This is a genomic window from Bordetella genomosp. 4, assembly GCF_002261185.1.
Classification (GTDB): Bacteria; Pseudomonadota; Gammaproteobacteria; order Burkholderiales; family Burkholderiaceae_B; genus Bordetella_A.
Genome location: NZ_NEVQ01000007.1, coordinates 1 through 57,671, shown reverse-complemented (window position 1 = coordinate 57,671; position 57,671 = coordinate 1). Strand labels below are relative to the sequence as shown.

At 61.0% G+C, this 57,671-nt stretch carries 51 protein-coding genes (1 of these 51 running past the window's edge); 21 read left to right on the top strand and 30 right to left on the bottom strand.

Annotated elements, in window-relative coordinates:
- From CAL20_RS05020 to minE, 4 genes are all read left to right on the top strand, one after another.
- Positions 1-733, top strand: the 3' portion of a protein-coding gene (locus CAL20_RS05020) for a glutamine--tRNA ligase/YqeY domain fusion protein (RefSeq protein ID WP_094837347.1). It extends 1,031 nt beyond the left edge of the window; only the last 733 of its 1,764 coding nucleotides appear in the window; its start codon lies beyond the left edge, outside the window; the stop codon is at positions 731-733.
- 8 nt (positions 734-741) lie between these two features.
- On the top strand, positions 742-1,707 hold the full coding sequence (gene minC / locus CAL20_RS05015) for a septum site-determining protein MinC (RefSeq protein ID WP_094819983.1): 966 nt from the start codon (positions 742-744) through the stop codon (positions 1,705-1,707).
- Positions 1,708-1,832: 125 nt separating this feature from the next.
- Positions 1,833-2,651, top strand: coding sequence for a septum site-determining protein MinD (gene minD / locus CAL20_RS05010; RefSeq protein ID WP_094819982.1), 819 nt, complete (start codon positions 1,833-1,835; stop codon positions 2,649-2,651).
- Between the two features lie 3 nt (positions 2,652-2,654).
- Entirely contained in the window at positions 2,655-2,915 is a 261-nt protein-coding gene (minE, locus tag CAL20_RS05005) for a cell division topological specificity factor MinE (RefSeq protein ID WP_094819981.1), read from the top strand.
- A 170-nt stretch (positions 2,916-3,085) separates the two neighbouring features.
- Here minE and CAL20_RS05000 read toward each other — a convergent pair whose 3' ends face one another.
- The 4 genes from CAL20_RS05000 to CAL20_RS04985 form a co-directional block, all read right to left on the bottom strand.
- The gene (locus tag CAL20_RS05000; RefSeq protein WP_094820162.1) at positions 3,086-3,307 is read right to left on the bottom strand and encodes a glycine zipper 2TM domain-containing protein; all 222 of its coding nucleotides are present in this window, start codon (positions 3,305-3,307) and stop codon (positions 3,086-3,088) included.
- Between the two features lie 179 nt (positions 3,308-3,486).
- Complete coding sequence (locus CAL20_RS04995; protein ID WP_094837346.1) at positions 3,487-4,020, bottom strand: isochorismatase family protein; 534 nt, start codon at positions 4,018-4,020, stop codon at positions 3,487-3,489.
- A 25-nt stretch (positions 4,021-4,045) separates the two neighbouring features.
- Positions 4,046-5,719 (bottom strand): energy-dependent translational throttle protein EttA, encoded by a 1,674-nt coding sequence (gene ettA, locus CAL20_RS04990; protein ID WP_094819979.1) that lies wholly within the window; start codon positions 5,717-5,719, stop codon positions 4,046-4,048.
- 57 nt (positions 5,720-5,776) lie between these two features.
- The gene (locus CAL20_RS04985) at positions 5,777-6,676 is read right to left on the bottom strand and encodes a DMT family transporter (protein ID WP_179266619.1); all 900 of its coding nucleotides are present in this window, start codon (positions 6,674-6,676) and stop codon (positions 5,777-5,779) included.
- A 157-nt stretch (positions 6,677-6,833) separates the two neighbouring features.
- On the opposite strand from CAL20_RS04985, the gene CAL20_RS04980 reads away from it, so the two are divergent.
- Positions 6,834-7,346, top strand: a complete 513-nt coding sequence (locus CAL20_RS04980) for a hypothetical protein (RefSeq protein WP_094837344.1) — start codon at positions 6,834-6,836, stop codon at positions 7,344-7,346.
- A gap of 43 nt (positions 7,347-7,389) precedes the next feature.
- Here the strand turns inward: CAL20_RS04980 and CAL20_RS04975 are convergent, their stop codons facing one another.
- On the bottom strand, positions 7,390-8,325 hold the full coding sequence (locus CAL20_RS04975; protein ID WP_094819976.1) for a glycosyltransferase family 2 protein: 936 nt from the start codon (positions 8,323-8,325) through the stop codon (positions 7,390-7,392).
- 233 nt (positions 8,326-8,558) lie between these two features.
- Between CAL20_RS04975 and CAL20_RS04970 the strand changes: the two genes are divergently transcribed.
- Positions 8,559-9,485 (top strand): LysR family transcriptional regulator, encoded by a 927-nt coding sequence (locus tag CAL20_RS04970; protein ID WP_094819975.1) that lies wholly within the window; start codon positions 8,559-8,561, stop codon positions 9,483-9,485.
- A 228-nt stretch (positions 9,486-9,713) separates the two neighbouring features.
- On the opposite strand, the gene CAL20_RS25750 is transcribed toward CAL20_RS04970, so the two are convergent.
- A complete protein-coding gene (locus tag CAL20_RS25750) occupies positions 9,714-9,842 on the bottom strand; it encodes a hypothetical protein (RefSeq protein WP_005016451.1) in 129 nt (42 codons plus the stop codon).
- A gap of 312 nt (positions 9,843-10,154) precedes the next feature.
- Here CAL20_RS25750 and uvrA point away from each other — a divergent pair, with 312 nt between their 5' ends.
- The 3 genes from uvrA (at position 10,155) to CAL20_RS04955 (ending at position 17,997) form a co-directional block, all read left to right on the top strand.
- Entirely contained in the window at positions 10,155-15,965 is a 5,811-nt protein-coding gene (gene uvrA, locus CAL20_RS04965; RefSeq protein WP_094837343.1) for an excinuclease ABC subunit UvrA, read from the top strand.
- Positions 15,966-15,970: 5 nt separating this feature from the next.
- Positions 15,971-17,236: an aminodeoxychorismate synthase component I gene (gene pabB, locus CAL20_RS04960; protein ID WP_094837342.1), complete on the top strand. Its 1,266-nt coding sequence runs from the start codon at positions 15,971-15,973 to the stop codon at positions 17,234-17,236.
- Between the two features lie 125 nt (positions 17,237-17,361).
- Positions 17,362-17,997: an aminotransferase class IV family protein gene (locus CAL20_RS04955; RefSeq protein WP_094819972.1), complete on the top strand. Its 636-nt coding sequence runs from the start codon at positions 17,362-17,364 to the stop codon at positions 17,995-17,997.
- Between the two features lie 69 nt (positions 17,998-18,066).
- Here the strand turns inward: CAL20_RS04955 and CAL20_RS04950 are convergent, their stop codons facing one another.
- A complete protein-coding gene (locus CAL20_RS04950; RefSeq protein ID WP_094837341.1) occupies positions 18,067-18,915 on the bottom strand; it encodes a tRNA threonylcarbamoyladenosine dehydratase in 849 nt (282 codons plus the stop codon).
- Positions 18,916-19,214: 299 nt separating this feature from the next.
- Here CAL20_RS04950 and CAL20_RS04945 point away from each other — a divergent pair, with 299 nt between their 5' ends.
- The 6 genes from CAL20_RS04945 to purU all read left to right on the top strand — a co-directional run bounded on the left by CAL20_RS04945 (position 19,215) and on the right by purU (position 24,368).
- Positions 19,215-20,429, top strand: a complete 1,215-nt coding sequence (locus CAL20_RS04945; protein ID WP_176456444.1) for an MFS transporter — start codon at positions 19,215-19,217, stop codon at positions 20,427-20,429.
- Positions 20,426-21,079, top strand: a complete 654-nt coding sequence (locus CAL20_RS04940) for a gamma-glutamylcyclotransferase (RefSeq protein ID WP_094837339.1) — start codon at positions 20,426-20,428, stop codon at positions 21,077-21,079. The genes CAL20_RS04945 and CAL20_RS04940 overlap by 4 nt, the downstream gene beginning before the upstream one ends.
- Positions 21,080-21,145: 66 nt before the next feature.
- Positions 21,146-21,778, top strand: a complete 633-nt coding sequence (gene pdxH, locus CAL20_RS04935; RefSeq protein WP_094837361.1) for a pyridoxamine 5'-phosphate oxidase — start codon at positions 21,146-21,148, stop codon at positions 21,776-21,778.
- 48 nt (positions 21,779-21,826) lie between these two features.
- Positions 21,827-22,339, top strand: a complete 513-nt coding sequence (locus CAL20_RS04930) for a flavin reductase family protein (RefSeq protein ID WP_094837338.1) — start codon at positions 21,827-21,829, stop codon at positions 22,337-22,339.
- 13 nt (positions 22,340-22,352) lie between these two features.
- Positions 22,353-23,462 carry an NAD(P)/FAD-dependent oxidoreductase gene (locus tag CAL20_RS04925; protein WP_094837337.1) on the top strand — a complete coding sequence of 370 codons (1,110 nt, stop codon included), beginning with the start codon at positions 22,353-22,355 and terminating at the stop codon, positions 23,460-23,462.
- Between the two features lie 51 nt (positions 23,463-23,513).
- A complete protein-coding gene (gene purU / locus CAL20_RS04920; RefSeq protein ID WP_094837336.1) occupies positions 23,514-24,368 on the top strand; it encodes a formyltetrahydrofolate deformylase in 855 nt (284 codons plus the stop codon).
- Here purU and CAL20_RS04915 read toward each other — a convergent pair.
- Positions 24,365-25,267 (bottom strand): LysR family transcriptional regulator, encoded by a 903-nt coding sequence (locus CAL20_RS04915; protein WP_094837335.1) that lies wholly within the window; start codon positions 25,265-25,267, stop codon positions 24,365-24,367. The genes purU and CAL20_RS04915 overlap by 4 nt on opposite strands.
- 130 nt (positions 25,268-25,397) lie before the next feature.
- Between CAL20_RS04915 and CAL20_RS04910 the strand changes: the two genes are divergently transcribed.
- The 3 genes from CAL20_RS04910 to CAL20_RS04900 are packed head-to-tail and all read left to right on the top strand — an operon-like array spanning position 25,398 to position 29,286.
- Positions 25,398-27,092, top strand: coding sequence for an acyl-CoA dehydrogenase family protein (locus tag CAL20_RS04910; protein WP_373558275.1), 1,695 nt, complete (start codon positions 25,398-25,400; stop codon positions 27,090-27,092).
- Positions 27,093-27,139: 47 nt separating this feature from the next.
- Positions 27,140-28,117, top strand: a complete 978-nt coding sequence (locus tag CAL20_RS04905; RefSeq protein ID WP_094819963.1) for a Bug family tripartite tricarboxylate transporter substrate binding protein — start codon at positions 27,140-27,142, stop codon at positions 28,115-28,117.
- Between the two features lie 11 nt (positions 28,118-28,128).
- A complete protein-coding gene (locus CAL20_RS04900) occupies positions 28,129-29,286 on the top strand; it encodes a CaiB/BaiF CoA transferase family protein (protein ID WP_094819962.1) in 1,158 nt (385 codons plus the stop codon).
- Positions 29,287-29,312: 26 nt separating this feature from the next.
- Here the strand turns inward: CAL20_RS04900 and CAL20_RS04895 are convergent, their stop codons facing one another.
- The 21 genes from CAL20_RS04895 to CAL20_RS04795 all read right to left on the bottom strand — a co-directional run bounded on the left by CAL20_RS04895 (position 29,313) and on the right by CAL20_RS04795 (position 51,610).
- Positions 29,313-30,137, bottom strand: coding sequence for an HpcH/HpaI aldolase/citrate lyase family protein (locus CAL20_RS04895; RefSeq protein ID WP_094819961.1), 825 nt, complete (start codon positions 30,135-30,137; stop codon positions 29,313-29,315).
- A 3-nt stretch (positions 30,138-30,140) separates the two neighbouring features.
- Positions 30,141-31,343, bottom strand: a complete 1,203-nt coding sequence (locus CAL20_RS04890) for an MFS transporter (RefSeq protein WP_176456443.1) — start codon at positions 31,341-31,343, stop codon at positions 30,141-30,143.
- Positions 31,340-32,098 (bottom strand): GntR family transcriptional regulator, encoded by a 759-nt coding sequence (locus tag CAL20_RS04885; RefSeq protein WP_094819959.1) that lies wholly within the window; start codon positions 32,096-32,098, stop codon positions 31,340-31,342. The genes CAL20_RS04890 and CAL20_RS04885 overlap by 4 nt, the downstream gene beginning before the upstream one ends.
- A complete protein-coding gene (locus CAL20_RS04880) occupies positions 32,095-33,285 on the bottom strand; it encodes a CaiB/BaiF CoA transferase family protein (RefSeq protein WP_094819958.1) in 1,191 nt (396 codons plus the stop codon). The genes CAL20_RS04885 and CAL20_RS04880 overlap by 4 nt, the downstream gene beginning before the upstream one ends.
- Positions 33,282-34,436: an acyl-CoA dehydrogenase family protein gene (locus tag CAL20_RS04875; RefSeq protein WP_094819957.1), complete on the bottom strand. Its 1,155-nt coding sequence runs from the start codon at positions 34,434-34,436 to the stop codon at positions 33,282-33,284. The genes CAL20_RS04880 and CAL20_RS04875 overlap by 4 nt, the downstream gene beginning before the upstream one ends.
- Before the next feature lie 38 nt (positions 34,437-34,474).
- Positions 34,475-35,875: an MmgE/PrpD family protein gene (locus tag CAL20_RS04870; RefSeq protein WP_094837334.1), complete on the bottom strand. Its 1,401-nt coding sequence runs from the start codon at positions 35,873-35,875 to the stop codon at positions 34,475-34,477.
- 30 nt (positions 35,876-35,905) lie between these two features.
- Positions 35,906-37,177: a TRAP transporter large permease gene (locus tag CAL20_RS04865; RefSeq protein ID WP_094819955.1), complete on the bottom strand. Its 1,272-nt coding sequence runs from the start codon at positions 37,175-37,177 to the stop codon at positions 35,906-35,908.
- Positions 37,174-37,818: a TRAP transporter small permease gene (locus CAL20_RS04860; protein WP_176456442.1), complete on the bottom strand. Its 645-nt coding sequence runs from the start codon at positions 37,816-37,818 to the stop codon at positions 37,174-37,176. Before CAL20_RS04860 ends, CAL20_RS04865 begins: the two co-directional genes overlap by 4 nt.
- Positions 37,805-38,809, bottom strand: a complete 1,005-nt coding sequence (dctP, locus tag CAL20_RS04855) for a TRAP transporter substrate-binding protein DctP (RefSeq protein ID WP_094837333.1) — start codon at positions 38,807-38,809, stop codon at positions 37,805-37,807. Before dctP (CAL20_RS04855) ends, CAL20_RS04860 begins: the two co-directional genes overlap by 14 nt.
- Positions 38,806-40,434 carry an amidase gene (locus CAL20_RS04850; protein ID WP_094819952.1) on the bottom strand — a complete coding sequence of 543 codons (1,629 nt, stop codon included), beginning with the start codon at positions 40,432-40,434 and terminating at the stop codon, positions 38,806-38,808. The genes dctP (CAL20_RS04855) and CAL20_RS04850 overlap by 4 nt, the downstream gene beginning before the upstream one ends.
- Before the next feature lies 1 nt (position 40,435).
- The gene (dctP, locus tag CAL20_RS04845) at positions 40,436-41,425 is read right to left on the bottom strand and encodes a TRAP transporter substrate-binding protein DctP (RefSeq protein ID WP_094819951.1); all 990 of its coding nucleotides are present in this window, start codon (positions 41,423-41,425) and stop codon (positions 40,436-40,438) included.
- Positions 41,426-41,531: 106 nt separating this feature from the next.
- A complete protein-coding gene (locus CAL20_RS04840; protein WP_094837332.1) occupies positions 41,532-42,035 on the bottom strand; it encodes a MaoC family dehydratase in 504 nt (167 codons plus the stop codon).
- 170 nt (positions 42,036-42,205) lie between these two features.
- Positions 42,206-43,138: a sugar kinase gene (locus CAL20_RS04835; protein WP_094820160.1), complete on the bottom strand. Its 933-nt coding sequence runs from the start codon at positions 43,136-43,138 to the stop codon at positions 42,206-42,208.
- On the bottom strand, positions 43,131-43,769 hold the full coding sequence (locus CAL20_RS04830) for a bifunctional 4-hydroxy-2-oxoglutarate aldolase/2-dehydro-3-deoxy-phosphogluconate aldolase (protein WP_094819949.1): 639 nt from the start codon (positions 43,767-43,769) through the stop codon (positions 43,131-43,133). The genes CAL20_RS04835 and CAL20_RS04830 overlap by 8 nt, the downstream gene beginning before the upstream one ends.
- A gap of 374 nt (positions 43,770-44,143) precedes the next feature.
- Entirely contained in the window at positions 44,144-44,953 is an 810-nt protein-coding gene (locus CAL20_RS04825; protein ID WP_094819948.1) for an SDR family oxidoreductase, read from the bottom strand.
- 56 nt (positions 44,954-45,009) lie between these two features.
- The gene (locus tag CAL20_RS04820; protein WP_094819947.1) at positions 45,010-46,032 is read right to left on the bottom strand and encodes a TRAP transporter substrate-binding protein; all 1,023 of its coding nucleotides are present in this window, start codon (positions 46,030-46,032) and stop codon (positions 45,010-45,012) included.
- A gap of 142 nt (positions 46,033-46,174) precedes the next feature.
- On the bottom strand, positions 46,175-47,452 hold the full coding sequence (locus CAL20_RS04815; RefSeq protein WP_094819946.1) for a TRAP transporter large permease subunit: 1,278 nt from the start codon (positions 47,450-47,452) through the stop codon (positions 46,175-46,177).
- The gene (locus CAL20_RS04810; protein WP_094819945.1) at positions 47,452-47,976 is read right to left on the bottom strand and encodes a TRAP transporter small permease; all 525 of its coding nucleotides are present in this window, start codon (positions 47,974-47,976) and stop codon (positions 47,452-47,454) included. The genes CAL20_RS04815 and CAL20_RS04810 overlap by 1 nt, the downstream gene beginning before the upstream one ends.
- A 103-nt stretch (positions 47,977-48,079) precedes the next feature.
- The gene (locus CAL20_RS04805; RefSeq protein WP_094837360.1) at positions 48,080-49,234 is read right to left on the bottom strand and encodes a fumarylacetoacetate hydrolase family protein; all 1,155 of its coding nucleotides are present in this window, start codon (positions 49,232-49,234) and stop codon (positions 48,080-48,082) included.
- Positions 49,235-49,387: 153 nt separating this feature from the next.
- The gene (locus CAL20_RS04800) at positions 49,388-50,140 is read right to left on the bottom strand and encodes a FadR/GntR family transcriptional regulator (RefSeq protein WP_094837331.1); all 753 of its coding nucleotides are present in this window, start codon (positions 50,138-50,140) and stop codon (positions 49,388-49,390) included.
- Positions 50,141-50,170: 30 nt separating this feature from the next.
- Positions 50,171-51,610, bottom strand: a complete 1,440-nt coding sequence (locus CAL20_RS04795) for an FAD-binding oxidoreductase (RefSeq protein ID WP_094819943.1) — start codon at positions 51,608-51,610, stop codon at positions 50,171-50,173.
- 170 nt (positions 51,611-51,780) lie between these two features.
- Here CAL20_RS04795 and denD point away from each other — a divergent pair, with 170 nt between their 5' ends.
- Positions 51,781-52,767, top strand: coding sequence for a D-erythronate dehydrogenase (gene denD / locus CAL20_RS04790; RefSeq protein ID WP_094819942.1), 987 nt, complete (start codon positions 51,781-51,783; stop codon positions 52,765-52,767).
- 12 nt (positions 52,768-52,779) lie between these two features.
- Entirely contained in the window at positions 52,780-54,567 is a 1,788-nt protein-coding gene (locus CAL20_RS04785) for an IlvD/Edd family dehydratase (protein WP_094819941.1), read from the top strand.
- 70 nt (positions 54,568-54,637) lie between these two features.
- Here CAL20_RS04785 and ggt read toward each other — a convergent pair whose 3' ends face one another.
- Complete coding sequence (gene ggt, locus CAL20_RS04780) at positions 54,638-56,395, bottom strand: gamma-glutamyltransferase (RefSeq protein WP_094819940.1); 1,758 nt, start codon at positions 56,393-56,395, stop codon at positions 54,638-54,640.
- Positions 56,396-56,573: 178 nt separating this feature from the next.
- Between ggt and CAL20_RS04775 the strand changes: the two genes are divergently transcribed.
- On the top strand, positions 56,574-57,473 hold the full coding sequence (locus CAL20_RS04775) for a LysR family transcriptional regulator (RefSeq protein ID WP_094819939.1): 900 nt from the start codon (positions 56,574-56,576) through the stop codon (positions 57,471-57,473).
- The last annotated feature ends 198 nt before the right edge of the window (positions 57,474-57,671 follow it).

The following is a 57,671-nucleotide window of genomic DNA, read 5'->3' as shown; positions in this document are numbered from 1 at the left end:
CGATCGCACCGCCGTGACCAAGTCGGACTCGCGCATCGACTACAGCCTGCTGGAGCAGGCCGTGCGCGACGACCTGGATCCCATTGCGCCGCGCACCGTGGCCGTGCTGGACCCGATCAAGCTGGTGATCACCAACTACCCGGCGGGCCAGGAAGAGCTCTGCTCGGCGCCTCGCAATCCCCATGATCCCGATGCCGGCAAACGCGAGTTTCCGTTCTCGCGCGAACTCTGGATCGAACGGGACGACTTCCGCGAGGAGGCCCCCAAAAAATACTTCCGCCTGTATCCCGGCAACACCGTCCGCCTGAAATACGGCTATGTCGTGCGCTGCACCGGTTTCACCAAAGACGAATCCGGCCAGATCACCGAGGTTCAGGCCGAATACCTGCCTGACACCAAGAGCGGCACGCCTGGCGCCGACAGCGTCAAAGTCAAAGGCAACATCACCTGGGTCAGTGCGGCGCATGCCGTCCCGGCACAAGTGCATTTGTATGACCGTTTGTTTGCCGATCCGCATCCCGATGGCGGCGACAAAGACTTCCTGGCCTGCCTGAATCCCAAATCACGCGAGACCGTGACCGCCTGGCTTGAACCCGGCACCGTCGCCACGCCGGGCGCCACCTGGCAATTCGAACGGCTGGGCTATTTCACCGCGGACATCAAGGACTCCACCCCCGAGGCCCCCGTACTCAATCGCATCGTGACGTTGCGCGACTCCTGGGCCACGGCCTGATTTTGACCATGACGACAGACTCCCTCGCCCTAGACTTCAAAAGCGCCACGCTGTATGCCATCCGCGTGGTGCTGCACAGCGCGGATCTGACGCGCTTGTCCGCCGCGCTGGATCAGCGCATGGCTGACGCCGGCAGTTTTTTTGAGAACGAACCGGTGGTCATCGACGCCAGCCGCGTGACCGATCCTATCGATTGGGCGGCCCTGCTCACCGCGCTGCGCGGCCACAATCTGCCCCCTATCGGCGTGGTTGCCGAAGGCGATAATCTCAAGACAGCCCAAGCCGCAGGCCTGGCGCCCGTCGAACTGTCCACGCCCGTAGCGCGCCCGGCGGCCACCGTGGAAATGGCGCCACCGAACCATGTTTCGACGCCGGTTCCTGGCGTGCCCGCAGCCGCGTTAGCGACGGGATCTGCCGCAACCAACGATGCCGTTGACGACGCCACCGACAACGCGGCCACGTCCACGGCTTCCGCTCAAAACGCCTCGGCAAACAAAGCCGCTGCGCCAGCCAAAACCGATAAGGCCTCGGCCAAAAATGGCAAGGCAGCTGCCTCCACGGGCAAGGACACATCGGGCAAGGCAGCAGCCCCAGCTAACACCGAGACAGCACCAGCCGAGCCAGCCCCGGCCGTTCCCACCACCGCACTGGTCATCACCAAACCGCTGCGCTCAGGTCAGCGCGTGTACGCACGGCATACCGACCTGGTCGTCATCGGCATGGTCAGCCAGGGCGCCGAAGTCATTGCAGATGGCAATGTGCATGTGTACGGTCCTTTGCGCGGCAAAGCGATGGCGGGCGCACGCGGCGATACCTCGGCGCGTATTTTCACCACGCAGCTCGATGCAGAGTTACTGGCAATCGCAGGCGTGTATCGTGTGGTCGAGGCCAAACTCGACAACGCTTTGCACAACCAACCTGCACTCGTGCATCTCGACGGCGAAACACTGCGCGTCGACGCGCTGAAGAAATGAACCAAACATGGATCTCGTTATCGGATACACCATCCGATAACGAGGTCTACATCTTGTAAGAAGCCTTACATCGGCTTTTTGCTTTACGATAACGCGATTTATTCGAACATAAGGGTTAAACAGTCATGACACGAATTGTTGTGGTGACTTCCGGAAAGGGTGGAGTCGGCAAGACCACCACGAGCGCCAGCTTTTCCTCCGGTCTGGCCATGCGCGGCCATAAAACCGCCGTGATCGACTTTGACGTCGGCCTGCGCAACCTGGATCTCATCATGGGCTGCGAACGCCGCGTCGTGTATGACTTCGTCAACGTCATCCAGGGCGAGGCCACGCTCAAGCAGGCCTTGATCAAAGACAAGCAGCTGGAAAACCTGTTCGTCCTGCCTGCCTCGCAAACACGCGACAAAGACGCGCTGACCCAGGAAGGCGTCGGCAAAGTCATCGAAGAACTCAAGGAAATGGGCTTCGACTACATCGTGTGCGACTCGCCGGCCGGGATCGAAGCCGGCGCGTTGATGGCAGCCTATTTCGCCGATGATGCGTTGGTCGTGACCAACCCCGAAGTCTCCTCGGTGCGCGATTCCGATCGTATTCTGGGTATTTTGGCCTCCAAGTCACGCCGCGCCATCGAGGCCGATGAAGAGCCCGTCAAGGAATACCTCCTGTTGACACGCTACAACCCCAAGCGGGTCAACGATGGCGAAATGCTGTCCTTGAGCGACATCGAGGACATCCTGCGCATCAAGCTCATCGGCGTCATTCCCGAGTCCGAAGCCGTACTGCAGGCCTCCAACCAGGGCCTGCCCGCCATCCACTTGCGCGACAGCGACGTGTCCGAGGCCTACAAGGACGTCGTCGCGCGCTATCTGGGCGAAGAAAAACCGCTGCGCTTCACGGACTACAACAAACCCAGCTTGCTCAAGCGCCTATTCGGAGGGAAGTAAGCAATGTCTTTCCTGTCGTTTCTGCTTGGGCAGAAAAAAACTTCGGCGGTCGTCGCCAAGGAACGCCTGCAGATCATCCTGGCACACGAACGCACGGGCCGCGGCGCATCGCCCGACTACTTGCCGCAATTGCAGCAAGAGCTGGTCGCCGTCATCTCCAAATACGTGAACATCAACCCCGATGACATCCGGGTGCACCTGGAACGCCAGGACACCCTGGAAGTGCTGGAAGTCAAAATCGAAATGCCGCAAAAAGAAGCCTGATTGCGGCGTATCGGCTGTCACATGACAAAGGGCCTCGACGAATAGTCGAAGCCCTTTGTCATATTCAACGCTGTGATGTGATACCAGTGCAGCGCTAATCAGTCGCTGGCCCTGGCATCATTCGCGTGTGTAGCGCGAAGCCACGCATGCGGCTTCGCTGCGGTCAGGCTTTATTTACCGACTTGGTCACCGATGATACCGCCCAGCGCAGCGCCACCGATGGTGCCGAGGATACCGCCGTTAGTGATTACGGCACCGGCCACGCCGCCCACGGCTGCACCGCCCACCGTGCTCTTTTGACGACGGCTCATGCTGTCCCACGACGAACAGCCCGCCACAGAAACCGCCAGCAAAATAGCCATACCCACTTTTGAGATAGTTCCGATTTTCATCATGATTTGAGACTCCTGTTCTTGCTGGCGAGCCGCCCCACGGCGAAAACACCCCGCACTTTTATGAACTGTCAGGATCTCAAAAAGTGCCTCGCTTGGCTGTGAGGGATACCCATAAATTGTATCCATGGGTAGGTAATAACCCTTGTTCCCCTATGCACCGTAGCCAGTTGTCGGGATTATTTCACGAGCTGTAACACGTCGCGAAAGCGGGGATGGTCGCAGGTTTCCATCCATTCGAATAAAGCCATCTCGGCGGTAATGACCGTGGCGCCCGCTGCCCGGATGCGCCGCAGACCAGCATAGTGATCTGCGGGACGGCGAGAGCCCGCCGCATCTGTGACAAAAACTGCGTGATAGTTGAGCTCCAGCAGGCCCACAATCGTTTGCAGCACGCAGACGTGGGCTTCCCAGCCAGCCACCAGAATCGTGCGCCGGGCCGGAGGCAGCCAAGCCTCGAAACCAGGTTCGCGCACAGCCGAAAAATGCCGTTTTTGAAACACCGACTGCACCGACTCGCATAGCGGCGCGATAGTCCTGCCCAGTGCCGCGCTGCTGTGCTCGGTAGCAACCACAGGCACGTCCAGCAAGCGAGCCCCCTGGGCCAGCTTGCGAGCCACCGCTGCCGACTCCATCCCTTGGGAAATCGCGGGCTGCAGGCGTTCCTGCATGTCCACGATCAACAATGTCGAATCGGCGGCGTTGAGCAACATGGCAGGCAGGACCTATGTCGAAGGTTTACTTCAAAGCCTTGTAGCGCAGACGACGCGGCTTGGCGCCCTCTTCGCCCAGGCGGCGTTTTTTGTCAGCCTCGTATTCCTGGTAGTTGCCATCGAAGAACACCACCTGCGAATCGCCCTCGAACGCCAGGATATGCGTGGCAATACGATCCAGGAACCAGCGATCGTGGCTGATGACCATCACGCTGCCCGGGAATTCGAGCAAGGCGTCTTCGAGCGCACGCAAGGTTTCGACGTCCAGATCGTTCGACGGTTCGTCCAGCAGCAACACGTTGCCACCCGCGACCAGCGTCTTGGCCAAGTGCAAACGGCCGCGTTCACCGCCCGACAACTGCCCGACCACCTTGTTTTGATCGGCGCCTTTGAAGTTAAAGCGGCCCAGGTAGGCCCGCGAGGACATTTCAAATTTGCCCACGGTCAACAGATCTGCGCCGTCCGCCACCGCATCGAAGACGGACTTGTTGTCTTGCAACGAGTCGCGCGACTGATCGACAAAGGCCAATTGCACCGTCTTACCCAGCACCACGCTGCCCGAGTCCGGCTGCTCGCGGCCCGCGATCATGCGGAACAAGGTCGATTTACCTGCGCCGTTGGCGCCGATGATGCCCACAATCGCGCCGGGAGGCACCTTGAAGCTGAGGTTGTCGATCAGCAGCCGGTCGCCATAGGCTTTGCTGACGTTATTGAATTCGATGACTTCGTTGCCCAACCGCTCGCCCACAGGAATGAAGATTTCCTGGGTTTCATTGCGTTTTTGGTATTCGTACGAAGACAGTTCCTCGAATCGCGCCAGACGGGCTTTGGCCTTGGCCTGACGGCCCTTAGGATTCTGACGTACCCATTCGAGTTCTTTCTTGATGGTCTTTTGGCGAGCCGATTCCGAGGCTTCTTCTTGTTTCAGGCGAGCGTCTTTTTGCTCGAGCCAGGAACTGTAGTTGCCTTTCCAGGGGATACCATGACCCCGGTCGAGTTCCAGAATCCACTCGGCCGCGTTATCCAGGAAGTAGCGATCGTGGGTCACACCCACCACCGTGCCCGGGAATTTGTGCAGGAACTGCTCCAGCCATTCCACGCTTTCTGCATCCAGGTGGTTGGTCGGCTCGTCCAGCAGCAACATGTCGGGCTTGGACAGCAGCAGGCGGCACAGAGCCACGCGGCGCTTTTCACCACCCGACAAATTACCCACCGTGGCATCCCACGGCGGCAAACGCAACGCATCGGCCGCGATCTCCATTTGATGCTCGATATCGTCCGCACCACTGGATGCTGCGGCGGCGATCACCGCCTCGAGCTCGGCCTGCTCGGCCGCCAAGGCGTCAAAATCCGCATCGGGTTCGGCATAGGCTGCATAGACCTCGTCCAGGCGTTTCTTGGCGTGCACCACGGCTCCCAGGCCTTCTTCGACGGCCTGGCGCACCGTGTGCTCGGGATTCAACTGCGGTTCCTGGGGAAGGTAGCCGATATTCAAGCCCGGCATGGGGACGGCTTCGCCTTCGATTTCCTTGTCCACGCCGGCCATGATCTTGAGCAAAGTGGATTTGCCCGAACCGTTCAGGCCCAGCACGCCGATTTTGGCGCCGGGGAAAAACGAAAGAGAAATGTCACGCAAAATCTGCCGCTTTGGCGGCACGATCTTGCCAACGCGATTCATGGTGTAGACGTATTGGGCCATGGACTCTTATGCAAAAGACGAATCAGAGGGAAGCCATGATTGTAGGCCGGAATAGCCTCAGCCAGCCGCCCGCGGCCGCCACTGCGCCAGACTCACTCCCGCCAACGCCATCGCACCGCCCAGGATGTGATAGCTATGCGGCACCTCATTCAACATGACGGCGGCAATCGCTACGGTGCCGACCGGCATCAGGTTCAAAAAAATGCTGGCCCGATTCGGTCCTAAATAACGCACGCCCTGCATCCACAGATAGGGCGCAAACAGCGACGGAAAAATCCCGGCATAGAGGACCAAGGGAATATTGCTGGCATTCAACGGCGATGCTGGCGCCAACAAGAACGAAGGCACCTGAAACAGAATCCCGAACAACACCTGCACATAAAGTGACTGCCACACGCCGATCGGCAACGGCCAGCGGCGCAGCAACACTCCATACATCGCATAAGCCAGCGCCGCCACGCCCATCAATGCGTCGCCCGTACTGCCGCCGACCTCAAGCAAACGCAGCGGATTCCCCTCGCCGAGCAACACGCCCAGTCCGAGCAGGGACAACGCTCCGCCCGCGACGGCGGTCCAGGCCGGCAGCTCGCGCAACACGATGCACACCAGCACAATCGTCAGCAACGGCACCATAGCCGTAATGATGCCCATATTGGTCGCCGTGGTCGTCGCCGCCGCCACATAAATCAGCCCTTGATACACCGCCATACCCAGCGCGCCCAGCACAGCCAGTTTGCCCAGATGCGGCACGATCGCGCGCCAGCCGCGCAATACCCCCGGCAGCACAAAAGGCGTCAGGATCACGCCTGCCAGCACCCAGCGATAAAATCCAATCACGGCTGGCGCGATGACATCAGCTGCCATCTTGGTCACCACCATATTCAGTGACCAGATCAACGCGGCTAGCAGCGGAAACAACATATGGCGCGCCGACGGCGCCGTTACAGCATTCGACATGACAACACAGATTTTGCGTAAGCAAAGCCGCGATATTAGCGCTGTATCGTGAACATCGCCGCCGCGCTTGCGAAACGAGCGACAATATCGGTTTCGTAAAGACGGCTGCACAGCACGTATCGTCTCGATCACTCGCAGTGCCCTATCAGGACCCATCATGACCGCCTCCACCACGCCCCCGGCCCCGTTGACGCATTTCAGCTCCCAAGAGCTGGACATGCTCTCCAAAACCGCTGACGCCCTCAGCGCCTATCTGGGCAAACCCGTCTTGGCCGAAGTCGTCCTGGGTGACGAAGGCACCGAATGGGTCAGCTTCGGCATTCCCGTCGAGCAAAGCGCCAAAGACGACGACCAGCCTCACGTCCAATTGGGCGGCCCCCAGGCCAGGCTCCTGGGCAACCGCGGCGGCCTCAGTCCTACCGACAACGACACCTACGATTGCCTCTATCTCTGGGCCATCCAGATCACCCTGGCCGAAGGCGAACGCTTCGTCAAACTAGACCAATCCGGCGAAGAAACCGCCTGGTCCGACGACCTGCTGGACGTCCTGCCCTTTGCATTATCCGATGAGCCCTTGCCCGACGTAGACGAGGAGGAGGATGAAGATGAAAACGATGACGAAGACGACGACTACGACGCCGCTATTCCTCCCGGGCATAGCATTCACTGAAACCACTCGAGAGCGGGCTCAGCGAAATCGCCCTGGCGCAGCGCTAAGCGACGCCGCGCCGCTGATCCCGCCGGTACAACATATATCCCAACGGCCACATCAACGCCACCAGCACCTTGGCGCTCGGCCGAGTCAGCGGATACGCCTGCACCGCCGTGGGCACGCCTGAATGCTCCAGATCCAAGCGGAACCGCGTAAACCGCGCCGCAGCCATCAGGAAATCCTTGGGCCGAAACCGGAACCACTCCATGTGGTGCTCGAGCACATCCCAAGCCAGCAGATACAGCCCCTGCGCGTTATTGCGTATCGATACCGCCCCCCGGCTCAATCCATCCGGACTCGGGTGATAAACACGGACCACGCGGTTAATACAATGATTCAAGTATCCCGCCCGCGCCATCGCCCACCAGATCAGGCTCTCCGGCACGAAGCCCGCCACATCCTCGGGAAAAGGAAAACGGCGCAGCACGGCCGTACGCAGGCTGCCGAATTTTTCGCCCTTGATCCGGTAGCGGAAATACAGATCAACGGCCGACACATCGAAAACATCCTGGGGGAAACGATCCCCCACAATCTCGCCATCGGGCCGGGCGCACAGGCCAGTCACCCCCACATATCGCTCGCGTTGATCCGGCGCGATACTTTCCCAGGCGTCCTTCAATATCTGCAGAGCATCAGGCGTCACTTCATCATCGCTGTCCAACGTGATGATGAACTCGCCATGCGCCTCACGCACACCGCGATTGAAAGCCGTTTTTTTATGCTGGTTTTTCTGCCAGATATATCGAATCGGAAACTCAGCCTCGGCTTGCCATGCCCGGACGGCTTCGTGCGTGCGGTCCGTCGAACCGTCATCTACGATCAGCCATTCGAAATCACGACACACCTGTCGTTTCAGGGATTCATGCACACGATGCAAAGTGCCGGCCCGGTTATAAGTGGGCGTCAGTATCGTGAACGTGTATTGAGGCTCACTCATGCAATCAAACAGGTCCGCGGGAGCGCGACCACGGCAGCCGCACTGCTCACAAGTAAAAACTGGGGTAAGTGTAGGAGGATATGCAGACGGCAGAGGTGTTCCGCAACAGCCATTTTGAAAACAAATTTTGCAAATTCTGCCGTAGTGAAACAGGTATATCGTCGTTGTCTGGCGCCAGCCGCTAACAAAACGCCATCCAGCGAGTAAACTCTGGCGGCTGCCACGGACGACCTATGGACTCTCATCCTATCCAGTTAAACGATATCGCGCTGTTCGTCGAAGTTGCTCGCCGCAAGAGCTTCAGTCTGGCCGCACGAGCGCTCGCCATGCCGACCTCGACCCTATCGCGCCGCATCGGCCAACTGGAACAGGCGATCGGATTACGGCTGATCAACCGCAATACCCGGCGCCTGGAGCTCACCAACGCTGGCGCCGCCTATTTGCGACGATGCCAAGGGCTTGTTGACGAAGCCCGCTTGGCACACGAACAACTGCAGACTTTGTCTGCCAGCCCACAGGGACGGCTCACCATCGCCATTCCGTACAGCATCGCCATCTGGCTACTGCCGGATGCATTGAAGGCGTTTACCGAACGCTACCCGGACTTGGAATGCGAGTTCGACACCAGCATGAAGGCCGCCGAGAACTCGCAAGGCGGCCCCTTTGATCTGGTATTGCGTTTCGGCCGCAGCGCCCCCGTGTCCGAACCGGGCGCCGTCGAAGAATCGATCTCCAGGGAAATCGCCTCACTGGATACGCATCTGTACGCGTCGGCCGACTATTTGCGCGAACATGGCGAACCCCAACAGCCTTCCGACCTGTCAAACCACGAATGCTTTCGTACCACGATCGATCCGGAACATTCCTTCTGGGTCCTGTATAACGGCCAACGCAGTGAACGCGTAGCCGTCAAAGGCGCTATCGCAGGCAACAGTATCAGCGTGATCGGCTCATTGGCCGGACTGGGAATGGGTATTACCCGATTGCCCGACTGCCGGGCCCTGGCCCCCATCATCGACAGCAATGGCCTGCGGCGCATCCTGCCGGAATGGCGCCTGGAGCCCCTCGCGGTCTATGCCGAATTGCCGACCGCCGTCATGCCGGCTAAAACGCGGGTATTCATGGAGTTTCTGCGTCCCTGGCTGGAGCCTGTCGTTTAAACGGACAGCGCTGTGGCGGGAGAAAAAAAGCTCCCATGCCGTGCCTTCGGCTTGCTGCCCCCCGAGGGGGCGTTTTTTGCCTTGGGGCGGCCCGGCGGCGAAAAAAACCCCCACGCCGCGCCTTCGGCTTGCTGCCCCCCGAGGGGGCGTTTTTTGCCTTGGGGCGGCCCGGCGGCAAAAAAAAACCACCGACATGATCGGTGGCTTTTTTACATCAAGGCGCAAGAATTACACGCGCTTGATTTTTTCCAGCATCTTGAAAACACCCTTGGGGGCGTTGACGAACAAGCGCTTGAAAGACTTGCCCAGGCAACGGCGTTCCAGGGTGTTACGACGCACACGTTTGCGCTCAGCCATGATGATCTCCGGTAAGGTTCGATAGTGCCCAAACCCGCCCGACGTTCCCAGCATCAAAGCGTAGACAGCTACGCCGCAATACTGACGGGCCACAGGCTGGCGGCAGAAATTGGATAACTCGGCATTGTAGCCTCAAACGCCGTCACCAGCCAAATCGGGCGATCAGCAGCCAGAGCGAAGCATATTCACGCGACAATTACGCAGATTAGCGGTAATCTAAGATACTGTTTAAATATACAGATATTTCAGCGATATCCTATCGCCCGCGGATTCTGGTCTGATTCCGCGTCGTTCACGCATCGTTCACTCGTCATGAGCTCTCAAATTCGCATCGTCGGCGCCCGCCAAAACAACCTGAAAAACCTGGATCTGACGCTCGCCACCGGCGAGCTCGTCGTCATTACCGGCGTGTCGGGCTCGGGCAAGAGCTCGCTGGCGTTCGATACGCTTTATGCCGAGGGCCAGCGCCGCTACGTCGAAACTTTTTCGCCCTATGCGCGCCAGTTCCTGGACCGAATGGACAAGCCCCAGGTCGATCGCATCGAGGGCATTTTGCCCGCCATCGCCATTGACCAGACCAACCCGGTGCGCAGCTCGCGCAGCACCGTGGGCACGATGACCGAGCTGAACGATCACCTCAAGCTCCTGTTCGCGCGCGGCGCCAAGCTCTACTGCCGCGGCTGCGGCAAACTCGTGCGGCGCGATACGCCCGACTCGATTGCCGCCTCGCTGGCGCAACGCGCGCCGGCGGCGGGCGATCCACGCCTGGTCATTACGTTCCCGATTGCCGTGCCCGCCAACTTCACAGAAGACGAGGTGCGCGGTTTTCTCGAACAGCAGGGCTACACCCGCGTGCACCACGAAGAAACCCGCGCGCCGTCGGCGACCAAGGCAGCCGGCAAACGCGCAAAAGCCGCCAGCAAAGGCAAAGCCGCAACGCCCAACGACGAACGCCGCATTCTGCACGTGGTGCAAGACCGATTCCGCCACTCCAGCGCAGAACGCGAACGCCTGATGGAGGCCCTGGACACGGCGCTGCGCATGGGCGCGGGACACATGGCCGTTCACGTGCTCGATGACGAAGGCGTCGATGCACAGGTCTGGAATTACAGCGATCGCCTGCATTGTGCTGACTGCGATATCGAATATACCGATCCGCTGCCCAGCAGTTTTTCGTTTAATTCACCGCTCGGCGCTTGCGAAAGCTGCCGCGGTTTCGGGCGGGTCATCGGCATCGATTACGGCCTGGTCATCCCCGACGAAAACAAAACCTTGAACGAAGGCGCGATCAAACCCTGGCAAACGCCCTCGTACAAGGAATGCCAGGACGATCTGGCCAAATACGCGCCGCGCGCGGGCATCCCTCTCTCTGTCCCGTGGAAGTCCATGACCGACGCGCAGCGCCACTGGGTGCTGCACGGCGATCCCGACTGGAAAGGCGGCAACAACGCCTGGAAAACCCAGTGGTACGGTGTACATCGATTCTTTGCCTGGCTGGAAAGCCGCGCCTACAAGATGCATGTGCGCGTGCTGCTTTCCAAATATCGCAGCTATACCCCCTGCCCGACGTGTCGTGGCGCACGTCTGAAGCCCGATGCCTTGCTGTGGCGCTTGGGGACCAAGTCCGAGGCCGACGCGGTGCTGCCGCCGGGCGACGAACGCTATACGCGTTTCATGCCCGTAGGGGCCGCATGGAGCCATGAACAACTCGAGGCCCTGGACGGTCTGTCGATTCACGACGTCATGCTGCTGCCTATCGAACGCGTGCGCAGCTTCTTTGACACGCTTTCGTTCACCGGCGTGCTAGATGCCGCCGCCGATCTGTTGCTGACCGAGGTCCGCGCGCGATTGAAATTTCTCTGCGACGTGGGCTTGGGCTATCTGACGCTGGACCGCCAAAGCCGCACTTTGTCCGGAGGCGAAGTACAACGCATCAACCTGACCACGGCGTTAGGCACCTCGCTGGTCAACACGCTGTTCGTTCTGGACGAGCCGTCTATCGGGCTGCACCCGCGCGACATGCACCGCGTCGTCGAAGTCATGCATCGATTGCGCCAGGCCGGCAATACTCTGGTCGTCGTCGAACATGACCCTCAGGTCATGGTGGCTGCGGACCGGATCATCGACATCGGGCCAGGCCCTGGCGAACGCGGTGGACGCATTGTGTTCGACGGCACGCCCGCACAGTTGCGCAGTTCTCACACGCTCACCGGCGACTACCTGGGAGGACGCCAACGTGTCGAAGCGCCGCGCCCCATGCCCGTCGCCGCCAATACGCCGCGCCTGCTACTAGAAGGCGCTACCGCGCACAATCTGCGCAACGTCTCTATCGAACTACCGCTCGGCCGGCTCGTGTGTGTCACCGGCGTATCGGGCTCGGGCAAATCGACCTTGGTCCAGGACGTGCTGTATCCGGCCCTGCTGAAATACCAAGGCAAACCCTCCGAAGCCCCAGGTTCGTTCGAGCGCTTGCTGGGCGCCGAGCAGATTGCCGACGTGGTGATGGTCGATCAAACCCCCATCGGCAAGACCGCACGCTCCAACCCGGCGAGCTATGTCGGGGCCTTCGATGCGATCCGCAAGCTCTTTGCCCAGGCGCCACTCGCCAAAGAACGCGCCTACACCGCGGGCACGTTCAGTTTCAATAGCGGCGATGGACGTTGCCCCACCTGCGGCGGCACGGGTTTCGAACATGTGGAGATGCAGTTCCTCTCCGACGTCTATCTGCGTTGCCCCGATTGCGACGGACGGCGATTCCGTCCCGAGGTGCTCGAGGTGCGCATCGAACACCTCGGCAAGAACGCCTCGATAGACGAGGTCCTGGAGATGACCGTCAGCGAGGCCTTGGAATTTTTCAAAGGCTTGCGTGATGTGCAGACCGGATTGGCACCATTGGCCGATGTGGGTCTCGAATACGTGCGATTAGGACAACCCGTCCCCACGCTATCCGGCGGCGAGGCTCAGCGCTTGAAGCTCGCCGGCCATTTGGCCGAAGCCGCGCGCAGCGGCATCTCGACCGCCAAGGTCGCCAAAAAAGGCAGCCTGTTCCTGTTCGACGAGCCGACGACCGGCCTGCACTTTGACGACGTTTCGCGCTTGATGCGTGCATTCCGCAAACTGCTTGCAGCCGGGCATACCCTGCTGGTGATCGAACACAATCTCGACGTCATCCGTGCTGCAGATTGGCTGATCGATCTAGGCCCCGAAGGCGGCGACGCCGGCGGTCTCGTCGTCGGTGTCGGCACTCCTCAAGACTTGATGGACAACCCGCGCTCGCATACCGGTGCGGCGTTACGCGACTATGAAGTCAGTGTGCTGCCGAGCCAGATCGTCAATGCAGCCAAAACTGACGCGGCACGCGTCGCAGACCGAGCGGCTGGCGATGCCGATATTGATGCCGCGTCAGCCACACAGGATTCATCCGCGCTCACCTTGGCCGAACCCGTCGCCGCGTATGCGGAAAGCGCTGGTACGCCGCTGCAATCTCTCATGCGCCGCCGGCGCCAGGCGCAAGCCATCGAGATACGTAATGCACGCGAACACAATCTGAAAAACGTCAACGTCGAGATCCCGCACGACAAGTTCACCGTCATCACCGGCGTCTCGGGCTCGGGCAAATCCACGCTGGCCTTTGACATTCTGTTCAACGAGGGCCAACGCCGTTATCTGGAATCGCTGAACGCGTACGCACGCGCCATCGTGCAACCTGCCGGCAAACCGGACGTCGACGCGATTTTCGGTATTCCGCCCACGGTCGCGATCGAACAGCGCACCAGCCGCGGCGGGCGTAAATCCACCGTCGCCACGATGACGGAGATTCACCATTTTCTGCGCCTGCTGTACGTCAAGCTGGGCACGCAATATTGCCCCGACTGCCAGGTCGCGGTCGAACCGCAAAACACGGACCAGATCGTGGCGCGCCTGTTGCGCGAGCACAAGGGCCAGCACATCGGCCTGCTCGCGCCGCTGGTTACTGCACGCAAGGGCTACTACACAGATTTGGCCAAGTGGGCGGGCTCCAAGGGCTACACGCACTTGCGTGTCGACGGCACATTTATCCCCGTCAGTCCCTGGCCGCGCCTGGATCGCTACAAGGAACACACCATCGAGTTGCCGATTGCCGATCTGATCGTCGATCCCGACAACGAGGCTGCGCTGCGCGATGCTGTCAAACAGGCCCTGGAACACGGCCAAGGCGTCCTCAGTATGGTCTGGCCGGTCAACAAACTGCACGAAGCGCTCGACAGCGAGCTGCAGCAGCAGCATTTCTCGGTCAAGCGCGCCTGCCCCTCGTGCGGCACCAGTTTCCCCGAACCGGACCCGCGCCTGTTTTCGTACAACTCCAAACATGGCTGGTGCACGGGATGCTTTGGCACGGGCGTACAACTGCAGGATTTCGACGCCGAGCAAACCGGCGAGGAATCCGCCTGGAATGCTGGCTACGATGGCGAGGCTCATACTTGCACGGTCTGCGATGGCCAGCGCCTGAATCGCGTAGCACGCGCCGTGCGCTGGCGTGACCGATCCATCGCCGAGCTCGCCGCCATGCCGGTTTCGGAGGCGCACACCTTTTTCACCGGCCTGGTCGCGCGCGGCCGCGAGGGCGAAATTGCGCGCGATATCCTGACGGAGATTCGCGGCCGCCTGAATTTCATGAAAGAAGTCGGCCTGGATTATCTGGCGCTGGACCGCGCCGCGCCCACCTTGTCCGGCGGCGAAGCCCAACGCATCCGGCTCGCGGCACAACTGGGTTCGAACCTGCAAGGCGTGTGCTACGTGCTGGACGAGCCTACCATCGGCCTGCATCCTCGCGATAACCGCATCCTGCTGGACGCCCTCGCCCGCCTCGAAGGCAACGGCAATACGCTGGTCGTGGTGGAGCACGATGACGACACCATTCGCCGTGCCTCGCACATCATCGACATTGGCCCCGGCGCAGGCGTGCGCGGCGGCCGCGTCGTGGCGCAAGGCAGCGCGCAGGCCCTGATCGACGCCCCCGAGTCGGTCACCGGCCGTTATCTGGCCAAGCCCTTGAAGCATCCGCTCAACGGCCGCCGCGCGATAGACAATGACACGCCCATGATTCAGATCCATGGCGCACATCTGCACAATCTACGCCATGTCGATGCCCGCATTCCCATTGGCCGCCTGAGCGTCGTCACAGGGGTGTCAGGGTCCGGCAAATCCACGCTCGCACGCGAAGTGCTGCTGGACAATCTGCTGCAAGCCGTCTCGCAATCCAAAGCCCCGCGCTGGAACGGCTGCGAACGCATCAGCGGCTGGGAGGCAATCGACCGCGTTCTGGAAGTCGACCAGACTCCCATCGGCAAAACCCCGCGTTCCTGCCCGGCCACCTATATCGGGTTCTGGGATGACGTGCGCCGCCAATTCGCCGATACGCGCGAGGCCCGCATGCGCGGATGGAGCGCAGCGCGGTTCTCGTTCAACACCGGCGATGGCCGCTGCCCCATTTGCGAAGGCCAGGGCATGCGCACCATCGAAATGAACTTCCTGCCCGACGTCAAAGTGCCCTGCGATGCCTGCAACGGCGCGCGCTTCAATAGCGACACGCTGTCAGTTCAAATGCGCGGCAAAAACGCGGGCGAACTGCTCAACATGGAGGTCGACGATGCGCTGGGCTACTTCACCGCGCATCCCAAGATTCATCGCCCTCTGCAACTGATGCAGGACGTGGGTCTCGGATACCTGACACTGGGCCAGCCTTCGCCCACCCTATCGGGAGGCGAAGCGCAGCGCATCAAGCTGGTCACCGAGCTGTCGAAAGCCCGTTTGACCGAAGGAGTCATCACGACTGGCCGCGCATCGCGCATTCCGCACACGCTGTATGTGCTGGACGAGCCGACGGTCGGCCTGTCGATGGCCGATGTGGAAAAATTGATCCATGTGCTGCATCGCCTGGTCGAGGCCGGCAACACTGTTGTCGTGATCGAGCACAATCTCGACGTGATCGCCGAAGCCGATTGGCTGCTCGACCTCGGCCCCGAAGGCGGCACCGGCGGCGGCCAACTGGTCGCCGAGGGTTCGCCCGAACATGTGATGACCTTGCGCGAACGCTCGCATACCGGCCGCGTCTTGACGGAATTTCTCGCACAACAGCAGTAAGCATCATGCAATGTCGTTTTGAAGATCGTCTGGCCGGGCGTGCATTGAATCTGCAGCGCCTGCGCCAGCGCATCGAAGCCCGTCGCCCGGAGGAGCTTTCTTCTGCCCTGGACGCCATCGAGGCCGCGCGCCGCGCGGGGCATTGGGTCGCGCTGCTACTCGATTACGAACTGGGGGAATGGCTGGCCCCCGAAACCGTCTTACCGCCGCCCACAGGCGGCGCGGCGGCCAGGCAGGTCGCCGATGGCACGCCTCGCCTGACGGGATTGGTGTTCGAGCGCATGACCGTTGAAACGCCGTGGCCGGCGGAGAAAACCGTACTGACACCGCCCTCGGAAAACACATCCCACGCACGCGAAGTCACTGCCTCGGCTTCCCTGGATTCCACCCACACCGTAGATATCCCTAGCCGGCATGCACTAGCCGCGCATATCACTTCCATCCGGCCTCGCATGGCACGGGCCGACTATCTGCGCCAGATCGCGGCCATCCGCCAGTTGATCGCCGCGGGCGAACTCTACCAGGTGAACTACACCCAGCCGCTGGACGTACAGGTACAAGGCGACCCGCGTGCGCTTTACCGGCACCTCGCAGCGCTCCATCCGGTGGCCCACGGAGCCTATATCGAAGACGGCCAACGCACCGTGCTGTCGTTTTCCCCCGAGCTGTTCGTGCGGCGAGAAGGCACCCGCCTGACGGTGCGCCCGATGAAAGGCACCTCGCCACGCCACCCCGACCCCGCCGAGGACAAACGGCTGGGCCGCGAACTGCACGCCAGCGTCAAGAACCGCGCGGAAAACCTGATGATCGTGGACCTGCTGCGCAATGATCTCGGCCGCCTGGCCCGCCCCGGCTCGGTCCAGGTGCCAGCCCTCTTCACCCTGGAACGCTACCCTACCGTATGGACGATGACCTCCACGGTGACCGCCGAGGTTCTGGACGCGACCTTCAGCCAGATCCTGCACGCCCTGTTTCCTTGCGGCTCGATTACCGGCGCGCCCAAGGTCGCCGCCATGCGGCGCATCCGCCAAATGGAAATCGCACCGCGCGGCCTGTACTGCGGGGCTATTGGCTGGCTCGCGCCCGATGGAGATTTTTCACTGAACGTCGCGATTCGAACGCTGGTGCTGGATCAAACCGGCCACGGCGTGTATAGCGTCGGCGGCGGCATCGTGCACGACTCGGATCCGGAACTGGAATGGCAGGAATGCCAGTGGAAGGCCAGACTTTTGCAGGATGCCATGGTGACATCTGCATCGGTATCGGCGTAGACATCTCCCTCGACGGCGGCATCCGTACCGATATCGATGCCGGCCTCATCGCCCATCATCGGATAACATTCCAACTTGCCCCTGATTCCATCGCCGGGCCGTTTTCCGCACTCGAGATTCAGATCATGTCTGCTGAGTTGATCGAAACCATGCTAGTCGACGCAGAGGGCAACATTCCTCTGCTGCCGCGCCACCTGGCCCGTCTGGAGGCCAGTTGCGCCGCGCTGGACTATCCGTGGGCAGGCGAGCTGGAAATCGAACGAGCGCTTTATTCCGCGCTATCGATGGTGACCACACCCGGCGCACACCGGCTGCGATTACTGGTCAGTCGCACGGGACACCGCACCGTTCAAACCGCACTATTGCCCGCGTTGTCCGGCGTTCAGCACATTATGCTGTCCGATGAGGTGCTCGACGCCGACGAGCCCCTGCTGCGCTACAAAACCACCTATCGGCCCTGGTACACCGAGGCCACAAGCTGGCTGGCCGCGCATCCCGATGTATTTGATCTGCTGTACCTGAATCAACACGGAGAACTCTGCGAAGGCAGCCGCAGTAATGTTTATCTGTTGATTCGGGGCGTTTGGTACACCCCCCCGACCAGCAGCGGCTGCCTGCCAGGCGTGCAACGCGCCGAGTTGCTCGACCGAGAGTCGGTGCACGAACGCACCCTGACCGCGCAGGATCTGCATGAGGCCGAAGGCATACGCCTGTCCAATGCGCTACGCGGCTGGTTCGACGTCACCCTGAGATCAGCCTGATCCGTGCGCAGCAGGCTGCCGGCCTAGAGCGGCCGGCGTCCGTGTTGAACCGGGATAGTCAGGCGCTGGCTACGCCTTTGCTTTCAACGCCAGTTGCAGCGCCTCATTAGCGACTGCCATACCCATCGCCGCCGTCACGGTCACGACAGAGCCATATCCCGCGCACGACAACCCTTGCGGCGCCACCGTCTGCCCGGCCGCCCCCATATCGTCAGTCACCTCGGCAGCGCGTGCCCAGGCGGCGGGCATGATCGCCGGCTGATCAAACCAGAGCGCCCTCACGCCCATGCGCGGAACCCGTTTGAGCGCCTTGCCCCGCGCATCGCTGGCCTTGGGAAATCCGTGCTGGCGGCGCAATTGATTACGCAGCTTCGCCAAGAGCGCGTCGTTCACGGCTTGCGACAGATCCCCTGCTCGCAGGGCCAGCGGGTCCGTCTTGCCCCCCGCGCCGCCGCACAATAGCAGCGGCACACGACGCTCGCGGGCGTACAACACCATCGCGATTTTGGCCGCCGCCTGATCCGTGCAATCGGCCAGCACGGTATAGGGGCCGGGCAGCACCTGCCCGATATTGCCGGGCTCGACAAAATCCTCGACACGCGTCAACACGCACGCCGGGTTGATCGCCTGAATCCGATCCGCCATGGCGTCGACCTTGGACTGCCCGATGGTAGAGGTCAGGGCATGAATCTGCCGATTGACATTGGATTCCGCGATGTTGTCCAGATCGATCAGGGTCAACGCCCCCACACCACAACGGGCCAGGGCTTCTGCCACCCAGGACCCGACGCCGCCCAAGCCCGCCACCGCAATGTGAGCCTGACGCAAAAGGGCCGGCGCATTCGGGCCATACAAGCGCGCCAATCCGCCGAAACGGCGTTCGGCATCGACGTCATCCAAGGTAGCTGAAATATCCATGGACGCTATTTTCCCACGACGGCGTCACGCGGGGCGCGAAGCCGAGAAACAAACCTGCTGCGGCCAAGCGTTGCAATAAGGACACACCCTGACGATCTTCGGCTTGCGGCGCCCAGCAGGCAGGGGAAAGCACAACTTCTGTGATCTATCAATTAATTAGCATCAGTTCATCCCAACCGGGCTGCTACATGCCGGCAACTGTCAGGTTCGGTTTTCTGATCCGCCTCGGATTGCTGTCTCCCTGTGTATCGACACCCCAGCGACTTAAGATCAAAATCGCAGAAGTTAATGCCGCATCAGTGTCAACTTCAGCCCATTCCCCCTCGTCTTCCTCTCACGCGACGGAGTTTTCCGGAGCGGGTCTGCTGTGCGTGGTTGCCATGCTCAACCACATCGCTCTCACGGGCGGACGCATCACCGTATCGCTAACCGCCCTGCAATTGGGGCTATCTACGTTTATCGTAGGCAGTCTGGTCGCCGTATTCGCGGTGATTCCCATGTTGATGTCCGTGCGGGCTGGCCAGTGGATCGACCGTGTCGGGATACGGCGTCCGATCACCTTGGGCAACGCGTTGGTAGTCGTTGGCACGGTATTGCCCTTTATCCACCAACACCAGATCACGCTGCTAATTGCGGCCTGTAGCATCGGTATTGGCTTTATGTTGCACCAAGTCGCGACGCAGGACGTGCTGGGGCATGCAGAGCCTGCCCGCCGCCTGCGCAATTTTTCCTGGCTGTCGCTCTCCATGGCGGGATCCGGCTTTAGCGGTCCGCTCATCGCCGGGCTGGCCATCGACCATCTGGGCTCGCGGTTGGCATTCGGCATTCTGACCCTGGGACCGCTGTTGGCGCTGGCTGGGCTGCGCCGACTACAGCCGGCCCTGCGGGCAGTAGACGACAGCATGGAGCCCGCTTCGCGGCAGCTCGCACGGCGGCGCGCCACCGAATTGCTGCATCTCCCACCCTTGCGGCGCATCCTGATGGTTAACACCATTTTGTCGGGCGCCTGGGATACGCACCTATTTGTCGTACCGCTGTTCGGCGTCGCCATCGGGCTATCCGCCACCACGATCGGCACCATACTGGCGTCCTTCGCGCTGGGAACTTTCCTCATCCGGCTGGCATTACCATTTATCCAGACGCGCGTACGTTCCTGGACGCTGGTGCGCACCGCCATGGTCATCACAGCGGTAGATTTTCTCATTTACCCGCTTTTCGCCGACGTTGCGGTCCTGATCGGGCTCTCTTTTGTGCTGGGATTGGCCCTGGGATGCTGCCAACCGAGTATGCTGTCGCTACTGCACCAACATACGCCGCATGGTCGGGCCGCAGAGGCCGTGGGCTTGCGGATGGCATTCATCAATGCCTCGCAAGTCTCTCTGCCATTGACCTTTGGCGCATTGGGTGCGGTAATTGGCATCGCTCCCTTGTTTTGGGCCTACGCTGCCGCGCTGAGCGCAGGCGGCTGGGCCAATCGTCACCCCCCGCAAGACGCAGAAAATCCCGCGCCGTGAATTCGCCGACTCCCCCCTCCGCCCTCACCGCCCCCGTTCCCCCTTTTCGTCTCTGGACGCCCGAAGAACGACAAGCCTCACTCGACGAAGCTCTTAAACATTGGCGTGAAGGCGAAGACGTCTGGGTCTATGCCTATGGCTCGCTGATCTGGCGGCCTGACTTCGATTTCCAGGAACGGCGGCTGGCGACGTTGCGCGGACACCATCGCGCGCTGTGCTTGTGGTCACGCGTCAATCGCGGTACGCCGGAATGTCCCGGCCTGGTATTCGGCCTGGACCGCGGCGGTTCCTGCCGGGGTGTGGTCTATCGCTTGGCGGGCAAATCCGTCCCTGAATTTTTCCCCGCACTGTGGAATCGCGAAATGTCCACCGGCGCCTATCTGCCCCGGTGGATCAACTGCACCACGGACCAAGGCTCGGTACGCGCGCTGGTATTCATCATGAACCGCGACAACCCGGCGTACATCCGGACGCTGCCCGAGCCCGAATTGCTGGCCATCGTGCGGCGCGCATCCGGCAGCTGCGGCCCCTGCACGGAATATGTGGTCCAGACCGCCTCGGCTCTGCGCGAGGCTGGTATACATGACGCGCGCCTGGACCGGATAGCCCGGCAACTCGAAGAACAGACCGACCCGCTGCCAGATAACTGAACCTATTCCACGAAGGCGGTAAACTGGGGGATACCCGATTTCTGATGCGCCTGGATGTCCCGCCTCATGTCTGTATCTGATTTGCGCCAAAGCTACGAGAAAAGTGTCCTGCTCGAGGAGACCGCCGCCGCGTCGCCGCTCGACCAATTCACTCAGTGGTTTGACGAGGCCCTGCAGGCCAAGGTCCCCGAACCCAACGCCATGACGCTGGCCACCGTCGACAGCACAGGCCAGCCATCGGCCCGGACCGTGCTGATCAAAGGCTTTGATGCGCGGGGTTTTGTGTTCTTTACCAATTACGAGTCTCGTAAAGGACGCGACCTGCTGGCCAATCCGCGCGCCGCGTTGCTGTTTTTCTGGCAACCGCTGGAACGCCAGGTACGCATCGAGGGCGTCATCGAAAAGGTCTCGGCCGAGGAGTCCGACGCGTATTTCCATAGCCGCCCGCTGGGCTCTCGCCTGGGCGCCTGGGCCTCAGAGCAAAGCCAGCCCATTACGCGCGCCGAACTCGAAGCCCGCGAGCGGACATTCCGCGAGCGTTATGGCGATCAGCCGCCCAGGCCGCCCCACTGGGGCGGTTACCGCCTCGTGCCGACCTTGTTCGAATTTTGGCAGGGCCGCGCATCGCGGCTGCATGACCGCCTGCGTTATTTACCCGACGGCCAGGGTGGCTGGGTCATCGACCGCTTGTCGCCTTGAAACCCGAGTCCTCTTGAGCGACTCCCGCCCCCGCCGACCTCAGCCTGCATGTCCCATACAGCCCCTTCCTTCGATGCGAGCTTTTTTCGTACCGCGCTAGGCCGTTTTGCCACCGGCGTCACGGTCGTCACGACCGCCGCTCCCGATGGCGCACCAATCGGTTTGACGGTCAGCTCGTTCAACTCGGTTTCGCTGGACCCGCCCCTGATACTCTGGAGCCTGTCCCGGCGGTCGAGTTCGCTCGAGGTGTTCGAACAATGCGAGCGCTATGTGGTCAACGTGCTGTCTGCCGGACAGATCGCGCTGGCCCGGCGCTTTGCCACGGGCAACACCCGCGAACGCTTCGACGGACTGCCTCGGGGCCAAGCTCCTGGCGGCACGCCTATGCTCGACGAATACTGCGCAGCCTGGTTCGAATGCCGCAACCGCAGCCGCTACGTCGAGGGCGATCACATCATCATGGTTGGCGAAGTCGAACGCTGCGGCCACACGGCCGAAGCGCCCCTCGTTTTTCATGCCGGCGGGTTCGAGCTGACGCCGGCCCATACTGAGTCCAAATAACTCCGGTTCCATTATGAGTACTGACATCGATTGCATCGTCGTCGGCGCTGGCGTCGTAGGCCTGGCAGTAGCGCGCGCGCTCGCGCTGCAAGGCCGCGAGGTCCTCGTAGCCGAGGCCACCGAAGCGATAGGCACTGGCACCAGTTCCCGCAATTCCGAGGTCATCCATGCCGGGATCTACTATCCCGCCGGCAGCCTCAAAGCGCAATTGTGCGTGCGTGGCAAGCACCTGCTGTACGACTACTGCGCCGCACGCGGGGTGCCGCATCGGCGTCTGGGCAAATTGATCGTCGCGACAACCGACGATGAAGCGCTCTTGCTGGACGGAATCGCGCAGCGTGCCCACGCCAACGGCGTCGACGATATGCGCAAACTCACTGCCGCCGAGGCAATGGCGCTGGAGCCGGCCCTGCACTGCACAGCGGCCTTGCTGTCGCCCTCTACCGGCATCGTCGACAGCCACGCGCTGATGCTGGCCTACCAGGGCGACGCGGAAAACGCTGGCGCACAATGTGTCTTTTACACGCCGATGCAGTCGGCCCGCGTCCGGCCCGAAGGCGGATTCGAGGTGCAATTCGGCGGAGAAGAGGCGATGAGCCTATCGTGCAACGTATTGATCAACGCCTCGGGTATTCACGCGCCTACGCTGGCGCGGCACATCGATGGCCTGCCGCCGGCCAGCATCCCGAACGAATATCTGTGCAAGGGCAGCTATTTCACGCTGTCTGGCCGGGCGCCGTTTTCGCGCCTGATCTACCCTGTGCCTCAACATGCCGGCCTGGGCGTACACCTGACGCTGGATATGGGCGGGCAAGCAAAATTCGGCCCGGATACCGAATGGATTCCGACCGAAGACTACACGCTGGACCCGAGCCGGGCCGACGTGTTCTATGACGCGGTCCGTACCTATTGGCCCGCCTTGCCTGATGGCGCGCTTGCTCCTGGCTATACTGGCATCCGCCCCAAGATTTCCGGCCCCCACGAGCCCGCCGCGGATTTTGTCATCGCTGGTCCCGCCGTACACGGCGTCGCAGGATTGGTCAATCTGTTCGGCATCGAATCGCCGGGCCTGACTGCCAGCCTGGCCATCGCCGACGAGACCGTCGCTCGGTTGTCGTCGTAGTTTTTCCGCCGCCGAGCCGCAGCGTAATGACCTTATTTTTTATCTCAGATCATGCCGCATAACGATCATATCCTGACCCTCTCCTGCCCCGACCGCACAGGCATCGTGTATCGCGTCAGCGGCCTGCTGTTCGAGTTGGGCTGCAACATCCTCGATTCACAGCAATTCGGCGATGACGAAAGCGGCCGTTTCTTTTTGCGGGTGCATTTTGACTTGCCTGCCGCCGTGACCGCGGACAGCCTGCGCGAACGATTTGCGCCCATGGCCGATACGTTTGCCATGGACTGGCAAATCCATGACGCGCGCCGCAAACCGCGCCTGTTGATCATGGTCAGCAAACAAGGGCACTGCCTGAACGATCTGCTGTTCCGCGTACAAAGCGGCCAGCTGCACGCCGAAATCGCTGCCATCGTGTCCAATCACAATGACTACGCCAGCCTGGCCGCGTCGTACGGCATTCCGTTTCACCATCTGCCCGTCACGCCCGACACCAAGGCCGAGCAGGAAAAACAGGTCTTGAGCCTGGTCGAGTCGGAACAGATCGATCTGGTGGTCCTGGCGCGCTACATGCAGATCCTGTCGCAGGACATGTGCCAGGCGCTGAATGGCCGCGCCATCAACATCCACCATAGCTTTCTGCCGAGCTTCAAGGGTGCGCGCCCCTATCACCAGGCGCATGCCCGCGGCGTCAAGATCATCGGCGCGACCGCTCACTACGTGACGTCCGACCTGGACGAAGGCCCGATCATCGAGCAGGACATCGAACGCGTGGATCACACCATGACGGCACAAGAGCTGACGCAAGTCGGCAGCGACGTGGAATCGCTGGTGCTGGCCCGTGCCGTGCGCAGCCATGTCGAGCATCGCATTCTGCTCAACCGCAACAAGACAGTCGTGTTCCGCTAGGCCTTTGCGCTGGCCGCGCCATAGTGATCGCGCACCAGCCGGACGGCGGTGCGCAACAGCGGCGAGTCCACCTGTCTCGGCCAGATCGCCTGACTGACGGACCGCGCCTGGTGTTCAAACGCAATAAAGCGCGTGCCCGCCAGGCCGCTGCGCGCCAGGCACGCCGGCACAATGGACACCCCCAATCCCTGCGACACCAGCGCGGCGACGCTCAACCAATGCCGGACTTCGTGGCGTACCACCGGGTGAAAACCCGCGGTCACGCACATCGACAACACCGTCTCGTAATAGCTGGGCGAGGCCTCTCGCGCAAAGAAAATAAAATCGTCCTTGGCTACCGCCCGCAACGACACTCTGCGGCGGCGCGCCAACGGATGCGTATCAGGCACGCACAACACAAAGGGCTCGGTCATCAGGTCCAGCGTCCTGACCTCACTCGGTGCGGGATTCGCGTGAATAAACCCCAGATCCTGCTCGCCGCGGCGCACGGCCTCCAATTGATCATGCGAGTTCAATTCAACGAGGACATGTTCGACATCGGGCAAGGCCGCACGCATCGACGCCAGCAAATCAGGCAAGCCCCGGTACAGCATCGAGCCGACAAACCCGATGCGCAAGCGTCCTCGCAAGCCGGCGTCAACCCGCTGCACCAATGTGCCGATAGCCTCGGACTGACGTAATAAGGCCTGCGCTTCGCGATACAGCACGCGCCCTGCTTCAGTCAGCGCTACGTGACGGCTGGTGCGCTCCAGCAATTGCGCCCCCAACGTACTCTCCAATTGCCGGATGGCATAACTGAGAGGCGGTTGAGAAATATGCAGCCGCTGTGCGGCACGGCTGAAATGGCGTTCTTCGGCAACCGCAATGAAATAACGCAACAGGCGTGGCTCTAGGTCCATGGGAATCTCTCTGTCTTGAATCTATATTTAATTTGTATAGTTCAACATTAAAACAGTATTTGTATAGATGGATGGTTTGAGTAACGATGTGCGCTCCAGCGCCTGCACTACGCCCTTTCACGAGCCCGCCATGACCTTGTCGCCAACCTCCTCCGATGTGCCCGATTCCCGAGGCCTGAATCTGTTTCGCGCGGATCCTTATGCGGCCGCGATGAGCGCACGATATCTGCCGCCCGATTTACACGCGCACCTGCTGCCGCACCTGGATCGTCTCGGCGCGCTCGCGGGCTCACGTATCGACGAACTGGCCTCCATTGCGGATCAGAATCCCCCCACCCTCTCGGTACGCAACCGTGCCGGCCAGGACGAATCGCGCATACACAAGCATCCCGCCTATATCGACATGGAACGCTTGGCGTACAGTGAATTCGGTTTGGCGGCCATGTCGCATCGCGGCGGCGTACTGGGATGGCCTAACCCCATGCCGCCCGCGGCCAAATATGCATTGAGCCATCTATTCGTTCAAGCAGAATTCGGCCTGTGCTGCCCGGTCAGCATGACGGATTCGCTGGCGCGTACGCTACGCAAGTTCGGCGATCCCGCATTGATCGAACGGGTGCTGCCTCAAGTCATCTCGCAAGATTTCGATGAGTTGCGCCAAGGTGCGATGTTCATGACAGAGCAAGGCGCGGGCTCCGACGTCAGCGCCACCACCACGCGTGCAGAATTGCACGATGATGGCACCTGGCGGCTGTATGGCGACAAGTGGTTCTGTTCCAATGCGGATGCGGGATTCGCCATGGTGCTGGCCCGCAGCGAGCCTGCCGACGGCCTGAAAGGTGTCTCGCTTTTTCTGTTGCCGCGCGACTTGCCTGACGGCACGCACAACGCCTATCGGATCCTGCGCCTGAAAGACAAACTCGGCACGCGCTCGATGGCCAGCGGGGAAATCCGCCTCGAGGGCGCGCAAGCCTGGCTGGTCGGCGAGCGCGGCAAAGGGTTCCAGCAGATGGCCGACATGATCAACAATTCCCGGCTGTCGAATGGCATGCGAGCCGCCGGCTTGATGCGGCGTGCGGTCACTGAGGCTATTTACTTTGCCCAACATCGCCGCGCCTTTGGGAAACGATTGATAGAGATGCCGCTGATGCGTCGTCAACTCGTCAAGATGACGGTCTGGGCCGAGCAAGCGCGCAGTGTGATGTACCAAACCGCAGCGGCCCTGGCAGACGCCGAACACGACAAGCAGTCGGCGGCATTGGCTCGCATCATGACACCGCTGATCAAATTCCGCGCTTGCCGTGACGCGCGCAAGGTCACCGGAGACGGTATGGAGGTGCGCGGCGGATGCGGCTATATCGAAGAATTCGTCGAAGCCCGCCTGGTACGCGACGCCCATCTGGGATCGATCTGGGAAGGCACCAGCAACATCGTGGCGCTGGATGTGTTGCGCGCCATTCAAAAGACGGATGCCCTGGCGGCATTGCGCCAGCATGTCGATGCGCTCCTGCAGGCTGGCGTGCCCTGCAATCCGGCCGTAGCCGATACGCAAGCACAGGCTCTGGAGCGCGCCTTCGGTCTCGCTCATCATGCCGCGTTGAATGAGCGCCCCGACCTGGCACGCCAAGCGGCATCGGCGCTCTATCACGCACTGTCGCTCGCTGCACTGCGCTGGGAGGCCTCGGGCTCGGGGCTGTCTGATCGGGGACTGCTGGCCGACCATGTGCTGCAGCATCGTCTGCTACCGCGCGATCCTTGCGCGATACCGGACGATGAGGACGACACCTGCCGCGAACTGCTTCGGCATTTCTTGCCATCAGACTGACCCAACACAAAAAAACGCCTGCCAGGCGTGTACCACCGGAGACAACCATGCAACGACGACATTTCTGCCTGACACTGGCCAGCGCCGCTCTGTTGGCGTCTACCTCAGCGCGCGCCGCGCAGGCATTCCCCAATCAGCCGGTCACCCTCATCGTGCCCTTTCCGCCGGGCGGACCGACCGATGCGATGGCGCGACGCCTGGCCGACGGATTGAAGCGTCAATTAGGCCAAACCGTCGTCGTGGAAAATCGCCCCGGCGCTGGCGGCAACATCGGCGCGGAATATGTCGCCCGCGCCAAGCCCGATGGCTACACCATCATGTTCGGCACCTCCGGCCCGCTCGCCATCAACGGCAGCCTGTACAAGCAACAGCAATACGATCCGCAAAAGAGCTTTGCTCCCATCATCCGCATCGGCCACTTGCCCAATATCCTCGTCGTTCATCCCTCGCTGCCCGTGCACAACGTGCAAGAGCTGATCGCCTACGCAAAACAGAATCCGGACAAACTCAGTTATGCCTCATCAGGCAACGGCGCCTCGTCGCATCTGGCGGGCATTCTGTTCAACAAAATGGCAGGCACGCAGATCCTGCACATTCCCTATAAAGGCACCGGGCCTGCATTGAATGACTTGCTGGGCGGTCAGGTGTCGATGTCGTTCACCGACATTCTCACTGCCCTGCCTCATGTCAAAGCAGGGACATTGCGCGCCATCGGTCTGGCCAGCGCAGAGCGTTCGCAAGCGCTGCCCGATCTGCCCACCCTGTCAGAGCAAGGGCTGGACGGCTATGACGTCAGCGTGTTCTTCGGCATCGTGGCGCCGCGCAGCACGCCCAGCGATGTGATCGATAAATTGAACCAGGCATTCATCGCCGTCCTGGCTGATCCTGACGTCAAAGAGACCTTGCACAAGCAAGGCATTGTTGAAGCAGACGACAAAACCCCTCAAGGCCTGTCCTCGTTCATCGATGCACAGGTCCCGAAATGGCGCGCCATCATTCAGGAAGCCGGCGTCGCCTTAGACTAAGGATATCCCGCATGTCTCTCCCTTCGCTGCCGGCTGGTGCGCTGACCGGATGCAAAATCATTGATCTGTCGCGTGTACTGGGCGGCCCATATTGCACGCAGCTGCTCGCGGACCATGGTGCTGATGTCATCAAGATTGAACCGCCTGTCGGCGACGAAACGCGCGGATGGGGCCCGCCTTTCCTGCATGAGACCGCGTCGTACTTCATCGGCGTCAATCGCAATAAACGCGGCATGACACTGGATCTATCCGAGCCAGCGGGACAGGAACTGCTGCGCCATCTCTTGGCGGATGCTGATGTGCTGGTCGAAAATTTCAAACCCGGCACCCTGGAAAAATGGGGCCTCGGGTACGAGCAGCTCAGCGCGGCATTTCCGCGCCTGATTCACTGCCGCGTCAGCGGCTTTGGCGCAGACGGCCCGTTAGGCGGCCTGCCCGGCTACGACGCCTGCGCACAAGCCATGTGCGGTTTGATGAGCGTCAATGGCGATGCTGAGGGCGATGCCACGCGGGTTGGCCTGCCTGTCGTGGACATGGTCACGGGGCTGAACGCTGCCGTCGCCGTCCTGCTGGCATTAAACGAACGCGTGCGCAGCGGCCTGGGCCAGTTTCTGGACATCACGTTATACGACTGCGCGGTGTCGTTATTGCATCCACATGCGGCAAATTATTTTTATAGCGGCAATGTCCCTGGCCGCACAGGGAATGCGCATCCCAACATCGCGCCTTATGAAACGCTGCCGACACAAAGCGGCGCGATATTCCTGGCGGTCGGCAACAATCGGCAGTTCGCAGCACTGGCGCGTGCGCTGAACGCCGAGGCCTTGTTGACCGACGCACGATTTACGAACAATGCAGATCGTCTGCAACATCGCGATGCCTTGCGTGCAGAGTTGACCGGAAAACTGGCCTCGCACGATGCCGCGACGTTGGCAGAACAACTGCTGCGACAAGGGGTACCCGCCGCAGCGGTGCAAAATGTCGAGGACGTGTTGCATCATCCACATACCCGGCATCGCCAGATGGTGTTGGAACAAGGCGAATATCGAGGCGTGGGATCACCGATCAAGTTGTCCCGCACGCCGGCCAGTCTGCGGCGATTGCCGCCGAAACTGGGAGAACATAATGAGGAGATACGATCTGGCATAGATGCCACGTACCGAGCGTGACGCGCGGCCCGGACGGCACATCGCGCTCAAGCGCAGGCTGGCAATGATTCCTCGTCAATCATGTCCAGCCATGCCTGGGCCAAGTCATGCAGCGGCTTGTCCACGAGTTTGCCGTCCACCGTCACCGCACCATGGCCGCCTAGCGCTACCGCGTCTGTCACTCGTTTGGCCCAGGCCAGCTCATCGTCGGAAGGCAAGAAGCCCCTGTTCACAGGCGCCACCTGCTTGGGATGAATACATAGTTGCCCGCCAAAGCCGAGGCGGCGCGCAGTGGCTGCCGTAGCTTGCAAGGCGCCGGGATCATCCCAATGCAAGGTCGCGCCATCGACAGGCGCAGCCAAGCCGGCACGCCTCGACGCCAGCACCAGGGCAACGCGTATTGGCAGCCAGCCATTCTCGTCTTGAATACCCGTATCACGGGCAAAATCAACGCTGCCAAATACCAGGCGCACGACCCCGGGCACCCGCGCCAAGGCGGCCGCATTTTCTACCCCTGCGGCGGTTTCGATCAACGGAAACAGGCGTACGTTATCGCCCAGGCGCTGACGCAACTGATTCAATGCCGATGGATCCTCTGCCTTGGGCAACATCACCGCATGACAGCCCGCCTCCTGCAAGGCGCAGACATCATCGTCAAACCAAGACGTGTCCGCGCCATTGACGCGTATCAACGCAGGGCAGGCAGATGATGCAAGCCACGGCACCGCCAAACTGCGCGCCCGTACTTTTGCCTCGGGCAACACCGCGTCCTCGAGATCCAGAATGATGGCGTCCGCACCGGCTGCCGCGGCCTTGTCAAAACGCTCGGGGCGATCTCCCGGCACAAACAGCAAGCTACGCAGACGTTTCATCACTCATGCCTCCTCGTGAACTGAGAAACGACGCCGCTGCGTCACCAACAGCACGCCGCACAGTAAAGCCGGAATCACGATCAGAACGAAAGCGATCCGATAGCTGTCAAAGAGCGCCATCATGGCGCCAAACAAAGGCGGTCCCACCACCACGCCCAGAAAAGTACAGGTCAGCGCCCCGCCCGTCGCCATGCCGGTTTTGCCCGCCGGCGCCTGACGCGCGATTTCCGCGAGGTATACGCCATTCCAACCGACGGCTGCCGCGCCCAGCACCACCAGCGCCAGCGCCACCATCGGCACGGGTGTCTGGGCCGATAGCGACGCCAATACCAGTACTCCCAATCCCATCAAGGCTGCCAGAACGGCCAACATCAGGACCGCCCCCAGATAGCGGTCGGCGCACCATCCCCAAAAAATGCGCCCCACCACCCCGGCCACCTGGCCCAACGACAACAGCGCGCCCGCAGCAATCAAGGTGTAAGCGAGACTATCGTGCAAATACGTCACGAGGTAGGCACTGAACGACCATTGCACCGCTGAAAAGCATAACGAGGCGCCAGCCAACAACGACAGCGTTCTATGCGAAAAAATCAACGCCAGCGGCGCACGTAGATTTCCCAGTCCTGCCGTTCGGGCCGGTTTGCGGTCCGCATCCAGTTCCGCACGCACCCACTGCGCCAACAACGCACATATCAGGCACGCCGCCGCCGTTACCAGCAGCGCCCCTTGCCACCCCACGCCGATTTCGAGCTTGGGGGCCAACAGACCCGCCAGCACACCGCCCAGCGGCACGCCGGTCTGTTTGATGGAAAACACGAACGACATTCGATGCACAGGCGTGGTCTGGATCAGCAGATGCGAACTGGCCGGCGTGATAGGTCCATAACCGAGGCCCAGCAGTATCGCGCCGATAGCCAGCAACACCGTATACCCGGCCACGCTCAAGAGCAGCCCTGCCGCACACAACACCAGTCCCAATTGACTGGCACGGATCGCTCCCAGTCGAGACACCCAGCCGCCCGCCATCAAACTGCCTGCCATCGCGCCGACATACATCAACGACACGTAAATGCCGATTGATTCGCCCGCCACACCCGTCTGGGCACTGATCGCAGGTGCCAACACCGGCACCACCAATGCGGCTGCAGCCACCAACGACTGCACCGCCAACGTAATCGCCAGAACTGCGCCGCTGGAGACCCTCACACAGGCACCTGCCATTCACGGCGGAATGACTCGCGGTAACTGAAGCGATCCGCGGGATGGACACTGACGGCCAGTTCAACCAGCGCATCGCGCGCATCCATATATCGGCGCTCCAGCCGCAAGCCCGCCGATCCTGGCTTGGCTCCGAGACGGGACGCCAGCGCCTTGTCCAATACGACACCCTGTATATCCTGATGCACCGTCGTGATCTGTACGTCGAACTCTTCCTCCAGCACCGCATACAGCGCGCGCGTCATCCGGCCCCGTATGCCCGTCACCGAGCGAAAGGCCGGCGCGATATACGCGTCAGTCAAACAGATAGGCGCGTCATGCGCTTTGGTGTAACGCAATCCCCATACGTGCAGCCAGGTTTCGCCCGGCGACGCATCCAGGGTATCTGCCAGGTCGCCGTCCACATTCAACAATGCCTGGCCCTCGATTTCCAGAGAGGTTTCATAGGCGTACTGCCGCAGATCCGTAATTCCCGACATGGTCTGCGTGTACTGCGTCACCGGCTCCTGTCTAAGCACACGACTGCCTACGCCCGCCTGGCGCGTCACCATCCCCATTTGCACCAACTGTTTGACCGCCTCGCGGATGGTAAAACGCGACACGCCAAACTGATCGCACAATTCAAACTCGGTGGGCAGCAAACTGCCCACCGGATACCGGCCCGCTCGTATCTCATTGATCAGCGTCGTCGCCAGCTGCAAATATCGCGGACGGCCGCCTGGCGCTTCGATCTTTACTGTCATAGAACGGCATTCTTCCTCAAACTAGCAATCTGATCAGGTCCATAACCCGCCTGCGCCAGCAACTCGTCAGTATCAACGCCCATGGCCGGCGCCGCCCGGGTCAAGGGGGCTTCTCCAGGGCACCGGATCGGTGACGCTACATTCCGTATCGCCCTGCCCTCCGTATCATAAGCGTCCAGCAAGCACTGACGCGCCTTTACAAACGGACTGTCCAGCGCCTGAGCCACATCATAAACGGGCGCCGCGGGGATCCGGCCCGCAAAACGCGCCATCCAGTGGTCTGTCGTCTGGGACATGAAGACGGTTTCCAGCTCCTCATTAAAGCGGTCGCGGTTCTGCAAACGATCCGTGAAACTGCGGTAGTCCGGATTATCGATCCACTCGGGATGGCCCATCGCCTGCGCCAGCAAGGGCCAGAACTTTTCCTTGTTGCACATAATAAAGATCCAGCTGTCAGCCGTACGATACAACTGGCTGGGCACCAGCGATGGATGCCCGGACCGGGGCGCACGTCCTGTCTTGTGCCCGCCGTTCAAATACCATGTTGCCAGGTATCCGAGGTTGTGCAGCGCCACGTCGAACAGGCTGACATCCACGTCTCGCCCTGTCCCGCTCTGGCGCGCACCCAGAACAGCCGATACCAGGCCCAGCGCTGCCGTCGTTCCCGTCATCAAATCGATGATGGACAGTCCGAATCGCGACGGCGGGCCATCAGGCTCGCCGGTGAGCGACAGGTACCCCGCCTCCGACTGCATCAGATAGTCATACCCAGGCCAGCTCGCGCGCTCGCCATCGCGGCCATAGGCCGACAAATGCACGCAGACGATATCCGCCCGAACCTCACGCAAGGCGTCATAGGTCAGCCCAAGCCGGCCTGGCAGGTCTCCGCGCAAGTTATTGAATACCGCATCGGCGTGCCGGCACAGATCGCGCAGCACCTGCTGGCCTTCCGGCCGTTTCAGATCCAGCGTGACGCTTTTCTTGTTGCGATTGAAGGCCTGGTAAAAATGGCTGTCTCCGGGTCCGAAATAATGTGGTCCCACCGCTCGGCCGACATCGCCGCCATCGTGGGGATTTTCTATTTTGATGACCTCTGCACCTAGATCGGCCAGATGCTGCGTGCCGAACGGCCCCGCGCCATATTGCTCCACCGAAACAATACGCAATCCCGTGAGCGGCAGACTCATACGCGGTTCCTCTCGATCAACTGCTTGGAAATGATGATGCGCTGCAGTTCATTGGTGCCCTCCCCAATGACCAGCAGCGGCGCATCGCGGTAGAAACGCTCGACCAAGTATTCTTTGGAATAGCCATATCCGCCATGGATACGCATGGCTTCCAATGAGTTCTCCACGGCTGTCTCAGTCGCAAAGAGCTTTGCCATCCCCGCCTCCATGTCGCAACGTTCGCCCCGGTCATAGGCTTGCGCCGCTTGCAGCGTCAACAGGCGCGCGGCCTGCGTGCGCGTGGCCATTTCACCGAGTTTGGTCTGGATGGCTTGATGCTCGCAGATCGGTTTGCCGAACGTCTTGCGCTGCTGAGCGTACTTGACCGATTCGCGCAGCGCGGCTTGCGCCACACCGACGCCGCGGGCTGCGACATTGATGCGGCCCAATTCCAGCCCGTTCAGTATCATTTGCAGGCCTCGGCCTTCGGTACCGCCAATCAAGCGATCGGCGGGAATGCGGTAGTTCTCGAATACGAGTTCGGTCGAATCAATGCCTTTGTAGCCCAGCTTTTCCAGTTTTCGGCTGACGGTGAATCCTGGTCCCTTCTCCGCGATGAAAAGACTCATCCCTTTATGACGCGGCTCGGCTTGCGGATCCGTTTTTACCAACAGCGCAAAGCAGTTTCCGTAATAGCCGTTGGTGATCCACATCTTTGCGCCATTGACGACATACTCGTCACCCTCGCGCCGTGCGGTGGTCCGAATCGCCTGCAGGTCGGTGCCGCAATCGGGCTCCGTCAATCCAATGCCGCCACGCAACTCGCCCGTCGCGAAACGCGGCAGAAATGCCTGCTTTTGCGCTTCTGTACCGTTGCGCTGTACGGCCGCTGCCATGATCAGATGCGAATTCAGGATGCCCGACAGCGACATCCATTCCTCGGAAATGCGCTCAATGATCTTGGCATAAGTTGTCGTCGACAAGCCCAGGCCGCCGTATTCCGGCGCAATCAGGCAACCGAACAAACCCATGGCCTTCATTTTTTCGACGATCTCTTCGGGATAGACATCGTCATGCTCGAGCTGCCACACATGAGGCCGCACCTCTTGCTCCAGAAAGCGGCCGACCATATCCAGAATCAGTTGTTCCTGCTCATCATCGTGCATTGTCATCAGATGCTCCTCAACCTCTCATAGGCGGCACACGCCGCTCAAGCCTCACGTCCCAATTGATCTGCCAGCGCGCGCGCCGATCCTTGCTCCATTTGCAGCACACTTTGTTCAATGACATCGGCCTGCGCCGCCGGCATTCGGCGCAATACGTTGTCCCGATACTTGGCCCGGATATCCGATTCGGTCAAAGGCCGGTCTTCCGCGCCGCGGTTGACTGCCTCGCGCTCGCGCAGCACGCGGCCGTCTTTCAGCTCGACGATGACCTCGCCCGAATAATGCTTTGGGAAACCGCTATCGGGATCGTGCCGGTAATCCGTCACCTCGGCCAAGGCCAGCACCGCCGGATCGCGCAGCGCGTCAGGTTCCAGATCGTCCAGCGTCAACCGTCCCTTGCACAACGCCGTACCCACCAGATATGGAATGCTGAACTGCGCCTCATAGCTATTGGCGGGCTTGCGCTTGGAAGACTCGGGTTCGCACACCGTCTTGACGACCTCCTGCGGCACCAGCACGGTAATGCGATGCACTTGTTCTGCGGAGATCCCCTGCGCATGCAGACGTGCGGCAGCATCGACACTGGCATGCGTAAAGTGGCAGGCAGGCAAAGGCTTGACCGACACGCGCATCAATTCCCACCGCTCGCCGAGTTCGGCAGTGGCCAAGCCCAGGTCATAGTCGGCTCCGCCCAAATGGCTCGCATACAAGCCGAACCGCCCCTCATAGGCTAAGCGCGTACCGGTATAGCCATGCTTGCCGAACGTGGCTGCCGTGATCCCCGCGGACGCGGCCCAACCGGGATGCATGCGCTTGTTCCATGCGCCGTCGTTGAGAAACTCCAGACTGCCCGCGGCCAGCGACAGGGCGATACCCTGCGCATCCACCATTTGCTGTACGTTCAACCCCAGCAGCCAAGCCGCCGCCAAGGTGCAGCCAAAGGTGCCGATCAATCCCGTGGGATGAAAACCTATTTGATGGAAGCCGCCCTTGGCTACCGCTCCCAAGCGCGTGGACACCTCCATGCCCAGCACATAGGCAGCTACCATGTCCGCACCGCTGCGGTCCTCGCGCGCCGCCAACGCCAATACGGTGGGCAAAGCCGAGGCCGTAGCATGAATCACGCCTCTGGCATGGGTATCGTCATAATCCAGGCCATGTACCAGAATGCCATTGGCCAACGCAGCATTGCGCAAGTCCATGCGCCGTGAACTGCCGATCACGACGCTGTCGCCGCCGCCATCGAGCTCGTCAATCGCGGCCAAGGCACGACGGGAAAAATCGTAGCCATGCGATGCGATGGCGATACCGACGGAATCCAGCATCAGCAGCCGAGCCCGCTCACGCACCTCATCAGGAATACGCCGCGCATCGAAACCGGCAGCGTATTGCGCGAATACTTCCGACAGAGCCAGTCCTGCGGCGGGCATTGCATTGTCTTTCATGTCTGTTCTCCAGAATTCATAACGAGGCCGTCAATGCACGAGCGCCAACGACAGGGCGGGAACAAAAGTGATCAGGGCCAGGGACAGCAACCTGGTGACGTAGAACGGCACCACGCCACGGGCGACCTGCTCGACCGGGATACGCGCAATACCGCTCATCACGAACAGGTTCAGGCCGATCGGCGGCGTCAACGTCGCGATCTCGACGTTCGCTACCATGATCACGGCAAAGTGCACAGGGTCAATACCGAGGTGAGTCGCCATGGGAAAGAGCAATGGCGCGGTCAGCACAATCATGGCGACGCCATCCAGGAACATGCCCAACACCAGCAGCACCGCATTTGCCAGCAGCAGGAACTGCCACGCGCTCATGTCCATGCGTTCCATGAAGCCGATCAACGATGCCGACACGCCCATACGTGCCAGAATGAAGCCGATCAGGCTGCCACCCATCACCACCATGAAAATCATGGTGGACTGCAGGATCGACTCTTGTGACGCCTGCCACACGTCCCGCCATTTCATCGTGCGGTAGATCAGCACGCATAGCAACGCGGCATAGCCCGCTGCGACCGCCGACACCTCGGTGGGCGTAAAGATGCCCAGGTAAATGGACCCCAGCACCAGCACCGGCATGGACAATGCCCCCGCGGCACGCGGCAAGCGCCGTGTAAAGCCCGCGAAATCCGGGGTTCCCACCGTATTCCCGTAACCATGCCTGCGCGTGAGCCATACCGTGGTCAGCAACAAGAGCGCGGCCTCCATCAAACCGGGCAGGATCCCCGCGATGAACAATTTGTCCACCGGCAATCCGACAATCGAGCCAATCAGGATGAAACCCAATGACGGCGGGATCATCAAGCCCAGTGTTCCGCCTACCGCGACCAAGGCCGCCGAAAAACGCGGCGGATAGTTTTCGCGCTTCAGGCCATCCACCGTCGCTGCGCCAATCGCGGCGGCCGACCCCACACTCGATCCGGACACGGCCGCGAAGAATACGCACGCCAGCATCACCGTCAGTGCCAACCCTCCACGCACGCAACGCACCAGACTGCCGATGAGTTCGATCATGACAGCGACGATATTGCCGCGCATCATCAGATTACCCATCAGTACAAACATGGGAATCGCCATCAGCGGATAGCTATTGATGGATTTGAAGGCCGTCTGGGCGACGACAGTCAGGGGCACGCCGTCGACCGACAGCACCATGCCGCTGGATACCAGGCCCATCGCGGTACCGACATGAGCGCCCAGCGCGAGCAGCACCAATAAGCCAATAACAGAGAGTCCCAGTGTCATAGCAAGGGCTCCTGACGGCTCAACGCTGCGGTGACGCTCGCGTCGGGCGCCTCATCTACAGGCTCGGGAGCAAAAGGATCACCCCAGCGCCACGCATACCATGCGGCGCAGGCATAGTAGACAAACAGCGCCACACCTCCCACCGGCATCGCCAGGAACAGCAACCACATGGGCAGCTCCAGCGATGACTCAGACACCATGCCCATCGAATAAAACCGCTGCACCTGCGGGATGGACGAATACGCCAGTATCAAAGCGAACCCCATGCCCGCAAAGCAAGACAGCAGCCACACCGCACGCTGCGCCATCAACGGCAACCGCTGGACCAGCAACTCGGTACGGATATGGTATTGACGAAAGCCCGCTATCCCCAATGTCAGGAAAAAAGCCCACACCATCAGAAAACGGACAGACTCCTCGGCCCAGAAATAACTGACATTCAGGACATAGCGGCTAAAACCCTCGACGATCATGATCAAAGTCGCGCCCAGTGCCAGCACAGTGGCCAGCCCCAACGTCAATCGTGATAGCCTGCCCAGCGTGCCGAATACCGGCGTCGTGGCGGCTGCTGTTTGCACGGCTTTGCCAGACTGCGCTTGTGCAGACGTCAGCGCAGGGGATTCCAGATTACTTGCCATCATGGACACACTCCTTGCGTATGTTTTCCAGCTCGGCAATCGCATCGGCATGCTTGTTGCGAAACCCCGCACCCGCTGCGACGACACGCGCCTTCAGTTGTTCGACCTGCTCAGGCGCCATTACCCGGTAATGCCCGCCCTGGGCCACCATCTGTTCGATCAGTTGCTGATCTTTGGCCACTGTCTCTTTCCACTGTTTGACGATGATCTCGTTCAACGCGTCATGGATGGCTTTGCGCTGGTCCTCCGGCAGTGCATCCAGCCAAGGTTTGTCCACCGTCACGGCGGACGTCGCCAGTCCCATGCCTGGCGCCAAGGTGGCGAATTTCGCGGTTTTCCCCAAGACATCCACCCACCCTGCGGGGGACGTCATGGCGCCGTCAATCGCGCCCTGAGACAAGGCGGCCGACATTTCCGAGGCAGACATGGAGATCGGACTGGCCTGCACAGCCCGCATCGCGTCCAGCATGATCTGTCCTCCAATGACCCGGATTTTCTGGCCCTTGAGATCGTCCACGCTCTGGATATCACGGTCTTTCATGAGAAAAATCAGATCGGCCGTGCGCAGAAAACCCAGCACTTGTATGCCGCGCGGCTCGAGATAGCCGGAAATCTGGCGTGTGAACCGCTGCGAGAAACAAGGATTGGTCATATCCTCCGAGGTCAATGCAAACGGCAGGCTGGCCACTCCGACGCGTGCATCGAACTGCTCCAGGCGCGAAGACACCGGCCACACCATATGCACCGCGCCCGTGCCCAATGCCGCCAGGCCATCGCGATCGTTATAGAGTTGCGATGCCGGAAAATACTTTCCCTGTATCGCGCCTCCCGTGCGTTGCTTCACAGCAGTAATGAACTGCTCGATATAGGGGCTGGGATTGGTCGCCGATGGAATTTCACTGGTGATGATCATGTCGGCTGCATTTGCCGCAGATCCCCACCCCACCACCGCGGCTGCCGACCAGGCCATGGCCCAATTCCGAAGTGCTTTCATTTCGTATCCTCCGTTGCGGTGGCCTGCCTATCCCGATGCGATGAAGCTGTCCATGCTGCGGGACGCCGCTGGTGCCACTCGGTGAATTGCTGATACCGCCGCCCCAATGCCAGCACACGGTCCTCGCCCAATGGCGGCCCCACTAATTGCATCCCCAACGGCAAGCCCCCGGCCCCTTGTCCTGCCGGTAAGTTCAGTACAGGCGATCCGAGATAGTTGATTCCCCGCGTCCAGATCGACAACAGGGCAAACTCCCGTTCCAGGCGGGCTTGGTCCGCATGCTGGGTGGGCGCCACCAGTGGCGCGACGTCCGGTGTGCTGGGCAGCATCAACGCATCGGCATCACCCTGAATGTCCCGCAAATACCGCCGCAGGAATGCATGCCGCAGGCGCAGGGCATCGTAGTAATCCACGCCAGACACCAGCAACCCACGCGAGATCCGGCGACGCACCTGATGTCCGTATGCATTACCGAACTGACGCAGCCACCGCTGATGCAACGCCGCGGCCTCGACAGCCAACACGACGGAGGCCAGCACACTCGCCTGCTGCAGGGTGGCATAGGGTGACTGGACCATGACGCACTCCACGCCAGCATCGCGCCATACACGTTGCGCCTCATCCAACGCGTGCCGCATCGCATCAGAGATCGGATCGCCGTCGTCCCATCGCGGCACAGCCACCTTCATGCGACGCGGCGCCGCGCCCAAGGTCACCGGTGCATCCAGGCAAGACAGATCCGCGGGGTCCCTGCCTGCTATCGCTTGATAGGCGTAGCCGCACAGTTCAGCCGACCATGCCAATGGACCAATACAATCCAGGCTCGCCGACAAGGGCATTGCCCCCGCGGCACTGACGCGATACTGCGTCGGCTTTAACCCGGTCAAACCGCACAACGCGGCCGGCAGGCGAATCGAACCGCCCGTGTCGGATCCGATCGCCAGTGGCACATGCCCCGCTGCCACCGACATCGCTGCCCCGCTGGAGCTGCCGCCGGACACCCGGTCCAGATCCCAAGGATTACGGCCAGGCCCGTAGGTTTCGTTCCAGCCTGTAGGAGACATGGCGAACTCGGCCATCTGCTGCGTTCCCAGGATGACGGCGCCAGCATCGCGCAAGCGCGTCACGACGGTGGCATCTGCATGCGCCTGAGGACTGCGGGCACGCAGCGGCGTTCCCCAGCCCGCCGTACGGCCTTGCATGTCGAACATATCCTTGATGCCCACAGGCATCCCATGCAATGGACCACGCCATTTGCCATGACGCTGTTCCTCGTCAAGCGAACGGGCCTCGGCCAGTGCGGCGTCGGCATCGACATGCATCCAGGCGGACTTGCCAGGCTGGCGCTGCTCAATCGCTGCCAGGCTGGAACGCACTTGGCATTCGCTATCTTGCGATGGACTGCGGGCCTCGACCAAGACGTCAGGGAACGGCTCGGGGGCCAACGATCGCAACACCTGACCAAATGGCTCGCAGGTCTGCATCATGTCAGATGCCGCCCAATCCTGTCTGAGCGCTATCCGCAGGGCCTCGACCATCTCGGCCAATTCGGGTACGTCCTGTGCATCGATGGGCAAGTCGCGCGCTTGGGACCACTGCAACGCTGATTCAATGAGCGCGCTCATCTCAAACCCCGCAACGCTTGGCCAGCTCGTCGACCTGTTTGACGACCTCGGGGTATTTATCGGTGTAGACCTTTCTGGCGGCTTCGGCACGGGATTTCCATTCCGCGCTGGCGGCCTCGTCGGCCACGCGATAGACCGATCCTTCGTCTTGCATTTTTTTCACGAGTTTCGCGTCATCTGCACGGGCTTCTTTCCATTGGCGCGGAATGATGCTGTTCAAACTGTCCACGATGGCTTGGCGCTGAGATGCCGAGAGCGTCTCCATCCATGCCCTGTCCACGACAATGGCATAGGTAGCCAAGGACATGCCCGGGACATGGAATGCGTACTTGCCCGTTTTGCCTATCATCTCGGCCCAGCCTGCCGGCGACGTCAACACGCCGTCGATCGCGCCCTGCGCCAGGGCCGAACTCATTTCCGATGCAGCCATGGAAATCGGGCTGGCGCCGAACCCGCGCACCATGTCCAGGAAAATGCGGCCGCCTGTCACGCGCAGCTTGGCCCCTTGCATATCAGCGAGCGACTTCACGTCCCGGTCACGAAAGATGAAAAACAGATCTGCGGTGCGCAACAGGCCCAACACCTGCAATTGCCTGGATTTCAAGCGTTCGGATATCAAATCAGTCAGGCCGCTGGCAAAGCAGGCGTTTTCCATTTTTTGATCTGACAGGCCGAACGGCAGATTCAGATAGCCCAAGCCCGCATCCAGTGTCTCCAGCCGCACCGATACCGGCCATACCATGTGCACGGCGCCGGTACCCAGTGCCGCTACCCCGTCCTGATCGTTGTACAGCTGCGAGGCGGGAAAGACCTTGACTTGGACTTCGCCGTTAGTGCGTTTCGCGACGTCCTTGGCGAATTCATTCATGTATTGCGTTTTCCAGTGCGAAGCCGCGACTTCGGAAGTCAGCACCATCTCGACCGCACTGGCGCTCACTGGAATGGCCAACGCGCATAGGACGGCAAGCCGGCGGAAAAGCGGATAAAACATAGCAATATCTCCTGAAGTGAGTACTGCAATGCCACGGCTCCCTCCAGACGTAGAGAGCCCTTGAGCCACGCAGGCCCATCAAACAAGTGAAAGTGAAATGCCGGCGCTACTTGTCGCCGACGGCGTGACCGCGTTTGGGTACCAGGCAGGACCGGACGAAGTTCATGACCTCTACGCCGTTCTGGTTATAGGCCCGCGTCCGGGTCGTCACGATGCCCTGTGTCGGCCGGCTGCGCGATTCACGCAGCTCCAGCACTTCGGATTCTGCATACAAGGTGTCACCGGCAAAAACGGGAGCAGTCAGGTTGATCTCTTTCCAACCCAGATTGGCGATCGCTTTACCGCTGACGTCCGCGACGGTCATCCCCAGCACGATCGCCACGGTCAAGCCGCTATTGACCAGCAAACGGCCAAACTCGCTTTCCGAGGCAAATGCAGCGTCGCAATGCATGGGATGGAAATTCATCGTCAACAGCGAAAACTGAATATTGTCCGCGTCTGTCAACGTACGGCCAGGCCGATGCTCATACACCGCGCCTAACTCGAACTCCTCCAAATAGCGTCCAAAGCTGAAGCGATACCGCTGAGGGCCTGTCTCTACTACCTCCATGCTGCCTCCTTTGTACAGTTTGTTAGTTTGTCTGGACAAATAGTCCATCAAGCGAAGGAGCATGTCAACGACTTTTTGTCGTGCGATGCAACACAGAGAGAAAAAAAAGCGTTGGCACCGCCCACATGGCGATGCCAACGCTTTTACTGGGGAACGGTTATCAGGCGGTGCTAGTCTGCCGCATCCAGAAACGCCCTGACCTGCTCAGGTCCAGGCAAGGGATCGACTGCACCATATCCGGTGGTGGACAAACCTGCAGCCGCGTTAGCGTAATAGCAGGCCTGCAACCAATCGTCTCCGGCGCAGGCTCGCGCCAGTAAATTGCCTGCGAAGCAATCGCCTGCCCCGGTAGCGTCGACGGCTTGTACTTTGCGCGGCGCAATGGGCGTGCGAGACAGTTTGTCGTCCAGGATCACACCCTTGCTGCCCATCTTCAGTACGACAATGGCGTGGTCGTTGACGGCGCGAATCCAGTCCAGGATCGCATCCGGCTGGTCCATCCCGGTCATCAACGCCATGTCGTCCAGACCTGGGAGAAACACGTCGCACTGGGCGATGGCTTCGCGCAGGATGGCGCGAGCGCGTGACATCGGCCACAGGCGGGCACGCAGGTTGGCATCCAGGCACGAGCGCGTTCCGGCGCTGCGCGCGCGCTCCATGGCGGCGAACACGGTATCGCATGCGGTGGTGCTGATGGCCAGACTGATACCGGATACGTGCAGATAACGCGATCGTTCGACCAGCCCATGCTGCAGGTCCGCGGGCCGCATGCGAGCGGCGGCCGACTCGTGGCGTGCGTAGCTGAAGCGATGGCCTTCTGCCGTATGCTGCACGAAATACAGGCCGTTGTTGGCCTGTTCGTCGCATATCATGCCGGACACATCGACGCCTTCGTTGCGCCAGGTTTGCAGCAGCAATTCGCCGAAATCATCATTGCCGCCGTAGCGGCCCAGATAGGCGGTGCGAGCGCCTGCGCGCGCTGCGGCGATGATGACGTTCGAGGTGTCGCCGCCGATGCCTTGGCGGTACATGGGCTCGCCCGGCACGGTCTGGTTGAATTCGATCAAAGCCTCCCCGAGACCCACCACGTCGAAATCATGCACGGCCATGGGCGACCTCCCGAGTCTGGCGCACGGCTGCCAAGAGGCTGTCGGTGTCGCGCGCGGCAAAGGCTTTTTTGTCGTAGAGAGAGGACCCTATGCCGACGAAGTTGGCGCCAGCGCGCAAATAGTCGTGCATGTTGCCGGCGGAGATGCCGCCTGTGGGGCAGAACACAGCATGTGGGAACACGGCTCGCAGGGCGGCGAGATGTGCGGGGCCGCCTGTGTCGGCGGGAAAGATTTTTACGACGTCGGCTTTGGCCCGGGTCGCGGCCATGACTTCGCTGGGCGTGAACGCGCCTACGAGGCAGAGTTTGCCGGCCTCATGGGTGGGCGGGATCATGTCGGTGGCCAATCCAGGGGACACCAGGAAATCGGCGCCGGCTTTGAGTACGGCGTCTGCCTGGGCCGCGTCCATCAAGGTGCCTACGCCTAGCAGAACGGCACTGCCGTGTTGCTGGCGCAGGGTCTGCAGGACGTTCAGGACATCCGGGATGGTCCAGGTCAGTTCGATGGCTTCGAAGCCTGCGCGGATGGCGATGTCTGCGGCGTACAGGGCCTGGTCGGCGTCGGTGTAACGGAGGACGGGAACCACGCGGGTCTGGATCAATGTGGTTAGCAGAGGGGTGGGCATGGGGATTGTCCTGGGGATGTTCTGTTCACGGGGGACGGCTCGAGGATGGCCACGGGTGTTTCGAGGCGGTTCACGAGGATCTCAATAGTGTTCACGGGTATTTCATAGGCCGTTCACGGGTGTCTCAATGGAGACGTCCCTGCCGCACGCCGGGCAGTTCGCTGCCGGCCCTATCGCCGCGACTCGGCCCGTCAGCAGGGGCCTCGGCCTCGCTGCGCGAGGCTGAATCGCGGCTCAACGGGCCGGCAGCGAACCGCCCGGCGCGCGGCAGGGACTCGCGATGAGGGCTGGCCATGGGCGTTGAGGGTTGGGATGGCATCGCTGGTTGCTTTACTGGTTGCTGATTGGAACGTGGCTTGTGCCTTCAACTTGTTTTATACGCTGGCGGTCATGCCGCCGTCTACGAAGAGGGTGTGGCCGTTGACGAAAGAGGAGGCGTCGCTGGCTAGGAACACGGCGGCGCCGACGAGCTCTTCGGGGTTGCCCCAGCGGCCCGCAGGGGTACGTTGACTGAGCCACTGCGTGAAGTCGGGGTTGTCTACCAGTGCCTGTGTGAGTTCGGTACGGAAATAGCCCGGGGCGATGGCGTTAATTTGCAGACCGTGGCGCGCCCAGTCGGTTGCCATGCCGCGCGTGAGATTGCGTACGGCACCCTTGGTTGCAGTGTACGGGGCGATGCCCGGGCGGGCCAGTTCGCTCTGTACGGAGGCGATGTTGACGATTTTGCCCCGGCCGCGCGCGATCATGTGGGCGGCCGCGGGTTTGCTGACGTAGAAGATGCTGCTGATGTTGGTGCGCATCAGGGCGTCCCATTGATCTACAGGGAACTGCTCCAATGGGCCGCGATGCTGCATGCCGGCATTGTTGACCAAGATGTCGATGGGGCCGAATTCCGATTCGGCATGGTCGATCCCTGCCTGTGCAGCAGCAGGGTCGGTCACGTCGAACGGGAGCGCATGAATGGACAAACCCTCGTCGCGTAAACGGCGCGCGGCTTCGTTCAGACGCGCCACGTTGCGCGCATTCATGATCACGGTGGCGCCATGCTGGGCCAGCCCGCGCGCTAACGCGTAGCCTAATCCTTGGCTGGAACCTGTCACCAGGGCGCGCCGGCCGGATAGGTCAAACAGGGAATGGGCTACTGCCGATGATCGCGTTGCCGGTTCGTTTACATGCTGTGTCATTGGCTTTTCCTGGTCAGGCTGGCCGGCCCTGTGGGCACGGCGCAGCCTGATGACGATCAAGAACCGTTCTTTGCACGCAAGGCGGCAAGCTCTTTCTGAACGCGGTCCACGACATCGGCGCCGATTGTGGCTTTGTGCTGCTCGTACACCGATTGGACTTTGTCGCGCATGCGCTTTTGCTCTTCGGGGCTGACGTTGTTCACCTCGAGACCGGCTTTCTTGATTTTGGCCAGAGATTCGCCGTTCATTGTCCGAATGACTTTGCGTTCCTCTTTGCCGCCCAGCACGGCGCATTCACGCAATGCGGCCTTCTCGTCATCGGAATAGCGGCTCCAGATCGGCTTGGAGAACAAGACCAGGAAGGGTGTATACGCGTGATTGGTCACAGAGATGTATTTCTGCACCTCATAGAACTTCGAGGTATCGATGGTCACGAACGGATTTTCCTGGCCATCAATAGCACGCGTTTCCAAGGCGGAGAAAATCTCGCCGAATGCCATCGGGGTCGCATTGGCGCCCATGGTGCGGAACGTATCGAGGAAAATATTGTTCTGCATGACGCGCAGTTTGAGATCGCCAAAGTCTTCCCATTTGTTCACGGGATGTTTGGAATTGCTCAGGTTGCGAAAGCCATTTTCCCAATAGGCCAGGTTGACCACGCCGGCCGCGTCGAGTTTTTCATTGATGAACTTTCCGAACTCGCCGTCCATGATGGCGTCGGCTTCTTGCTCATTGCTGAACAGGAACGGCAAATCGAATACGCCCAAAGAAGGTACCAGACCCACCAGCGGCGAAGACGACGTGATCACGGCCTCTTGCGTGCCTGAGCGCAATGCTTGCGTAGCCTGCATATCGTCGCCCAGCGAACTGCTCCAGTATGCGGTGATCTTCATTTTGCCGCCGGATTTCTCCTGCAGGCACTCATTAAAGACTTTGACGCCGTTGCCCACCGGGTGTTCTTGAGCCAAGCCATTGGACAGGCGAATGTTGCGCGACTTGAAGTCGCCCGCGGCGGACGCGGGTAATGCGGTAGCGGCGCCTAGAGCGGCGATGGCGGCGGCTATGACTAGTTTCTTCATGTAGATCTCCTCATCTGATCGGCAGATTTTGTCTTTCGATATCAGTCAGTAAACGTTGGACTTGGGTAAAGCGGCGAGTCTTGTTGCTCGCTTCGTACGTCTGGCCGCAACGTGTCGTCACGGCGAACTCAACATCAGGAACCTAGAACAACCAATGCATGGGCACGGTGATCAGTTCCGGGAAAATCACGAACAACACGAGCAACACCGAATACGCCAGCAGGAACGGCATCACTCCCCACACCACGCGCCCCAAGGGGACGCGCGCCACACCGCTGACCACGTTCAGCACCACACCCACCGGCGGCGTCAACAAGCCGATGCAGTTGTTCATGATGAACATGACGCCGAAATACACGGGGTCGATTCCAGCCAGCTTTACAACAGGCATCAGCACCGGCGTCATGATCAGGATTGTGGGGGTGAGATCCAGCGCGGTGCCGACGATCATCACGAGCACCATGATCACGAACATCAGCAGCTTGGGCTGGTCGATCAAGGGCTCGATCAACGCAGTAACCTCGCCCGGAATGTCCGCAGCCGTGATCAGCCAGGCCGATACCATGGCGGCCGCCACGAGGAACATCACCACTGCCGTCGTCTTGCCGGACTTCAGGAACACCTCATACAGATGAGAGAGCTTCAGTTCGCGGTAGACGAATGTGCCCACAAACCAGGCATAGACAGCAGCCACCACGGCAGCCTCGGTGGGCGTGACCACCCCCATCCGGATACCGCCCAGAATGATCACCGGCATGCCCAGCGCCCATGCGCCGCGCCCCGTCGCCTGCAAGCGTTGTTTCATGCTTTGCTTGGGCAGGGGCTTGATGTCGGATTTGCGCACCAGCCACAGCCAGGTAGCCACCAGCGTCAATCCCATCATCAACCCCGGCGCAATGCCGGCCATGAACAGTTTGGAAATCGACACGTTGGCCGCCACGCCGAACACGATGAATGCCATCGACGGCGGAATCACCGGTGCAATGATGCCCCCCGACGCCATCAGCCCAGCCGAGCGCGGCACGTTGTAGCCGGCCTCGCGCATCATGGGGATGAGGATGGACGCCAACGCTGCCGTATCGGCAGCAGCCGATCCCGACAAGCTGGCCATGATGACTGCAGCCAGAATGGCAACGATACCAAGGCCGCCCTTGATGTGGCCCACGCAGGCCAATGCAAAATCAATGATGCGGCGCGACAGGCCGCCGGCGTTCATCAACTCGCCTGCCAGCAGGAAAAAGGGAATCGCCAAGAGAGTAAATGCATCGGCACCCGTGACCATGTTCTGCGCCACGATCTGCGCATTGAACATATCCATGTGCCACATCAGCGCGATACCGCAGAAAATCAGGGCAAAGGCGATCGGCACGCCTACAGCCATGGCGCCCAGCAGCGAACCTACAAAGATCAGCAACGTCATCAGACCACCTCCGCAATCTGGCCGTCTTCACCGACAAAGCGGGCGATTTCTTCGTCGCTGATCCTGCCTATCAAGACCTGTATCAATCTCAACGCCGATATCAAAAAGCAGGCTGCGCCAGTGAACAGCCCGATGCCGTAGACCCAGGCCAGAGACAGCCCTGTGACCGGTGCGAACATGGTGGCGTTGATATCGAACTGCATGACCGCGCCCCAGAAAAAGATCGCGGAACTGCCCATGATGATGATGTTGCTCAACGCCATGCATATCAGGCGGCCGCGCCGTCCGAAACGCTGAACCAGGCTTTCGATGCCCATATGCGAGTGTTCGCGAAATGTCAGCACAGCTCCCACAAAGGTCAGCCAGACGAAGCAGTAGCGCGACAATTCCTCGGACACCACGATCCCGGAATTGAATCCATAACGCAGCAGCACGTTGCCAAATACCATGACCACCATGGCAGCCAGCAACAGGACCATGATTAGGCCCAGAAATTTATAAAACAGCTCAGTGACTCGTTGCATACTTGTCTCCTTGGTGATCGCGCTGCGCCCTCCGGCGTGCGCGATGCGTTATTAGTCATCATGCAGAGCAATGCTGTGGCTGACCGGGGCCAGCCGGGACCTTCTATGCTTTAGGCGTCAACAACCCCCTCTCAGCCAGATTGCGCATCAATGCGCCAACGCCGAATGTCCATTCGGGACAAGCATCTGACGTATCGACCCAGTTGACCAACTGCCCCAGCGCGGGACTCGAGATACTGACGCGGTCGCCCACCTCGTGAGTAAAGCCCTGCCCTTCACCGCGCCGGTCTTTGGTCGGCGCGAACATGGTGCCCAGGAACAACACGGCGCCGTCGGGATATTGATGGCAGCGATTCAACAACTGATCGGCCAGATCGCGCGGCGTACGGCTGATCGCCGACATCGGGCTGACGCCCTGCATGTGAAACCCGTCGGTCCCTCGCACATCCAGCGACACCTCTAACTGGCCCAAGGCCGCGAGGGTGAATTCGTCATCGAGCAAACGGATGAAAGGTCCAATGGCGCAAGAAGCGTTGTTGTCCTTGGCCTTGCTCAAGAGCAAGGCAGACCGCCCCTCGAAGTCGCGCAAGTTGACATCGTTGCCCAGGGTGGCGCCGACGATACGGCCGTCCGAGGTAATCGCCAGCACGACTTCGGGCTCGGGATTGTTCCAATGCGATCCGGGATGAATGCCGATCGTTGCGCCGCAGCCCACCGACGACATGGGTTGCGCCTTGGTAAAGATCTCTGCGTCCGGACCGATGCCGACCTCGAGGTACTGCGACCACAGGCCCATATCCTGTAGCAGTGCTTTGACCTGTTGTGCCTGTTCCGAACCTGCCACGAGACCGCGCAGGTTATCTCCCAGCACGGGCGCCAATTTGGCGCGGATCGCCTGGGCCTGGGAGGGATCGCCTTTGGCTTGTTCTTCGATCACGCGCTCCAGCATGCTGTCGGCAAACGTTACGCCGGCCGCCTTGACGGCCTGCAGATCGAGCGGGGCCAGCAATTCACCGGCTGAGCCATCGAGAAAATCCTGCACGCTGCCCAACGCAGGCAGATCGCGATTCTGATCAAACTGCTTCAGCAGGTCAGAACGCTCGAGCAATGCGGATAGCGTGCACGCCACGCTGCTGGCATCATAAAGCTGCCCCTGGCGCAGGAATACCGGGCATGGCCCACCCATCTGCTTGGACCAGACACGGCCGACCAGGCGGGCCTTGCCGATATCACGGGGCAGAATATCGGCCGCGCTCATCTGCGCACGTTGAGCAGCTGCGTCGCCTCGCTTCGTGGAGGTATCTGAGGATGCGCCGGGCGCAGTCATTCTAGTCTCCTGATCGCGCATATCGCGCGAATACGGTTGTCATTCGAAATAAAAATGTCGCGAGCGCTTTATCCCGCCTCGATATCAAGCCACTCCACCGTCGTCTCTGGCGCTATCGCCGGTGGGGCTCTCCAATTGCAGATCCAGGCGCGCGGCAGCTCCCAGAATATGGGTTCGCATCGCGGCACGCGCCTGCATCATGTCGCGCGACGCGATGGCATCGCGTACCGCCGTATGTTCGGCGACGGTAATCTGCACAATCTGTTCCAGCTCGGCACGCGCACGCGCCACCGCAATCGTGTTGGTGATTTTTTCGCCGATGAATCCCACGAACATCGAGTAGTACTCGTTATGCGTAGCGTCGGCCAGCGCGCAATGAAACTCCAGATCCGCAGCGACACCCTCGGACGTCCAGCGGGTATCCATGCCGCGCATGATGTCGAGCGCTTCATCCAGGCGTTCGAGTTCCTCGGCGGTGTGATGCAACGCCGCCAGTCCCGCCGCCTCGACCTCCAAAGGCACGCGCAGCTGAAAGAGACTGCGAAAGCTTTCGGGGTTGGACAAATCGGTACTATCGATGCGAATGACCGGCCGGCGCTGCGGCTCCAGCACAAATGCGCCGACGCCCTGCCGGGTATCGAGCAGGCCCTCATTGCGCAATTGCGCAATGGCCTCGCGCACAACCGAACGGCTCACGCCGAACGTCCTGGCCAGTTCGTGTTCCGTAGGAAGTTTCTCGCCGGCCTTGAGCCGGCCCGACGAGATTTCTTGTCCTATGGTCGCAGCGACCTTGGCAGGCAAATGCTCCAAGCGCTGGATCTGTCCGAAGTTAACCATTGTGTTCCTGCGTTATGGCGTCAGCGCCCATCAGGCATTGCACCGTATCTGGCAATTTGGATTGAGCCTGCCATCCGGATCAATCGCCCGCTTGATGGCCGTCAACAGCTGGCGGCGCGGGTCGCTGATACGCGCCTCGAATTCAGGGCGTTTCAAACGGCCAATGCCGTGCTCGGCACTGATACTGCCGCGAAACTCGTCAATCACGGCGTTGATACAGTCCTTGGCATCGTGAATCACGCGATCGCGCTCGACGGCATCTGCAGAGGCGGGCGGAATCACATTGATGTGCACATTGCCATCACCCACGTGACCATATGACAGCGTCAGGCAATCAGGAAACTCGGCCCGCAGCCGCGTCTCGGCCTGCTCGACAAAACTCGACAATTGAGACAGCGACACCGACACATCGGTACGCAGATGCGCGCCACGCTGCGCCTGACCCTCGTTCATGGCCTCGCGGAATTTCCAGAGATTGGCGGCCTGCGCCCGAGAGGCTGCCACCACCCCATCACGCACCAGCTCATCGGCCATGACGTTTTCCAGAAAACGGTCCAGCAAGGCGCGCATATCGACCAGGCCCGAACCTGAGAGCTCCATCAGCACATAACCGGGATGGTCCATTGCGATCGGCAGCGTGAGGCTGGGAATCGCCTCGCGCGCCAGCATGAAGGCCGACGGCGGCATGAACTCGAAAGCAGTCATCAGATCGCAACAATCGCGCCGTGCGCGGCGGTACAGCGCAATCGCCGTATGCAGCGAGTCCACGCCCAGCAAGGCCGTCTCGACCTGTTCGGGACGCGGGTGCAGTTTCAACGACACCGCGGTGACCACACCCAGGATGCCTTCGGCGCCGATGAACAATTGCTTGATGTCGATGCCGCGGTTGTCTTTACGCAAGGTCCCCAACGCATCCAGGATCGTGCCGTCTGGCAGCACGACTTCCAGTCCCAATACCTGCTCGCGCGCCATGCCATAACGCAATACGTTAATGCCGCCGGCATTGGTGCTGATATTGCCGCCTATCTGGCAACTGCCCTCGGCGCCCAGCGACAGCCCTAGGAACATACCGGCATCCTCAGCAGCCTCTTGAACCTGTTGCAGGACGCATCCTGCCTCGACCACCGCAGAGAAATCGCCCGGGTCCATGCTGCGCACGCGGTTCATGCGCTCCAGGGTCAACACGACTTGATGCTGAGGATCATCAGGAGTGGCTCCCAACACCAAGCCGGTGTTCCCCCCTTGAGGAACGACAGCCAGTCCCAGTTCGGCACACACGCGCACCGCCTCTGCCACGGCTTGCGTGGAATCGGGGCGCAATACGGCCACCGCGCCCGAAGTCACGTCGCCATGCCAGTCGCGGCAATAACGCACCTGGTCCTGAGGATCGGTAATCACCGACGCAGCCCCGAGCCTGCGTACCAATGCGGCCTGCAAGTCAGCGGTGTGGGCGATAGCCGACGATGTCATGCGAGTCTCCAGATTTTTTTCGTTGGGCTGGTTTTTACCAGTAGTCAGCCTGTCAGACAACCCTATAATAGGTCATCAGATTACCTGGAAGTGCAGGTTATGACTACTAGAGAACAACCCTAGCCCTCGAACAACAACATCGGGCATCGGGATGCCCGGAGGAGACTGTTATGCATATCGCCGTCATTGGCGCGGCCGGGATGGTCGGCCGGAAATTGACCGAATCGTTGGCGCGCGACAACGTGTTGGGCGCGCACCACGTAGACCGATTGACCTTGTGGGACGTCGTGCCCCCGGAGGCGCCCGCGGGATTTGCTGGGCAGGTCGACTGCCAGGCCGCGGATTTGTCCGAGCCGGGCAAGGCCGAGGCGCTCGTGGCCGGCCGGCCCGATCTGATAGTGCATCTGGCAGCAATCGTGTCGGGCGAAGCCGAGCTGGATTTCGACAAGGGCTACCGCATCAATCTGGATGGCACCCGCTATCTGTTTGACGCCATCCGTGTGCAATCGGCAGCCGACGGCTATAAACCCCGCGTCGTGTTCGCCTCATCGATCGCCGTCTATGGCGCGCCGTTGCCCTACCCCATCCCCGACGATTTTCACCATACGCCGTTGACGAGCTATGGCACGCAAAAAGCCATCAGCGAACTGTTGCTGTCCGACTACACGCGACGCGGCTTTTTCGATGGGATAGGGATACGCCTGCCGACCCTGTGCGTACGCCCGGGCAAGCCCAACAAGGCGGCATCGGGCTTTTTTTCCAGCATTTTGCGCGAGCCCCTGGTAGGCCAGGAGGCGGTGCTGCCCGTCCCGGAGGATGTTCGGCATTGGCATGCCTCGCCGCGCTCTGCAGTGGGATTCCTGCGCCATGCCGCCACGCTGGACTTGCAACGTGTGGGACCGAGGCGCAATCTGAACATGCCCGGCGTCAGCGCCACCGTCGGCGAACAGATCGAGGCATTGCGCCGCGTAGCCGGTGACAAGGCCGTCGCGCTGATTCGGCGCGAGCCCGACGCCATGATCACCCAAATGGTCCAAGGCTGGGCCCCCGGATTTACCGCCACGCGGGCGCGCGAGCTGGGCTTTACGGCGGAATCCTCGTTCGACGAGATCATACGCGCCCATATCGAAGACGAACTCGGCGGCAAGCTAGGCTAACCCGGAGTAGACATGAACAACAGTAAAAAACCCGTCAAACGGTTGCGTTCACTGGACTGGTTCGATAATCCGGATCACATCGACATGACAGCGCTGTATCTGGAGCGCTTCATGAATTACGGTGTCACACCGGAGGAACTGCGCTCCGGCAAACCCATCATCGGCATTGCGCAAAGCGGCAGCGATCTGGTGCCCTGCAATCGCGTGCATGTGGAACTGGTCAAACGCGTGCGCGATGGGGTCCGTGATGCCGGCGGCATCCCTATCGAATTCCCGACGCACCCCTTGTTCGAGAACTGCAAACGCCCTACCGCCGCACTCGATCGCAACCTCGCCTATCTGGGCCTGGTGGAAATCCTGTATGGCTATCCCATCGATGGCGTGGTGCTCATGACCGGCTGCGACAAGAGCACGCCTTCTGCCTTGATGGCGGCGTCTACGGTCGACATTCCTGCCATTGTGCTGTCCGGCGGCCCCATGCTGGATGGCTGGCATGAAAATGAGCTGGTAGGCTCCGGCACGGTGATCTGGCGCTCGCGCCGCAAACTCGCCGCAGGGCAAATCAACGAAGAAGAATTCATGCAGGCCGCGTTGGACTCCGCGCCTTCGGTAGGCCACTGCAACACCATGGGCACGGCCTCGACCATGAACGCCATGGCCGAGGCGCTGGGCATGTCGTTGACCGGCTGTGCGGCGATTCCGGCCGCTTATCGCGAACGCGGCCAGATGGCCTACCGCACGGGCCGCCGGGCGGTAGATCTGGTGTTGGATGACATCAAGCCATCCGACATCATGACGCGCTCCGCCTTTTTGAATGCTATCCGCGTCAATACCGCGCTGGGCGGGTCCACCAATGCGCAACCGCACTTGATGGCCATGGCGCGCCATGCGGGTGTGGACTTGCCGCTGGACGACTGGCAACGCGAGGGTTACGACCTGCCGCTATTGGCCAACGTGCAGCCTGCCGGTAAATACTTGAGCGAGCGCTTTCATCGCGCGGGCGGCGTCCCCGCTGTCATGTGGGAACTGCTGCAGCAAGGCAAACTGGACGGCGACTGTCCCACCGTCACGGGCAAGACCGTGCGCGAAAACCTGCAAGGCCGCGAAAGCACGGATCGCGAAGTCATCTATCCCTATGCCGCGCCATTGAAAGAGCGCGCAGGGTTCATGGTACTCAAGGGCAATCTGTTTGATTTCGCGATCATGAAAACCAGCGTGATCTCGGAAGAATTCCGGCAACGCTATTTGAGCGAGCCCGGCAGCGAAGGCATTTTTGAATGCCGCGCGATTGTGTTCGACGGGTCCGAGGATTATCACCGCCGCATCAACGACCCGGCGCTGAATATCGACGAACGCTGCATCCTGGTGATCCGGGGCGCGGGCCCCATTGGCTGGCCAGGCTCGGCCGAGGTCGTCAATATGCAGCCGCCAGACGCTTTGCTGCGCAAGGGTATCTCCAGCCTGCCCACCCTGGGCGACGGACGTCAATCCGGCACGGCCGACAGTCCGTCCATTTTGAACGCGTCGCCCGAAAGCGCCGCCGGAGGCGGGCTGTCGTGGCTGCGCACAGGCGACAAGATACGCATCGATTTGAACCGAGGGCTCTGTGATGCGCTGGTGGACGATGCCGAAATCGCGCGCCGCAAACAAACCGACGGCATTCCCGCCGTGCCCGCCGACGCCACGCCCTGGCAGATGATTTATCGCCGGGGGGTCGGCTCATTGGCCGAGGGCGCGGTATTGGAAGACGCGCTGCAATTCCGGCAGATCGCAAAGCGCATGCCGCGCCACAATCATTGATGGAGCGAATACGGGCGCTGAGGCGCCGGCCTGGGGCAATACCGGCTTAACAGGCGCCCGTACTTCAACCTCAATTTTTCTCACCCAGCACCAACCCCTCACGCCGCGGATCAGCGCCGCCTGTCAAGACACCGCGGTCCATCACGATCCCCTGAATACCGCTGGGAAAATCGGTCAGCTTGACCTCATGGCCCTTGGCTCGCAGCAGCGGCGCCATTTCCACCAACGCGGTTCCCTGCTCCAGCTCGGTCGCTTGGTTGCGGCTGCCCATGTTGGGTAGGGCAATCGCTTGTTGGATATCGAGATTCCAATCCAACACACCGACCAAGGTCTTGGCCACGTAGTTGATGATGGCGCTGCCACCGGGTGAACCTACCGCCATATATGGCTGGCCATCGCGAAACACGATCATCGGCGCCATGGAGCTGCGCGGCCGCTTGCCAGGTTGCACACGGTTGGCGACTAGACGGCCCTCCGGGTCTTGAAATGACATCGAGAAATCGGTCAGTTCATTGTTCAACAAAAAGCCCCTGACAAAGATCTTGCTGCCGAACGCGGACTCTATGGTGTTGGTCATCGACAATACATTGCCCTGCGCATCCACGACAACAACGTGAGTCGTTGAGGGAAGCTCCAAGGCATCATCTGGCGCGCGCTGCGACAGCAGTTTGGCAGGATCGCCCGGCAATGCGGTTCCCATGCTGCGATCGAGATGAACCAATGCGGCGCGTTCGGCCAAGTACGCCGGATTCAACATGGCCTGCACAGGCACCCTGACGAACTCTGGATCGCCAACATAAAAACCCCGATCGGCATAGGCCAGACGCCCCGCCTCGGCGAAATAATGCACCGCCTGCACGCTGTTAGGTCCCAACTGACTCATGGGGAAGTGCTGCAAAATGCCCAGCATCTGCAGCACGGCCAACGGGCCGCTGCTGGGCGGCGGCGCGCCGCACAAACGATATTCGCGATAGTTGCCGCACACCGCCTCGCGCACTCGCGCACGATAGCCCGCCAGATCGGCGACGCTCAGATCGCCTGGACTCGCATGACTACGGACGGCAGCCACGATGTCGCGCGCGATATCTCCGTGATAGAACGCATCGGGCCCTTTGTCGGCGACACGGCTTAGCACGGCGGCATAGTCGGGATTCTTCAGCACGTGTCCGACTGGCCAGGGATTTCCCGCCGCATCCAGAAAATAGCGAGCCGCGGCAGGCTGAGCGGCCAGTGCGTCACGCGACTCCTTGATCTGCGCATGCAACCGGGGAGAGACGGCAAAACCTTGCGTCGCCAGCTCAATGGCGGGTTGGAATAGCGAACGCCATGGCAATTTTCCCTGTTGCCGATGTGCGAGTTCCAGGCCACGCAACAGGCCAGGCGTGCCGACGGATAGGCCATTGTTGACGGCCTGGGCAAACGGCAGCGGTTTGCCGTCGCGCAGGAAACGATCGGGACGCGCGGCCGCGGGCGCAGTTTCCCGGCTGTCGTAGACGCGCAGTTGCCGATTCGCGGCGGCATAGTGAACGAGAAAACCGCCCCCGCCAATACCTGAGGATTGAGGCTCGGTCAGGCCCAGCACCAATTGGGCCGCGATGGCCGCATCGACGGCGCTGCCGCCTTTCTGCAAGATGCGATATCCCGCTTGTGTCGCCAGCGGATTGGCCGTTGCCACCATGAGGTCCCGCCCTGTGACGGCCTGCCGGGTCGTATAGCCTGAGGCGATCTCGGGATTCAGATTTTCGTGCGTGTCGACGGCGACCTGCGCCACGGCAGCGCTCGACAAGGCGGCGGCGCATCCCGCCAGGATACTTTTTCTTATCGACATCAAGATCTCCCCAGCTCATGTTCGCGGCAGGCGTGTCATTTTCGATGCGCGGCAATCGCCTCGGGGCGTTTTGATAAAGCATCGCCGAACTACCACATCGAGTCACAAACGCCGGACCACACGCCCCTTCGCACACATTATCGCAATAGAATGGGGCGTTTTCGCTTCCCCTTTTGCCATGCGCCTTCGACACATCGAGATTTTCGAGGCTATACGCCGCACCGGTTCGCTGACCGAGGCGGCCGCGGCGCTGCATATTTCTCAGCCGGCAGCGAGCAAATTGCTCGCGCACGCAGAGATGCAACTGGGATTCAAGCTGTTCGAGCGCGTCAAAGGCCGGCTGGTCGCGACGCGCGAGGCAGAGATCCTCAGCCCGGAGGTCACCCGGCTGAATCAAGATCTCAATAGCGTACGCAGACTGGCGGCGAGTCTGCGCGAGCGCCCGCACGGCCACATCCGCCTGGGGTGCGCGCCTGCCTTGGGACTGGGCTTGCTGCCTCAAGTGGTGCGCGCCAGCCGCGATAAGCAGCCCGGCATCACGTTCGACATTCATACCTATCACAGCGCCGAGCTGGTCCAGGGGCTGTTGAGCCGCGAACTCGATCTGGCCGTGACGTTCGATATGCAAGACTATGCGGGCCTGACCCGCGCACCGTTGGGCCATACCGAACTGGTGCATCTGGGCCGCAAACCGAACGGCGGCAAAACGACGCGCCTGTCTGATCTGGTCGACGACACCTTGATTGTGCTGGATTCGCGCGATGCCTCGGGGGCGCTGTTGCAAATGGCCCTGGACGCACAGGGCCTGGATCCCGACGTGGCGATTCAGGTGCAAACGCACTATGTGGCCTGCGCCCTGGCCGAGGCAGGTTGCGGCGAGGCTATCGTCGATGCCATCACCGTGCGGGCCATGCTGCGTCCCGGCATGGTGGTGCGCCGGCTGGACCCGCCGCTGAAAGTGCCCCTCAGCATTCTGACGCGCACGCAGGATCCCTTGTCCAATCTGCATCGCGAATTCATTGATCAGCTGAGCCAGGCTTGCGAGACACTGGCGCAGGGTGACCCATCGTACCCATAAATCTGGGTAGGACCGCGGCGTATTGCTGGCATTACTGCTGTTGCTGTGGGCCTGGAGTGGGGGGATGAGTTCTATTGGACGTCGAGGCGGGGCAGTGACCGTGTTGGCGCTTCACGGAGTCGGTCGGCCGCCTTCGCGTCCGACTGCCGCATCGCTCGTCTCGTCCGGCCCCTTCGGGCCTACCTACGACTTCCGCTC

Excerpts from the sequence above, each read along its gene's own strand:
- CAL20_RS04825 (WP_094819948.1), bottom strand. The coding sequence starts at position 44,953 with ATGACACAGCATGTAAACGAACCGGCAACGCGATCATCGGCAGTAGCC.
- CAL20_RS04880 (WP_094819958.1), bottom strand. The coding sequence starts at position 33,285 with ATGAGTCTGCCGCTCACGGGATTGCGTATTGTTTCGGTGGAGCAATAT.
- CAL20_RS04900 (WP_094819962.1), top strand. The coding sequence starts at position 28,129 with ATGTCTCTCCCTTCGCTGCCGGCTGGTGCGCTGACCGGATGCAAAATC.
- ggt (WP_094819940.1), bottom strand. The coding sequence starts at position 56,395 with ATGTCGATAAGAAAAAGTATCCTGGCGGGATGCGCCGCCGCCTTGTCG.
- ettA (WP_094819979.1), bottom strand. The coding sequence starts at position 5,719 with ATGGCCCAATACGTCTACACCATGAATCGCGTTGGCAAGATCGTGCCG.
- CAL20_RS04905 (WP_094819963.1), top strand. The coding sequence starts at position 27,140 with ATGCAACGACGACATTTCTGCCTGACACTGGCCAGCGCCGCTCTGTTG.
- CAL20_RS04850 (WP_094819952.1), bottom strand. The coding sequence starts at position 40,434 with ATGAGCGCGCTCATTGAATCAGCGTTGCAGTGGTCCCAAGCGCGCGAC.
- CAL20_RS04885 (WP_094819959.1), bottom strand. The coding sequence starts at position 32,098 with ATGACAGTAAAGATCGAAGCGCCAGGCGGCCGTCCGCGATATTTGCAG.
- minD (WP_094819982.1), top strand. The coding sequence starts at position 1,833 with ATGACACGAATTGTTGTGGTGACTTCCGGAAAGGGTGGAGTCGGCAAG.
- CAL20_RS04915 (WP_094837335.1), bottom strand. The coding sequence starts at position 25,267 with ATGGACCTAGAGCCACGCCTGTTGCGTTATTTCATTGCGGTTGCCGAA.
- pdxH (WP_094837361.1), top strand. The coding sequence starts at position 21,146 with ATGTCTGTATCTGATTTGCGCCAAAGCTACGAGAAAAGTGTCCTGCTC.
- CAL20_RS04925 (WP_094837337.1), top strand. The coding sequence starts at position 22,353 with ATGAGTACTGACATCGATTGCATCGTCGTCGGCGCTGGCGTCGTAGGC.
- pabB (WP_094837342.1), top strand. The coding sequence starts at position 15,971 with ATGCAATGTCGTTTTGAAGATCGTCTGGCCGGGCGTGCATTGAATCTG.
- CAL20_RS04775 (WP_094819939.1), top strand. The coding sequence starts at position 56,574 with ATGCGCCTTCGACACATCGAGATTTTCGAGGCTATACGCCGCACCGGT.
- CAL20_RS04805 (WP_094837360.1), bottom strand. The coding sequence starts at position 49,234 with ATGAGCGCGGCCGATATTCTGCCCCGTGATATCGGCAAGGCCCGCCTG.
- minC (WP_094819983.1), top strand. The coding sequence starts at position 742 with ATGACGACAGACTCCCTCGCCCTAGACTTCAAAAGCGCCACGCTGTAT.
- CAL20_RS04910 (WP_373558275.1), top strand. The coding sequence starts at position 25,398 with ATGACCTTGTCGCCAACCTCCTCCGATGTGCCCGATTCCCGAGGCCTG.
- CAL20_RS04950 (WP_094837341.1), bottom strand. The coding sequence starts at position 18,915 with ATGGATATTTCAGCTACCTTGGATGACGTCGATGCCGAACGCCGTTTC.
- uvrA (WP_094837343.1), top strand. The coding sequence starts at position 10,155 with ATGAGCTCTCAAATTCGCATCGTCGGCGCCCGCCAAAACAACCTGAAA.
- CAL20_RS04970 (WP_094819975.1), top strand. The coding sequence starts at position 8,559 with ATGGACTCTCATCCTATCCAGTTAAACGATATCGCGCTGTTCGTCGAA.
- CAL20_RS04820 (WP_094819947.1), bottom strand. The coding sequence starts at position 46,032 with ATGAAGAAACTAGTCATAGCCGCCGCCATCGCCGCTCTAGGCGCCGCT.
- CAL20_RS04870 (WP_094837334.1), bottom strand. The coding sequence starts at position 35,875 with ATGAAAGACAATGCAATGCCCGCCGCAGGACTGGCTCTGTCGGAAGTA.
- CAL20_RS05000 (WP_094820162.1), bottom strand. The coding sequence starts at position 3,307 with ATGAAAATCGGAACTATCTCAAAAGTGGGTATGGCTATTTTGCTGGCG.
- minE (WP_094819981.1), top strand. The coding sequence starts at position 2,655 with ATGTCTTTCCTGTCGTTTCTGCTTGGGCAGAAAAAAACTTCGGCGGTC.
- CAL20_RS04785 (WP_094819941.1), top strand. The coding sequence starts at position 52,780 with ATGAACAACAGTAAAAAACCCGTCAAACGGTTGCGTTCACTGGACTGG.
- CAL20_RS04955 (WP_094819972.1), top strand. The coding sequence starts at position 17,362 with ATGTCTGCTGAGTTGATCGAAACCATGCTAGTCGACGCAGAGGGCAAC.
- CAL20_RS04865 (WP_094819955.1), bottom strand. The coding sequence starts at position 37,177 with ATGACACTGGGACTCTCTGTTATTGGCTTATTGGTGCTGCTCGCGCTG.
- CAL20_RS04895 (WP_094819961.1), bottom strand. The coding sequence starts at position 30,137 with ATGAAACGTCTGCGTAGCTTGCTGTTTGTGCCGGGAGATCGCCCCGAG.
- CAL20_RS04800 (WP_094837331.1), bottom strand. The coding sequence starts at position 50,140 with ATGGTTAACTTCGGACAGATCCAGCGCTTGGAGCATTTGCCTGCCAAG.
- CAL20_RS25750 (WP_005016451.1), bottom strand. The coding sequence starts at position 9,842 with ATGGCTGAGCGCAAACGTGTGCGTCGTAACACCCTGGAACGCCGTTGC.
- CAL20_RS04810 (WP_094819945.1), bottom strand. The coding sequence starts at position 47,976 with ATGCAACGAGTCACTGAGCTGTTTTATAAATTTCTGGGCCTAATCATG.
- CAL20_RS04975 (WP_094819976.1), bottom strand. The coding sequence starts at position 8,325 with ATGAGTGAGCCTCAATACACGTTCACGATACTGACGCCCACTTATAAC.
- CAL20_RS04860 (WP_176456442.1), bottom strand. The coding sequence starts at position 37,818 with ATGATGGCAAGTAATCTGGAATCCCCTGCGCTGACGTCTGCACAAGCG.
- CAL20_RS04815 (WP_094819946.1), bottom strand. The coding sequence starts at position 47,452 with ATGACGTTGCTGATCTTTGTAGGTTCGCTGCTGGGCGCCATGGCTGTA.
- CAL20_RS04985 (WP_179266619.1), bottom strand. The coding sequence starts at position 6,676 with ATGTCGAATGCTGTAACGGCGCCGTCGGCGCGCCATATGTTGTTTCCG.
- CAL20_RS04830 (WP_094819949.1), bottom strand. The coding sequence starts at position 43,769 with ATGCCCACCCCTCTGCTAACCACATTGATCCAGACCCGCGTGGTTCCC.
- CAL20_RS04995 (WP_094837346.1), bottom strand. The coding sequence starts at position 4,020 with ATGTTGCTCAACGCCGCCGATTCGACATTGTTGATCGTGGACATGCAG.
- dctP (WP_094837333.1), bottom strand. The coding sequence starts at position 38,809 with ATGAAAGCACTTCGGAATTGGGCCATGGCCTGGTCGGCAGCCGCGGTG.
- CAL20_RS04875 (WP_094819957.1), bottom strand. The coding sequence starts at position 34,436 with ATGACAATGCACGATGATGAGCAGGAACAACTGATTCTGGATATGGTC.
- CAL20_RS04840 (WP_094837332.1), bottom strand. The coding sequence starts at position 42,035 with ATGGAGGTAGTAGAGACAGGCCCTCAGCGGTATCGCTTCAGCTTTGGA.
- CAL20_RS04930 (WP_094837338.1), top strand. The coding sequence starts at position 21,827 with ATGTCCCATACAGCCCCTTCCTTCGATGCGAGCTTTTTTCGTACCGCG.
- CAL20_RS04980 (WP_094837344.1), top strand. The coding sequence starts at position 6,834 with ATGACCGCCTCCACCACGCCCCCGGCCCCGTTGACGCATTTCAGCTCC.
- denD (WP_094819942.1), top strand. The coding sequence starts at position 51,781 with ATGCATATCGCCGTCATTGGCGCGGCCGGGATGGTCGGCCGGAAATTG.
- purU (WP_094837336.1), top strand. The coding sequence starts at position 23,514 with ATGCCGCATAACGATCATATCCTGACCCTCTCCTGCCCCGACCGCACA.
- dctP (WP_094819951.1), bottom strand. The coding sequence starts at position 41,425 with ATGTTTTATCCGCTTTTCCGCCGGCTTGCCGTCCTATGCGCGTTGGCC.
- CAL20_RS04795 (WP_094819943.1), bottom strand. The coding sequence starts at position 51,610 with ATGACATCGTCGGCTATCGCCCACACCGCTGACTTGCAGGCCGCATTG.